General features: G+C 69.1%; 55 protein-coding genes, 2 tRNA genes and 3 pseudogenes (1 of these 60 cut by a window edge). 26 read left to right on the forward strand and 34 right to left on the reverse strand.

Annotated features, from left to right (window positions below):
- From H5965_RS30425 to H5965_RS30450, 6 genes and pseudogenes are all read left to right on the forward strand, one after another.
- Positions 1 to 381 (forward strand): annotated as a pseudogene (locus H5965_RS30425) (hypothetical protein); the annotation flags it as partial.
- A 104-nt stretch (positions 382 to 485) separates the two neighbouring features.
- A complete protein-coding gene (locus tag H5965_RS30430; RefSeq protein ID WP_310974030.1) occupies positions 486 to 1,451 on the forward strand; it encodes an ATP-binding cassette domain-containing protein in 966 nt (321 codons plus the stop codon).
- A gap of 5 nt (positions 1,452 to 1,456) precedes the next feature.
- On the forward strand, positions 1,457 to 2,302 hold the full coding sequence (locus tag H5965_RS30435; RefSeq protein WP_310974203.1) for an ABC transporter permease: 846 nt from the start codon (positions 1,457 to 1,459) through the stop codon (positions 2,300 to 2,302).
- Positions 2,303 to 2,404: 102 nt separating this feature from the next.
- Complete coding sequence (locus H5965_RS30440; RefSeq protein WP_310974032.1) at positions 2,405 to 3,172, forward strand: VOC family protein; 768 nt, start codon at positions 2,405 to 2,407, stop codon at positions 3,170 to 3,172.
- Positions 3,173 to 3,221: 49 nt separating this feature from the next.
- Positions 3,222 to 3,590, forward strand: a complete 369-nt coding sequence (locus H5965_RS30445) for a DoxX family protein (protein ID WP_310974038.1) — start codon at positions 3,222 to 3,224, stop codon at positions 3,588 to 3,590.
- Between the two features lie 346 nt (positions 3,591 to 3,936).
- Entirely contained in the window at positions 3,937 to 5,310 is a 1,374-nt protein-coding gene (locus H5965_RS30450; protein WP_310974040.1) for an extracellular solute-binding protein, read from the forward strand.
- Positions 5,311 to 6,065: 755 nt separating this feature from the next.
- On the opposite strand, the gene H5965_RS30455 is transcribed toward H5965_RS30450, so the two are convergent.
- From H5965_RS30455 to H5965_RS30465, 3 genes are all read right to left on the reverse strand, one after another.
- Entirely contained in the window at positions 6,066 to 7,670 is a 1,605-nt protein-coding gene (locus H5965_RS30455; RefSeq protein WP_310974041.1) for a GMC family oxidoreductase N-terminal domain-containing protein, read from the reverse strand.
- A gap of 16 nt (positions 7,671 to 7,686) precedes the next feature.
- The gene (locus tag H5965_RS30460; RefSeq protein ID WP_310974042.1) at positions 7,687 to 8,868 is read right to left on the reverse strand and encodes an acyl-CoA dehydrogenase family protein; all 1,182 of its coding nucleotides are present in this window, start codon (positions 8,866 to 8,868) and stop codon (positions 7,687 to 7,689) included.
- A 106-nt stretch (positions 8,869 to 8,974) separates the two neighbouring features.
- Positions 8,975 to 9,757, reverse strand: coding sequence for a tryptophan 2,3-dioxygenase family protein (locus H5965_RS30465; protein WP_310974044.1), 783 nt, complete (start codon positions 9,755 to 9,757; stop codon positions 8,975 to 8,977).
- A gap of 346 nt (positions 9,758 to 10,103) precedes the next feature.
- Here H5965_RS30465 and H5965_RS30470 point away from each other — a divergent pair, with 346 nt between their 5' ends.
- The gene (locus H5965_RS30470; RefSeq protein ID WP_310974046.1) at positions 10,104 to 10,277 is read left to right on the forward strand and encodes a hypothetical protein; all 174 of its coding nucleotides are present in this window, start codon (positions 10,104 to 10,106) and stop codon (positions 10,275 to 10,277) included.
- On the forward strand, positions 10,277 to 11,659 hold the full coding sequence (locus H5965_RS30475; RefSeq protein ID WP_310974048.1) for an NDP-hexose 2,3-dehydratase family protein: 1,383 nt from the start codon (positions 10,277 to 10,279) through the stop codon (positions 11,657 to 11,659). The genes H5965_RS30470 and H5965_RS30475 overlap by 1 nt, the downstream gene beginning before the upstream one ends.
- Positions 11,660 to 11,743: 84 nt before the next feature.
- On the opposite strand, the pseudogene H5965_RS46225 reads toward H5965_RS30475, so the two are convergent.
- The 4 genes and pseudogenes from H5965_RS46225 to H5965_RS30490 all read right to left on the reverse strand — a co-directional run.
- Positions 11,744 to 12,007: pseudogene (locus H5965_RS46225) on the reverse strand (putative immunity protein); the annotation flags it as partial.
- A 167-nt stretch (positions 12,008 to 12,174) separates the two neighbouring features.
- The gene (locus tag H5965_RS30480) at positions 12,175 to 12,396 is read right to left on the reverse strand and encodes an MbtH family protein (protein ID WP_310974051.1); all 222 of its coding nucleotides are present in this window, start codon (positions 12,394 to 12,396) and stop codon (positions 12,175 to 12,177) included.
- Positions 12,397 to 12,512: 116 nt separating this feature from the next.
- Positions 12,513 to 13,742, reverse strand: a complete 1,230-nt coding sequence (locus tag H5965_RS30485) for a pyridoxal phosphate-dependent aminotransferase (protein WP_310974053.1) — start codon at positions 13,740 to 13,742, stop codon at positions 12,513 to 12,515.
- A gap of 40 nt (positions 13,743 to 13,782) precedes the next feature.
- Entirely contained in the window at positions 13,783 to 14,583 is an 801-nt protein-coding gene (locus tag H5965_RS30490; protein WP_310974055.1) for an alpha/beta fold hydrolase, read from the reverse strand.
- Positions 14,584 to 14,770: 187 nt separating this feature from the next.
- Here H5965_RS30490 and H5965_RS30495 point away from each other — a divergent pair, with 187 nt between their 5' ends.
- Positions 14,771 to 15,967: a cytochrome P450 gene (locus tag H5965_RS30495; protein WP_310974057.1), complete on the forward strand. Its 1,197-nt coding sequence runs from the start codon at positions 14,771 to 14,773 to the stop codon at positions 15,965 to 15,967.
- Between the two features lie 22 nt (positions 15,968 to 15,989).
- On the opposite strand, the gene H5965_RS30500 is transcribed toward H5965_RS30495, so the two are convergent.
- Positions 15,990 to 17,738, reverse strand: coding sequence for a non-ribosomal peptide synthetase (locus H5965_RS30500; protein WP_310974059.1), 1,749 nt, complete (start codon positions 17,736 to 17,738; stop codon positions 15,990 to 15,992).
- 247 nt (positions 17,739 to 17,985) lie between these two features.
- Here H5965_RS30500 and H5965_RS30505 point away from each other — a divergent pair, with 247 nt between their 5' ends.
- Both H5965_RS30505 and H5965_RS30510 read left to right on the forward strand, forming a co-directional pair.
- Positions 17,986 to 19,587 carry an AMP-binding protein gene (locus H5965_RS30505; RefSeq protein WP_310974061.1) on the forward strand — a complete coding sequence of 534 codons (1,602 nt, stop codon included), beginning with the start codon at positions 17,986 to 17,988 and terminating at the stop codon, positions 19,585 to 19,587.
- 154 nt (positions 19,588 to 19,741) lie between these two features.
- Positions 19,742 to 20,176, forward strand: a complete 435-nt coding sequence (locus tag H5965_RS30510) for a VOC family protein (RefSeq protein ID WP_310974064.1) — start codon at positions 19,742 to 19,744, stop codon at positions 20,174 to 20,176.
- Between the two features lie 231 nt (positions 20,177 to 20,407).
- On the opposite strand, the gene H5965_RS30515 is transcribed toward H5965_RS30510, so the two are convergent.
- A complete protein-coding gene (locus tag H5965_RS30515; protein WP_310974067.1) occupies positions 20,408 to 21,163 on the reverse strand; it encodes an SDR family oxidoreductase in 756 nt (251 codons plus the stop codon).
- 219 nt (positions 21,164 to 21,382) lie between these two features.
- Between H5965_RS30515 and H5965_RS30520 the strand changes: the two genes are divergently transcribed.
- On the forward strand, positions 21,383 to 22,228 hold the full coding sequence (locus H5965_RS30520) for an alpha/beta hydrolase (protein ID WP_310974068.1): 846 nt from the start codon (positions 21,383 to 21,385) through the stop codon (positions 22,226 to 22,228).
- Between the two features lie 29 nt (positions 22,229 to 22,257).
- Here H5965_RS30520 and H5965_RS30525 read toward each other — a convergent pair whose 3' ends face one another.
- The 4 genes from H5965_RS30525 to H5965_RS30535 form a co-directional block, all read right to left on the reverse strand.
- Positions 22,258 to 22,563 (reverse strand): helix-turn-helix domain-containing protein, encoded by a 306-nt coding sequence (locus H5965_RS30525; RefSeq protein WP_310974070.1) that lies wholly within the window; start codon positions 22,561 to 22,563, stop codon positions 22,258 to 22,260.
- A 241-nt stretch (positions 22,564 to 22,804) separates the two neighbouring features.
- Positions 22,805 to 22,990 (reverse strand): hypothetical protein, encoded by a 186-nt coding sequence (locus H5965_RS30530; protein WP_310974071.1) that lies wholly within the window; start codon positions 22,988 to 22,990, stop codon positions 22,805 to 22,807.
- Between the two features lie 136 nt (positions 22,991 to 23,126).
- Complete coding sequence (locus H5965_RS46230; RefSeq protein ID WP_396136963.1) at positions 23,127 to 23,324, reverse strand: NUDIX domain-containing protein; 198 nt, start codon at positions 23,322 to 23,324, stop codon at positions 23,127 to 23,129.
- An 87-nt stretch (positions 23,325 to 23,411) separates the two neighbouring features.
- Positions 23,412 to 24,188 (reverse strand): helix-turn-helix transcriptional regulator, encoded by a 777-nt coding sequence (locus tag H5965_RS30535; RefSeq protein WP_310974073.1) that lies wholly within the window; start codon positions 24,186 to 24,188, stop codon positions 23,412 to 23,414.
- Between the two features lie 502 nt (positions 24,189 to 24,690).
- On the opposite strand from H5965_RS30535, the gene H5965_RS30540 reads away from it, so the two are divergent.
- From H5965_RS30540 to H5965_RS30550, 3 genes are all read left to right on the forward strand, one after another.
- Positions 24,691 to 24,975, forward strand: coding sequence for a hypothetical protein (locus tag H5965_RS30540; RefSeq protein WP_310974075.1), 285 nt, complete (start codon positions 24,691 to 24,693; stop codon positions 24,973 to 24,975).
- A gap of 380 nt (positions 24,976 to 25,355) precedes the next feature.
- Entirely contained in the window at positions 25,356 to 26,195 is an 840-nt protein-coding gene (locus H5965_RS30545; RefSeq protein WP_310974076.1) for an AfsR/SARP family transcriptional regulator, read from the forward strand.
- 82 nt (positions 26,196 to 26,277) lie between these two features.
- Positions 26,278 to 26,958, forward strand: coding sequence for a winged helix-turn-helix transcriptional regulator (locus H5965_RS30550; protein WP_310974077.1), 681 nt, complete (start codon positions 26,278 to 26,280; stop codon positions 26,956 to 26,958).
- A gap of 297 nt (positions 26,959 to 27,255) precedes the next feature.
- Here the strand turns inward: H5965_RS30550 and H5965_RS30555 are convergent.
- The 5 genes from H5965_RS30555 to H5965_RS30575 all read right to left on the reverse strand — a co-directional run bounded on the left by H5965_RS30555 (position 27,256) and on the right by H5965_RS30575 (position 31,227).
- Positions 27,256 to 27,328: transfer RNA gene (locus tag H5965_RS30555), tRNA-Ala, on the reverse strand.
- A 54-nt stretch (positions 27,329 to 27,382) separates the two neighbouring features.
- Positions 27,383 to 28,216, reverse strand: a complete 834-nt coding sequence (glpR, locus tag H5965_RS30560) for a gephyrin-like molybdotransferase receptor GlpR (protein WP_310974079.1) — start codon at positions 28,214 to 28,216, stop codon at positions 27,383 to 27,385.
- A 163-nt stretch (positions 28,217 to 28,379) separates the two neighbouring features.
- Complete coding sequence (locus tag H5965_RS30565) at positions 28,380 to 29,048, reverse strand: GNAT family protein (protein WP_310974081.1); 669 nt, start codon at positions 29,046 to 29,048, stop codon at positions 28,380 to 28,382.
- Positions 29,048 to 30,325 (reverse strand): gephyrin-like molybdotransferase Glp, encoded by a 1,278-nt coding sequence (gene glp / locus H5965_RS30570; RefSeq protein ID WP_310974083.1) that lies wholly within the window; start codon positions 30,323 to 30,325, stop codon positions 29,048 to 29,050. Before glp ends, H5965_RS30565 begins: the two co-directional genes overlap by 1 nt.
- On the reverse strand, positions 30,322 to 31,227 hold the full coding sequence (locus tag H5965_RS30575; protein ID WP_310974085.1) for a UTP--glucose-1-phosphate uridylyltransferase: 906 nt from the start codon (positions 31,225 to 31,227) through the stop codon (positions 30,322 to 30,324). Before H5965_RS30575 ends, glp begins: the two co-directional genes overlap by 4 nt.
- Before the next feature lie 24 nt (positions 31,228 to 31,251).
- On the opposite strand from H5965_RS30575, the gene H5965_RS30580 reads away from it, so the two are divergent.
- The 4 genes from H5965_RS30580 to mscL all read left to right on the forward strand — a co-directional run bounded on the left by H5965_RS30580 (position 31,252) and on the right by mscL (position 33,458).
- A complete protein-coding gene (locus H5965_RS30580; protein WP_310974087.1) occupies positions 31,252 to 31,842 on the forward strand; it encodes a 5-formyltetrahydrofolate cyclo-ligase in 591 nt (196 codons plus the stop codon).
- A gap of 86 nt (positions 31,843 to 31,928) precedes the next feature.
- Positions 31,929 to 32,228, forward strand: a complete 300-nt coding sequence (locus H5965_RS30585) for an FmdB family zinc ribbon protein (RefSeq protein WP_086846497.1) — start codon at positions 31,929 to 31,931, stop codon at positions 32,226 to 32,228.
- A gap of 130 nt (positions 32,229 to 32,358) precedes the next feature.
- Positions 32,359 to 32,976: an SAF domain-containing protein gene (locus H5965_RS30590; protein WP_310974090.1), complete on the forward strand. Its 618-nt coding sequence runs from the start codon at positions 32,359 to 32,361 to the stop codon at positions 32,974 to 32,976.
- Between the two features lie 62 nt (positions 32,977 to 33,038).
- On the forward strand, positions 33,039 to 33,458 hold the full coding sequence (gene mscL / locus H5965_RS30595; protein ID WP_310974091.1) for a large-conductance mechanosensitive channel protein MscL: 420 nt from the start codon (positions 33,039 to 33,041) through the stop codon (positions 33,456 to 33,458).
- Between the two features lie 838 nt (positions 33,459 to 34,296).
- Here mscL and H5965_RS30600 read toward each other — a convergent pair.
- Positions 34,297 to 34,797, reverse strand: a complete 501-nt coding sequence (locus H5965_RS30600; protein WP_013230045.1) for a molybdenum cofactor biosynthesis protein B — start codon at positions 34,795 to 34,797, stop codon at positions 34,297 to 34,299.
- A gap of 123 nt (positions 34,798 to 34,920) precedes the next feature.
- Here H5965_RS30600 and H5965_RS30605 point away from each other — a divergent pair, with 123 nt between their 5' ends.
- Positions 34,921 to 35,979 carry an NAD-dependent epimerase/dehydratase family protein gene (locus tag H5965_RS30605; RefSeq protein WP_310974095.1) on the forward strand — a complete coding sequence of 353 codons (1,059 nt, stop codon included), beginning with the start codon at positions 34,921 to 34,923 and terminating at the stop codon, positions 35,977 to 35,979.
- A gap of 167 nt (positions 35,980 to 36,146) precedes the next feature.
- Here the strand turns inward: H5965_RS30605 and H5965_RS30610 are convergent, their stop codons facing one another.
- Genes H5965_RS30610 through H5965_RS30620 form a run of 3 tightly spaced genes read right to left on the reverse strand, consistent with a single transcriptional unit; the run spans position 36,147 to position 39,299 of the window.
- Positions 36,147 to 37,196, reverse strand: a complete 1,050-nt coding sequence (locus tag H5965_RS30610) for a HAMP domain-containing sensor histidine kinase (RefSeq protein ID WP_310974096.1) — start codon at positions 37,194 to 37,196, stop codon at positions 36,147 to 36,149.
- Positions 37,193 to 37,894, reverse strand: coding sequence for a response regulator transcription factor (locus H5965_RS30615; protein WP_310974097.1), 702 nt, complete (start codon positions 37,892 to 37,894; stop codon positions 37,193 to 37,195). Before H5965_RS30615 ends, H5965_RS30610 begins: the two co-directional genes overlap by 4 nt.
- A gap of 10 nt (positions 37,895 to 37,904) precedes the next feature.
- A complete protein-coding gene (locus H5965_RS30620; protein ID WP_310974099.1) occupies positions 37,905 to 39,299 on the reverse strand; it encodes a hypothetical protein in 1,395 nt (464 codons plus the stop codon).
- Between the two features lie 160 nt (positions 39,300 to 39,459).
- Here H5965_RS30620 and H5965_RS30625 point away from each other — a divergent pair, with 160 nt between their 5' ends.
- Genes H5965_RS30625 through H5965_RS30645 form a run of 5 tightly spaced genes read left to right on the forward strand, consistent with a single transcriptional unit; the run spans position 39,460 to position 43,259 of the window.
- Positions 39,460 to 40,104 carry a glycosyltransferase family 2 protein gene (locus tag H5965_RS30625; protein WP_310974205.1) on the forward strand — a complete coding sequence of 215 codons (645 nt, stop codon included), beginning with the start codon at positions 39,460 to 39,462 and terminating at the stop codon, positions 40,102 to 40,104.
- A complete protein-coding gene (locus tag H5965_RS30630; protein WP_310974100.1) occupies positions 40,101 to 40,784 on the forward strand; it encodes a DUF2064 domain-containing protein in 684 nt (227 codons plus the stop codon). The genes H5965_RS30625 and H5965_RS30630 overlap by 4 nt, the downstream gene beginning before the upstream one ends.
- A complete protein-coding gene (locus tag H5965_RS30635) occupies positions 40,781 to 41,413 on the forward strand; it encodes a class I SAM-dependent methyltransferase (RefSeq protein ID WP_310974102.1) in 633 nt (210 codons plus the stop codon). The genes H5965_RS30630 and H5965_RS30635 overlap by 4 nt, the downstream gene beginning before the upstream one ends.
- The gene (locus H5965_RS30640) at positions 41,410 to 42,525 is read left to right on the forward strand and encodes a molybdopterin-dependent oxidoreductase (protein WP_310974104.1); all 1,116 of its coding nucleotides are present in this window, start codon (positions 41,410 to 41,412) and stop codon (positions 42,523 to 42,525) included. Before H5965_RS30635 ends, H5965_RS30640 begins: the two co-directional genes overlap by 4 nt.
- A complete protein-coding gene (locus H5965_RS30645; protein WP_310974107.1) occupies positions 42,522 to 43,259 on the forward strand; it encodes a hypothetical protein in 738 nt (245 codons plus the stop codon). The genes H5965_RS30640 and H5965_RS30645 overlap by 4 nt, the downstream gene beginning before the upstream one ends.
- A gap of 139 nt (positions 43,260 to 43,398) precedes the next feature.
- Here the strand turns inward: H5965_RS30645 and H5965_RS30650 are convergent, their stop codons facing one another.
- The 8 genes from H5965_RS30650 to H5965_RS30685 form a co-directional block, all read right to left on the reverse strand.
- Positions 43,399 to 44,811: a trypsin-like peptidase domain-containing protein gene (locus H5965_RS30650; RefSeq protein WP_310974109.1), complete on the reverse strand. Its 1,413-nt coding sequence runs from the start codon at positions 44,809 to 44,811 to the stop codon at positions 43,399 to 43,401.
- Positions 44,812 to 44,882: 71 nt separating this feature from the next.
- On the reverse strand, positions 44,883 to 45,965 hold the full coding sequence (gene galT / locus H5965_RS30655) for a galactose-1-phosphate uridylyltransferase (protein WP_310974114.1): 1,083 nt from the start codon (positions 45,963 to 45,965) through the stop codon (positions 44,883 to 44,885).
- Positions 45,962 to 46,762 (reverse strand): DeoR/GlpR family DNA-binding transcription regulator, encoded by an 801-nt coding sequence (locus tag H5965_RS30660; RefSeq protein ID WP_310974116.1) that lies wholly within the window; start codon positions 46,760 to 46,762, stop codon positions 45,962 to 45,964. Before H5965_RS30660 ends, galT begins: the two co-directional genes overlap by 4 nt.
- Positions 46,763 to 46,939: 177 nt before the next feature.
- Entirely contained in the window at positions 46,940 to 48,349 is a 1,410-nt protein-coding gene (locus H5965_RS30665; RefSeq protein ID WP_310974118.1) for a HAMP domain-containing sensor histidine kinase, read from the reverse strand.
- Entirely contained in the window at positions 48,346 to 49,038 is a 693-nt protein-coding gene (locus H5965_RS30670) for a response regulator transcription factor (RefSeq protein WP_176174720.1), read from the reverse strand. Before H5965_RS30670 ends, H5965_RS30665 begins: the two co-directional genes overlap by 4 nt.
- Positions 49,039 to 49,104: 66 nt before the next feature.
- Positions 49,105 to 49,713 (reverse strand): TRIC cation channel family protein, encoded by a 609-nt coding sequence (locus tag H5965_RS30675; RefSeq protein ID WP_310974120.1) that lies wholly within the window; start codon positions 49,711 to 49,713, stop codon positions 49,105 to 49,107.
- Positions 49,714 to 50,367, reverse strand: coding sequence for a response regulator transcription factor (locus tag H5965_RS30680; protein WP_003087851.1), 654 nt, complete (start codon positions 50,365 to 50,367; stop codon positions 49,714 to 49,716).
- A 180-nt stretch (positions 50,368 to 50,547) separates the two neighbouring features.
- The gene (locus H5965_RS30685; RefSeq protein ID WP_310974123.1) at positions 50,548 to 52,509 is read right to left on the reverse strand and encodes a hypothetical protein; all 1,962 of its coding nucleotides are present in this window, start codon (positions 52,507 to 52,509) and stop codon (positions 50,548 to 50,550) included.
- Between the two features lie 216 nt (positions 52,510 to 52,725).
- On the opposite strand from H5965_RS30685, the gene H5965_RS30690 reads away from it, so the two are divergent.
- Positions 52,726 to 52,798: transfer RNA gene (locus tag H5965_RS30690), tRNA-Arg, on the forward strand.
- 712 nt (positions 52,799 to 53,510) lie between these two features.
- Here H5965_RS30690 and H5965_RS46235 read toward each other — a convergent pair.
- The 4 genes and pseudogenes from H5965_RS46235 to H5965_RS30705 form a co-directional block, all read right to left on the reverse strand.
- Positions 53,511 to 54,560 (reverse strand): annotated as a pseudogene (locus H5965_RS46235) (recombinase family protein); the annotation flags it as partial.
- A gap of 298 nt (positions 54,561 to 54,858) precedes the next feature.
- Positions 54,859 to 55,479, reverse strand: a complete 621-nt coding sequence (locus H5965_RS46240) for an XF1762 family protein (RefSeq protein ID WP_396136959.1) — start codon at positions 55,477 to 55,479, stop codon at positions 54,859 to 54,861.
- Positions 55,380 to 56,018: a recombinase family protein gene (locus H5965_RS30700; protein WP_310974127.1), complete on the reverse strand. Its 639-nt coding sequence runs from the start codon at positions 56,016 to 56,018 to the stop codon at positions 55,380 to 55,382. Before H5965_RS30700 ends, H5965_RS46240 begins: the two co-directional genes overlap by 100 nt.
- Positions 56,000 to 56,544, reverse strand: partial view of a DNA methyltransferase gene (locus H5965_RS30705; protein WP_310974128.1) — the 3' portion only. It continues 361 nt past the right edge of the window; the window shows 545 of its 906 coding nt (coding positions 362–906); its start codon lies beyond the right edge, outside the window; its stop codon occupies positions 56,000 to 56,002. The genes H5965_RS30700 and H5965_RS30705 overlap by 19 nt, the downstream gene beginning before the upstream one ends.

Below are 56,544 nucleotides of genomic sequence, written 5' to 3' on the forward strand. Positions count from 1 at the left end.
GCTCGAGGACGTGACGAGATCGTCGAACTGGTCCGCGACGGCCTGCAGCGCACCCACGACCCGGACATGCTCAACGCGTCCATCGCCATGTTGCCCATGCTGACCAGGTCAGATGCCATCGCGCACGTTGGCGAGCGCGTCGCGCACCTGGAAGCGGAGCTCGTCGTGCGGGCCGAGTGGCAGGAGCACCCCGATCGGGACATCCCCGAGCACATCCCCGAGCACGTCCGCGAGCAGGCCGAACTGTGGGCGGGACACGCACGCACCGAACTGGAGTGGGCGAAGAGCCTGAGCAAACGACTGTCCGAGGGCGCCTACACCATGGCCGATGATCCGGGGTCGTGGCGAACGGTCCCCGATCCCCTCAAGATGCACCTCTAATCAAACTTGACTAGACGCTCCTCCCTGTGCCATTCTGACCAAGTACTCAAACTTGACTAGGCTCAACTAATCCGTTCGCAACACCGAGAGAAGGACTCGAACCCATGGGAAAACTCGCGATCGAGACGAGAGGGTTGAAGAAGAGCTTCGGCGAGACCCACGCGGTCGCCGGTGTCGACCTGTCCGTGAGCGCCGGGAGCGTGTTTGGCGTGCTCGGTCCGAACGGGGCGGGCAAAACCACCACGATCCGCATGCTGGCCACGCTCCTGCAGCCCGACGCCGGAGAGGCGCAAGTGCTCGGCTACGACGTCGTGCGTGACGCCCAGGCGGTGCGAAGCAGGGTGGGCCTCACCGGGCAGTACGCGTCGGTCGACGAGGACCTCACCGGGGCGGAGAACCTGTTGTTGCTCGCCAGGCTGCTCGGCTACTCACGCCCCCGAGGCAAGGAGCGGGCGGCCGACCTGCTCGACGCGTTCGGCCTTGCCGAGGCGGCCGACCGGCAGGTGAAGAAGTACTCCGGCGGGATGCGCCGGCGTATCGACATCGCGGCGAGCCTGGTCGTCCCCCCCGAACTGATCTTCCTCGACGAGCCCACGACCGGGCTCGACCCGCGCAGCAGGAACCAGGTCTGGGAGATCGTCAGGGGCTTGGTCGCCCAGGGCACCACCGTGTTGCTGACCACGCAGTACCTCGACGAGGCCGACCAGCTGGCCGACCGGATAGCGGTGATCGACCACGGGAAGGTGATCGCCGAGGGCTCGAGCGGCCAGCTCAAAGCATCGGTCGGCGCCGGCTCGCTGCACGTACGGCTACGTGCGCCCGAGCAGCGGGCCGACGCCGAACGGGTCCTCGCCGCCGCGCTCGACGAGCCGGTCGAGCTCTCCGCTGACCCGGCCGCGCTGTCCGCAAGGATCTCCGACCCCGAACGGGTCTCCCGTTCCCTGGCCGAACTGTCCCGCAGCGGCATCGACGTCACCGAGTTCGCGCTCGGTCAGCCGAGCCTGGACGAGGTGTTCCTCACCCTGACCGGACGCACCGCCGAAAAGACTCCCGAGGAGGAGGCCGCATGACCACCATGACCACCACGTCCGCCGAGCAGGCGTCGGCGCCAGTCACCGAGGACGCGCTGCGCCGTGTGCTACTGGTCGGTGAGCGCCCGTCCCGACCCGGCCCGGTGCGCACCTCATTGACATTCGGCTGGCGCGCTCTGCTGAAGATCAAGCACCTCCCGGAGCAGCTCGTCGACGTGACCATGTTCCCGATCATGTTCACGCTGATGTTCACCTACCTGTTCGGCGGCGCGCTCGCCGGGTCGACAGGGGACTACCTGCAGTTCCTGATTCCGGGCATCCTGGTGCAGGCGAACGTCATGATCACCATGAACACTGGCATCACGCTGAACACCGACATCCAGAAGGGGGTGTTCGACAGGTTCAGGTCACTTCCGGTGTGGCGGCCATCCCCGCTGGTCGGCGCCCTGCTCGGCGATCTGGTGCGCTACTCGATCGGGTCGGCGGTCGTCATCGGGCTCGGACTGGCCCTGGGGTTCCGGCCGGAGGGTGGCGCCGCCGGCGTGGTGCTCTCGGTCGCGCTGCTGCTGGTGTTCTCGTTCTGCCTGTCGTGGCTGTGGACGATGCTCGGCCTGATCCTGAGCACGCCGAACTCGGTGGCGGGGGTCAGCATGATGGTGATGTTCCCGCTGACGTTCGTGAGCAACATCTTCGTGGACCCGAAGACGATGCCCGGGTGGATGCAGGCGGTCATCGACGTCAACCCGATCACCCACCTGGTGAACGTGGTACGCGGCCTGATGCACGGCTCGGTCCCGGCCGGGGAAATCGGCTGGGTGCTCGTCTCGGCCGTACTTCTCGTCGCGGTCTTCGGCCCGCTCACCATGGCCCGCTACCGCAACAAGAAGTAGCTGCCGCTACCGCGAGCACTCGGCCGAAATCAACTCCGGCAACCCGGCCCACTCGGCCAACGCCAGCACCGATACCAGGCCCTGACACGATAAGGAGAGACGATGAGCGAGCTGACCACCACGCAGCCCGCTGGCACACCGACCTGGATCGACCTGGGCATCCCGGATCTCGACCGCGCGATGACCTTCTACGGCGCGTTGTTCGGTTGGGAGTTCGATGTGGGACCGGCGGAGTTCGGCCACTACACCCAATGCTTGCTACGGGGCAAACCCGTCGCGGCCATCAGGCCGAACCCCGATCCCGACGCCACGGACTTCTGGTGGAACGTCTACTTCGCGACGGATGACTGTGACGCCGCGGCCGCCCGAGCGCGAGACGCGGGCGGCGCGGTCATCACGGGCCCGATGGACGTGCTGGACCAGGGCCGGACGGCGATCATCAAGGACACCACCGGTGCGCAGTGTGGACTGTGGCAGGCCGGTGCCCACATCGGCTGCGAGATCGTCAACGAGCCGAACGCCCTGCTCCGCAACGACCTGGTCACCGCGGAATCCGGGCCCGCGCGTGACTTCTACGTCGCGGTCTTCGGCCACACGTTGGATGCCAACCCGGACCGGCCTGAGCTCGACTTCACGTTCCTGCGCAGACCGGATGGCCACGAGATCGGCGGCATCGCCGGTGACCCAACGGCCACGAAGTCCCGTTGGGGGACCTTGTTCCAGGTGGACGACGCCGATGCGGCGGCGCAGCGAGCGGTCGACGCGGGTGGGACCTCGACCGAGCCCTACGACATGATCTACGGGCGGGTCGCGAACATCACGGACCCGTTCGGCACGGAGTTCGATGTCGGTGCGGCGATGACGAGCTGAACCGGCGGTCAGCTACTTTCTTGAAGCATCGAGTTCGAGAGGAATCGCAATGAACATTGCACTGTGGATCGTGGCCGGACTGCTCGCGGTCGCCTTCCTGGGGGCGGGAGCCAGCAAGCTCGTCACACCGAAGAAGAAGCTGTACGACAAGGGCATGACATACGTCGAGGACTTCTCCGACGCCCAGATCAAGACCATCGGCACGCTCGAAATCCTTGGCGCGATCGGCCTCATTGTGCCCGCGTTCATCTCGGGGGCGACCTGGCTCGTCCCCACCGCCGCGACAGGCCTGCTCCTGACGATGATCGGCGCGGTGGTCGTGCACATCCGGCGCAAGGAACAGTTCGTTTCGCCGCTCGTGCTCGGGTTGCTCGCGGCGTTCGTTGCTGTCGGCCGGTTCTGGATCGAAACCCTCTAGGAGGTCGTCACGCGGCAGCTCCGATCCGGAGCTGCCGCGTCCACTCAGGAATCACCCCATCGCCACCCCCGATGAGCAGCGCCTGACAGCCGGCAGCCAGCGCGCGGCGGGAGTCGTCGTGTCACGCAGGTCCCCGGCCCAACGTCATTCAGGTCGGGCTCCCAGCGGTCGAGCCGGGTCTGCTCATCGCCGAACTCACGGATTGCCGTATGCCTCGACCCGAGGCAACTCACGTCGCACTCGAGAAGACGCCGGATCCGCCCGGCCGCGGAAACAATAGCGGCGCGCCCTCGCGCATGCGGCGTCTGGACGCTGGCAGTTCACGTAGGCGAGAACGGAGAAGGATATGACCGGGCCAGGCGTGACCGAAATTACCGCGTGGATCATCGAACATAAATTCACTCCGCCCGGTGGTGAAGCCCGCCCGTCCGAAACCTACGACGGTGAAGAATACCTCCAACCGATTCTGGAAATGGCCCGCGAGTTCGAGCGGGCCCACCCGGAGTACGCGGTGCGCGTCGAGGGTCACGATCCCTGGACGATGGCGGAAGAAGTCGCGCGCGCCGCCGAGCGCGGGGAGGCACCGGACATCGCCGAGTACTACGCCACCGCGACCCAACTCGCCTACGATACCTACACGCCAGACGGTAAGCCGCTGTTTACGTCCATCGAGAGGGCTCTCGGCGGCCGCAAGGAAGTGCTGGGGGAGCGTGTGCTGATCGACGACATCGAACCGCTCTCACGGAGCTTCTACACGTATCAGGGCGACCAGTTCTCGGTGCCCATGACGGCCACCACTCCCCTGCTGTACTCGAACATGACGATCCTGCGCAAGGCCGGGATCGACACACCCCCCAGGACCTGGGATGAGCTCGTCACGGCGTGCGAGGCGGTCGCGCGGCTCGACGAAGCTCCAGCCTACGGGGCGGCCTGGCCCAACAACGGCTGGATCTTCCAGCAGGCACTGGCGCAGCAGGGCGGTCTCCTCGCGAACAACGGCAACGGCAGGGAAGCCAGAGCTACCGTGGTCGACCTGGCCTCCAAGGAAATGATCTCGTGGGTCGAGTGGATGCGGGACTTGCATGCGGCCGGTCACTACGTCTACTCAGAGGGGGCCTTCTGGAGCGCGTTCGAGACATTCGCCCGGCAGGATGCGGTGTTCGCGCTGAGCTCGTCGAAGCAGGCCGAGGAGTTCGTCCGTTCCGGCGAGGAGAATGGCTTCGAGGTGACCGCGAGTTCGATGCCGTTCAACTCGTCGGTGCCCTACGTGGGGAGCCTGGTGTCGGGGTACTCCCTGTTCCTGCGGGACGGTCTCGACGAAGCCAAGCGGGACGGCGCGCTCGCGTTCATCCAGCACCTGATCAAGCCGTCGAGCATCATTCGATGGCACCGGGCGCACGGATTCCTCCCCATCACCAACGAGGCTTACGACACGCTGGAGGGCGAGGGCTGGTTCGCGGCCAATCCACATCATCGAGCGGCCAGTGACCAGCTCCGCACGTCGGCGCAGTGCGCCGCGACGTCCGGTGCGTTGTTGGGTGACTTCGCGGGCGTCCAGCACGCCATGACCAGGGCATTGAAGGACGTTTTGTTGTCAGGCGCGGACCCCGGTCCGAGGTTCGAGCAGGCGACCGAGGAGGCACAGCGTCTCCTGGATGACCACAACGCCGCCTGCCTGCGGCCGATCCCCTCGACCCCGGCGCGGCTCGAGGTGTACTGACGTGGAGGACCTGTCCTGACGACGATCGAGGGTGTCAGCGGATCGCGACTTCGGGCCCTGCCATCATCAGGTGGTGCCTGAAGGCGCGAGACCTGCGCGATGTCTCCTCGGACGACCGAGCCGACGGATGGTCGGTGCGATCATGCCGTCCCGCGATTTCCGGCGGGACAAGGTGCGCGGAGCGGAGACGCTCGCGATGCCGGCAGACCGACCAAGGTCGGCGGGTCTACGACCGCGTGAATGACAGCGGCCTGTCCGCACGCCACATCGGATCAGGCAGGCGATGGAACCCTGGTGACGCAGGGAATGATCCGCTATGCCGGGTCATCGATGTGGATCGGGAGGTCATTCCCGTCGCGCACAGGGCTATGGCGTGGGAGCCGTGGCGCGGTCGCCGCTGATGGCGGCACCCCGGCGTACCGCCGGGGGTCAGACGCCGAAGAACCGCTGGAGTATCGGCGCAACCGCCTTGGGGCCGGCGACGTGGCCCTCCTCGACCGCGGCGGTCGTAGCTGTAAACCGTGGACACCCGGTGCGGCGACAGCACCACGACGACCACGCCACCTACCGAACCCCTCGACGTGCTCGAACTCGCCGGCCGGCCGTCGCAGCAGCGTGCCGGTGCCGCACCCACCTGGAGCAGGCTCCAAGTGGGTGCGGGATCCTGGCGCGGAACCGCGCCGGCCACCGCTTTCGCGGTGACCACCTCGTTCCCGGCTGCCCGTGCGCCAAGCCCGGAGTAGCTTGGCGAACGGTCAGCGACCCCGGTCGGCGGCGGCCAGCGCCCTCGCCTCCGGCAACTCCGCCGCTTCCGGGGCGGGGATGCCGCGGATCAGGTCGGCCGCCTTCTCCGCGACGACGATCGCCGTTGCATTGGGAATCCCGCGGCCGACCTCCGGCATGACGGACACATCGACCACCCGCAGCCCATCGACGCCCCGCACGCGCAGGTCGGCGTCGACCACCGAGCCCATCGCACAGGTACTCGTCGGGTGGAAGATCGACTGCGTGTACTTCCTGGCGTAGGACTTCAGGTCCGCGTCCGATTCCGATTCCGGGTAACGGAACACGCCCTCGTTGTAGAGCCGCATCGCCGGCTGCCTACCGATGTCCATCGCGATGCGCAGCCCGATCAGGGTGCGCTCCAGGTCCGAAGGATCGGCGTAGTAGTCGTGCACGATCCTGGGCTTGGCCGTGGGATCGGCGGACGCCAGGTGCACCCGGCCGCGGCTTTGCGGGGTGGCGACCGCGGGACCGAACGAGATCGCGTGCGCGGTCGGCGGCCCGAGGCCGCTGTCGGCCAGCATGCCCGGCGCCGCGAAGAACTGCAGATCCGGCGCGGCCAGGTCGCTTGCGGTGCGCACGAAGCCGCCCGCCTCGGGCCCGTTGGACGCGAGCGGCCCGCGGCCCTCGCGCTGGTACAGCTCGACATTGGCGGGCTCGCCGGCGGCCAGCAGGCTGATCGGCTGGGAATGCGTGAGGATGAGCGGCACCAGCGCGTGGTCCTGCAGGTTCGCGCCGACCTCCTCGTTGTCGGCGACCACCGGAACGCCGAGTTTCCGCAGCGTGTCGGCGGGGCCGACACCGGAAAGCATGAGCAGCTGCGGGGAGTTGTACACGCCGCCGGAGAGCAGCACCTCGCGTTCGGCCCGCAGGACGATCTCGTCCTCCAGCCGGTACCCGACGACGCCGGTCGCCCGGCCGTCCTCGATGAGCACCCGGTGCACCTGGAGGTTGGTCTCGACGGTGAGGTTGGGCCGGTCGATCACCGGGTGCAGGAACGCCGCCGCCGTGCTGCAGCGACGTCCGTTGCGCTGGGTGACCTGGTAGAAGCCGAAACCGTCCTGCTCCGGGCCGTTGAAGTCGTCGTTGGCCGCGAACCCGGCCTCCGTCGCCGCCGCGATGAACGCCGCCGTGCTGGGGTTCTTGGACCGGTTCTCCGACACCGACAGCGGCCCGCCCGCGCCGTGGTAGGCCGACGCGCCACGCTCGTTGTCCTCGGACCGCTTGAAGTACGGCAGCAGGTCCGCGTAGGCCCAGCCCGGCTGGTTCCACGAGTCGTAGTCGTACGGGTTGCCCCGCGCGTAGGCCATCGCGTTCATCGAGCTGGTCCCGCCGAGCACCCGGCCACGGGGCAGGAACACCCGCCGGCGGTTCAGCTGGGCCTCGTCGTGCGTGTCGTAGTCCCAGTCGACCTGGGTCCGGAACAGCTTGGCGAACGCGGCGGGCACCTGGATGTTCGGATGGCTGTCCGTCGGGCCCGCCTCGACCAGGCAGACCCGGATGTCCGGGTCCTCCGTCAGCCGCGCCGCCAGGACGCAGCCTGCCGATCCCGCACCGACGATGATGTAGTCGTACATACCGCTCCTTGGCTGATCAGAAGAACTGCGTGTTCGGGGCGAGGCCGCACAGCACCCGGCCGTAGATCTCGTAAAGGATGTGCGGCGTGTTCAGGGCGTGCTGGGTGAGCGCGTGCAGGTCGCGCCAGGTGCGCTGGATGGGCACGCTGGAGAAGATCGCCGAGCCGCCGCTGCCGACGTAGAGCGTGTCGACCGCCTCCAGCGCGCGCTTGCAGGTGGCGCCCATGGCGATCCGGGCCAGGGCCCGGTCCTCGGTGGACCACTCGCTGTGGTCGGCGACCTTCGCGTCGACGAGGTCGGCGACCCGGTAGGCGTGGAAGGCGGCCTCGTCGATCGCGACCCGGGCCTCCGCCACCTGCAGGTGCGTCATCGTGGCTTCGCGCTGGTCGGTGTAGTCGGTGTAGGTGATCTTGCGGCCGGGCATCCGGTCGGTGAAGCAGTCCCACGCCGCACGGGCCATGCCGACCACGTTGCCGACCGAACACGCGGACGCCAGCGCGGCGAGCGGGGCGCGGTACATGTCGATGTCCGCGTTGAGGACCGAGGCGGACTGGTTGGTCAGCAGCGCCATCAGCGGCAGCGTGCGTTCCGCGGGGACGAACACGTCTTCGGCGACCGTGGTGACACTGCCGGAGCCGCGCAGGCCGGTGGTGTTCCAGTCGTCCACGATTCCCAGGTCCGCCATCGGGATCAGGGCGACGATCGGCTCCATCTCGCCGCTGTCGTTCGGGGTGACCGCGATCGCGACCTGCCAGTGGCTGTGCAGCGCACCGCTGATGAAGCCCCACTGTCCATTCACGACATAACCGCCCGGCGCCTTCGCAGCCATGGCGGTGGGGCTGAGCGTCCCGCAGACCCGGGCGTTCTCGGTGGCGTAGACCTCGTCCTGGACGGCGTCGGGGAACAGGCCCACCATCCACCCGGGGATCCACCACACCGACGCGATCCAGCCGACGGCGCCGTCACCGCGGCCCAGCTCGGCCGCGACGTCGACCACGGTGCGGGTGTCGCACTCGTAACCGCCGTAGCGGGCCGGAATCCGCATCTTGAAGACGCCCGCCGCGGCGAGGGCCTCGATCGTCTCCTCGTGCAGGCGCCGGTTCTCGTCGGTCCACTGGGCGTGATCGCGGAGCAGCGGAACGAGCTTCGTCGCCCGATCGACGAGTTCGTCGTGGGTGGGGGGCTGGAGCGTCACCATGGCCTCCTCGGTGGCCTCGGCCTGGACAGAATCGAAGGGCGCCTTGCGTCAAGGCATCGTTTCCCGCGGCGTTCCGGGATGGCGTCTCCCGCATTGCGAACGGCCGTCACAGCTTGCTGCGCATCGCCCACAGGTCGGGGAACATCTGGTGGAACAAGGTCGAACGCAGGTACGAGACTCCCGACGATCCGCCGGTGCCGGTCTTGTCGCCGATGATCGCCGCGACGAACTTCACGTGCTGGTAGCGCCACTGCTGGAAGCACTGGTCGACCTCCATGAGCGCGTCGCAGATCTGCGCTATCACGCCGTCTTCGAGGTAGGCCTTCCGGAGGGCCTGCTGCACGTCTTCGGACGGAGCAGATGGCTTGGACACGTCGCGGTCCAGTACGGAGTCCGGCATGGGATACCCGCGGTCGTCGAGGAAACGGGCGAACGAGTCGAAGACGGTCGGTCGACGTAGAACCTGCTCGAGCTCGGCGCGCTCACCAGCACCGACCCGGTAGTACTCGAACATCTGCGGATCTCGCCTGCCGAGCACCGCCTCGATCCGCCTGAACTGGGTGGACTGCGCCCCGCTCCCGCCGCCGAGCGCGTGCCGGAAGCTGTTGAACTGGCGCGGCGTCAACGTCGCCATCACGTCGGCGTTGGCAACCACGGCACGAACCAGTACCGCGGTGCGCTGCAGCGTGCGCAGGGCGGCGCCGTCGGCGCCGTCGGCCAGGTGGTCCTGGAACCTGGCGAGCTCGTGGAGGATCAGTTTGAACCAAAGTTCGTGGACCTGGTGCGTCACGAGAAAGAGCAGCTCGTCATGCTCGCCCGTCCGCGTACGCTGGATCGACAGTAGTTCGTCGAGTGCCAGGTAGGCGTGATACTCGCCAGTCTCTTCCACGATTCCAGGTTAGACACGCCGGGACGATTCGCGACAGCACGGCGAACAACGAGAGCAATGGTGAAGCAATACGGTCCACCGAGGCGTGGAACTCAGGCATACCGCAAGAAGTTCCGCCCCAGGCCGTGTGGGACGTTGTAGGTTTGGATGACAAACCACCGGGCGGGGGACCACGCGAACGAGGTCGTCGCCGAATTGAGCGACGACCACGCCGCGACGACGCCGGCGGCACTCGCGAGTGCGGCTCGGGTCACGCGACGCATTCGGGAAGACGACTTTGCCGAACGCCTGGGCGCACACTCTGGGCACCGGATCGACTGGCTCCGTGCTCAGGGAGGCGCACAGCGTGATCAATATCCTCCAGCCGACGTCGGGTGCGGACGAACTTGCCGCAGCCGGCGACGTTTTCGCCTCTTCGTGGATCGACCGGGAGCGGATGACCTCGGTCGGCTCCTGTCCGGAAGGCGTGTCGATGCAACTCGTCGGCGTGCGGGAGCGCACCGACGGTCGGGAGCGGTGATGGCGAGCCCGCTGGAGCAGGAGGGCTCGGAGGCCGACATCGTCGCGGACCTCGCCGTGTCGGCGGCCACGACGCGTGGATTCCACCTGTCCACTGCCGAGTTCGACGACTGGTTGGTAGAACGTTGTGTGGCCAACGATTTCGAGGTCTCGCGTGTCCCGCTCGACGAACTCGACCACTGGACGTTCGCCGGCGACAGTGGAAATCTGACCCACCGCAGCGGCCGGTTCTTCACGGTCGAAGGGTTGCGGGTGCGGGCGGCGGACGGAGCGGTGCCGGAGTGGCATCAACCGATCATCAACCAGCCGGAGATCGGCATCCTCGGCATCGTCGCCAAGAGGTTCGGCGGCGTCCTGCACTTCCTCATGCAGGCGAAAATGGAACCGGGGAACGTCAACCTCGTGCAACTGTCGCCGACGGTGCAGGCCACGAAGAGCAATTACCGCAGGGCGCACGGCGGCAGCGAGGTGGCCTACCTGCACCACTTCATCGGCCCGCGACGCGGCAAGGCGATCGTCGACGTGCTTCAGTCCGAGCACGGTTCGTGGTTCTACCGCAAGCGCAATCGCAACATGGTTGTCGAGGTAACTGAGCACGTCGAGGTCGGACGCGACTTCTGCTGGCTGACTCTCGGCCAGATCAACGAACTTCTGGCTCGCGACTACGTCATCAACATGGACTCGCGGACGGTGCTGTCCTGCCTGCCGGCGAGTTCGGTGCCCGCGTGGTCGCGTGACGCCACCCTGCCCGGCGCGCACCGAAGCACGAACGCGTTGCTGAGGTGGCTCACCGAACGGCAGGTCGACAGCGAACTCGACGCACAACGGGTGCGCCTGACCAACCTCCCCGAGTGGATCCGCACCGACTGGGAAATCACGCGAGGTGACGGCAGGTTCTTCAGTGTCGTGGGGGTGTCGGTTCGCGCGGGTACCCGCGAGGTGTCGAGCTGGCACCAACCGCTGATCGAGCAGCACGGGCACGGGATCGTGGCTTTCGTCGTCAAGGAGTTCCGCGGCGTCCTGCACGTTCTGGTCCGCGCGACGATGGAGGCAGGTTTCCTCGGCGCCATCGAGCTCGGCCCGACCGTGCAATGCGTCCCCGCCAACTACGCTCCGGGCGACGCACCGTTTCTGTTGGACTACGTCATGGCAGCCGGCCCCGAGCGGATTCGCTACGCCGCTTTCCATTCGGAAGAAGGTGGCCGGTTCCGGAACGCGGCGAGCCAGTACATGATAATCGAGGCGGACGAGACGCTGCCCAAGCTAGTGCCTGCCGACTACACCTGGGTCGCCGCGGGCCAGCTCGCCGAACTGCTGAGGCACAGCCATTACGTCAACGTTCAGGCCCGTAGCCTGGTGGCCTTCTTGAAGACGCTACCGTAAAGTGGTCGTCCGCCGGATCATGGCGGACCTGTGGGACAAGACTCGCCCGCGGGCCGATCGCGCAGGTGGCGCGGGAGTTGGCGGTCAACGAGGGCACGCTGGGCAACTGGTGTGCCCGGGATCGTCGTGCGCGTGAGGGTGGCAATGGTAGCGCAACACCCTCGAGCGGGCATTCGGCCACGTAAGCAATGGCGCGGGGCCTACCTCCATCAGCTCATCAGCGCCATACGGGCGGGCCCGACCAGTGGCGGCGAAAGGAACGTACTTCACCCCGCCTGCAGCCGCATGCGGAGCATGCGTTGGCACGTGAGTCGTCGCAGCAGCATGACCGGCCGCCCGGGCTGCAGCCCGGGCGGCCGGACGTCACTCACGTCGCGAGCAGCCATGCCCGACCCGCCTTGATCGCCATCCGCGGGGGAGTCATCTGCCGCCACGCGGGCGAAGTTCTGCGGCGCTGCTCCGGACCGTCCCGGTTCGGATGCGTATACCGGTCAGATCCGCGGCTGCTCGCCGCGTTACGCCTTGTCGGCCGCCATCGCTTCCTGCAGGCTTCGCGGCCGCATGTCGGTCCAGTTCTCCTCGACATAGGCGAGGCTCTCGGCTCGTGTCGCCGGACCGAACTTGGCCTGCCAGCCGGCCGGAACGTCCTCGAACGTCGGCCACAGTGAGTGCTGGCCCTCGTCATTGACCAGTACGAAGAACTCACCGTTGTCGTCATCGAAGGGGTTCACACTCATGAGTCAGCTCCCGAGTCGAGGTTGGTCAACGGCCCGACAATGCGGCTGGTCTCAGCCGCATTGTCGGGCCAGTACATTTCTTGGTGTGACATCACCTGGAGCAGCAGCTCATGAAGTCACCGTGCCTTCCGCTCGTCAACGAAGGCAAGAAGCGCATCCACACCCGACTTGAGAATCTCTGGATCCACGCAGAAGGCGATCCGCACAAGGTTGTCCGCATGGGAATCGGTGTCCATCGCCACCAGAGCGCCTCGGTCATCAAGCTGCGGACGTAACCCGAACCCCGAGCCGGGAACAACGGCCACACTACGTTCCGCGAGCAACTGCGCTGAGAAGGCCTCTGCTCCCAGACCGGTGCTGCTGACATCCACCATCGCGTACCACCCGCCGGATGGTAGCTCGCGGATCAGGCCGGCGTCTCGAAGTGCGGGTAACACGGTGTCTCTGTTCTGCTGTACCAACTTTCGGTTCGCCTGTGCAACATCGGGCATCTCCAGCGCCGCGATGCCGCCGTACTGCACCGGTGTCGGCGGAGCGATGATGCCGGCCTCTTGCACCACCCTCAGCCCGGCGGCTGCCTCCTCCGTCGCCGGCACGACGTAGCCGAGCCGGTAGCCCGTCATCGCCAGGCTCTTGGAGAACGTGAAGACGCTGTGCACGATCCGCTGCTCCACGGGCAGTTGGCGTTCACTTGCCGCCAGGGACAGATGGTCGCCCTCGTACACGAAGTGCTCGTATGCCTCGTCGCTGATCACGTGCCATCCACGATCGCGCGCGAGGGTGAGCAGACCCTCTATCCGGTCCGCGTCCAGTACCGCGCCGGTGGGATTGGCCGGCGAGTTCACCAGAAGGATCCGGGTGTTGGGTCCCGACCTCTCGGCGATCGATTCGAGGTCCGGGAAGTACCTGTCGTCGAGTGAGTAGAACACCGGGCGCAGACCCGCGAGCAGGCTCTGCTGCACATGGATCGGCCAGTGCAGCTCAGGAAGCAGGATCTCGGTCCCCGGTTCGGCCAGCGACAGCAACAGCGCCTGCAGTCCTTGACAGGAACCCGGCGTGACGAAGATCCGCGAGATCGGCGCGTCGATGCGGTTCTCCCGTTCCAGCTTCGCACTCAACGCGCGCCGCAGTTCCGGAAGACCTTCGACATCGGTGTACGTCGTCCGGCCGGCCCGCTGAGCTTCCGCGATCGCCTCGGCGACCTCGGGAGGGGAGGTGAAGTACGGCTCTCCGACGTGAAGTCTGGTCACCGGTGACCCGGTGGCCAGCGCGCGGGCGTCGGCGGCACGAAAGATCTGGTGCAGCGACGACGACGGAATCGCTGTGGCAATAGGCGGATGGCTCATCGTTTCGGTCCCCAACTCATGGTCAGTTGCGCGGTCACTGTCAGGTCGAGACACTGCTGCCAGGCGGAGGAAGTCGTGCGGCCACGCACCACGAGGCTGCTACGTCGGCGAAGACGTCCTCGAGCAGTTCACCGACGGCTGAGAAGACGTGGAAGTGCCCACCCGAGCGACGACGTACGGAGAATGACCCAGTGGTGACTTCGCCCCACTCAACCAGCTCGGACTCGTTCACGAGCGGATCGCCGATGCCGTGGTAACAGATCACCGGACAGTCGAGCGAGGGCGGGTTCACCGGCGGTTCGTAGAGCTCGTTGGCCCTGATGTCCGAGCGCAGAATCGGCAGCAGAACCTCACGCAAGTCGGCGTCGGCGGCAATCTCCGGCTCGACTCCACCGTAGCCGCAGACGATCGACCACAGTTCGTCGTCGCCATGGAGATGGGTTTTCCCCCCACCGGCCAGCCGCGGCGGAGGCGACGCCGAGATGACGAGTTGCACCGGCCGTACTCCGCTGCGCTGCAGCGAGAGCGCGGTCTCGTAGGCCACCAAAGCGCCGAAACTGTGCCCGAACAACAGCAGCGGGGCGTGGGGCTCGAGAGTCAGGAGTTCCGCGCTCACGGACGACGCCATCCGCCGGACATCCTCCACGGCGGGTTCGGCGAACCTGTCGCCACGACCCGGGTACTGGGTCACCACCAGTTCGGCCTGGGCGGGCAGCTCGTTGGCAAAGCCGGCATAGCTCGCGGCCGCACCACCGGCGTGCGGAAAGCAGACGAGCCGGATCGCCGGCCGCGGGATGACGTGCGACCGCCGTAGCCAACCTCGGTCCCCGGTAGGAGTCATGACCTCCACCTAACGTTCAAGCAGACATGCTCTATCAGAGCCTTGCACCTCTGCGGGTGGCCGGGCTTGAATCTTTCGTCTCTCAGTCACCGGTGAAGGAACTACGCAAGACACTCCGGACTCGACGAGTCGCCTAGTCACGCTGGCACTTGCTGTCCGCACGAAGGTCCGGCTGAAGGAGACGCAGGTGGGTGCTGGCGAGTTTCTCGATCTCACGGATCCGGCGACGTTCGTCCGGCACGAACCGCGTGACTACTGGCAGGTGATTCGGCCGCAGCATCCCATCTACTGGCACGACTCCCCCGGCGATCTGCCGGGATTCTGGGTGGTCACCAGGTTCGGCGACATACAGGCGGCGTACCGCAACGCCAAATTCCTGAGCTCGGCGCGCGGCACCGTGCTCGACGTACTGCTGCACGGCAACGACTCCGCAAGCGGCAAGATGCTCGCCGTCACCGATCGCCCCCGCCACCAGCAGCTGCGGAACCTGATGCTGCGGGCGTTCTCCCCCAAGGTCCTCGGACCGGTGGTCGAGCGGGTCGAGCAACGCACCCGGAGTCTGGTCGCCAGCGTGGTCGATGTGGGCACGTTCGACTTCGCCGCCGAGGTCGCCGAGCACATCCCGATGACGACGATCTGCGATCTCCTGTCGATCCCCGACGGCGACCGCGCCGAGCTGCTCAGGTGGAACAAGCTGGCCCTGTCCGCGGACAGCGAGGAGGTTGACGACCTCGACTCGCTGATCGCCCGCAACGACATCGTTTCCTACTTCATGGATCTCGCCAAGCACCGCCGGGAGAACCCCGGCGATGACGTCATCACCATGATCGCGAGCACCCAGGTCGACGGCGAGCTGCTCAGCGAGGAAGAGGTCGCCCTGAACTGCTACAGCCTCATCCTGGGCGGCGATGAATCGTCCCGGATGTCAGCGATCGGAGCGGTCAAAGCACTGGCCGAGAACCCTGGGCAGTGGGCCGCGCTGCGGGCCGGCGTCGCCTCCCTCGACGACGCGGTCGAGGAGGTGCTGCGCTGGGTCACGCCCGCTATGCACTTTGCCCGGACCGCGCTCACCGACCTGGAGATCGCCGGTCAGAAGATCCGGGCCGGGGACATCGTCACTTTGTGGAACACCTCGGCCAACGACGACGAGACAGTGTTTCCCGATCCGCGAACGTTGGACCTGGCACGCAAGACCAACAAGCACCTCACCTTCGGCCACGGGCCCCACTTCTGCGTCGGTGCGTTTCTGGGCCGGGCGGAACTGCGGGCCCTGTTGTCCTCGCTCGCGGAGTCGGTGCGTTCAATCGAGCTGGATGGCACGCCCTCGCGGATCTACTCGAACTTCCTGTTCGGCTACAGCAGTTTGCCCGTCAGCTTCCGGTGAGCGGACCCGTCTCAGTCGCCGGTCAGACGGCCCTCTCCACCACCAGCGCCAACTCCGAGATACTGCCGGCCTCGAAGAGTGAGCGGATCGGGATCTTGATGCCGAGGTCCTGCCGGATCCGCGCGGCCAGCTTCGTCGCCAGCACAGAGTGCCCACCGATCTCGAAGAAGTTCTGATCCGGGGTGACCACCGGCAGGCCCAGGAGTTCGGCGACGATCGCGCACAGCACGTCGGCGTACGGCATACCCTCCTGCCAGCTGAGCTGTTCGGCAGGGGGCTCGGCGGGGCGCGGTCGCAACGCCTTCCGGTCGATCTTTCCGTTGTGCGTCGTCGGAAGCTGGTCGAGCAGGGTGACTGTCGACGGCACCATGAATTCCGGCAACATACGGCGGACGTGGTGGCGCAGCTCCGACTCGGTCACTTCCGCCCCCGGCGACGTCGTCACGTACGCAACCACACGGGCGTCTGCCAGTTCCCCTTCCACCGCAGCGACGGCGAGTTTGACCGCGGCGTGACCGGCCAAGGCTGCCTCGACCTCGGCAAGCTCGACCCGGAAGCCACGAACCTTCACCTGGGCATCGGCGCGACCCGAGAAAAGGATCTCTCCATCAGCCCGACGCGAGCCGCGGTCGCCGGAGCGGTACATCCGGCTGCCGGGTGCTCCCTGTGGATCGGCGACAAAACGGGTGGCAGTGAGGCTCGGACGGTTGAGATAACCGCGGGCCAGCCCGGGCCCGGACAGGTACAGCTCCCCTTCGGCGCCGTCGGCAACTTCTTGCATGCGCTCGTCGAGCACCTGGACGGTCTCGCCGAGCCAGGGCGTCCCGATGGTGATCTCGTCGACAGCCGGGTCGACCGGTCCGCTGAGGGTGGAGCCGACAGTCACCTCGGTCGGACCGTAACCGTTGAAGAGCCGTCGACCGGGTGCCCACTTGCGGACCAAGGTCGGCGTACAGGTATCGCCCGTCGACATCACCGTGCCGCCTAGCAGAACGCCATCGGCGTCAGTGGCACTCAAGGCCACCGGCGGCAAGGTCGCGTGGGTGATCCGGTGCTTCAGCAGGGTTTCCCGCAACGGATCTCCCGGCAGGACGTCGTCTGAGGACACCATGACCAGCGCGGCTCCGGACAGAAGCGCAAGGGTGATGTCCCAAAACGCGGCGTCGAAGCTGATCGACGCCCACTGCAGCACCCGGTCACCAGGGCCCGGACCGATTCGGTGCGCGTGAGTTGCGAGCATATCGCCCGTACCTGCATGGGTCACCGCCACGCCCTTCGGCGTACCAGTGGAGCCTGACGTGTAGATCACGTACATCAAATGGGATGTGTACAACGGAGACAGCCGCTCAGCGTCAGTCAGGTCGCCGGTCGCCTCACCTTGGATGTCCTCCTGCAGGTCAGGGTCGTCGATCACGTAGTCGGCCACCTCGTCACTCAGGCGGGAAACCTGGCTCGACCGGATCACCAAGACGGGGCTCGCGTCGTCGATGATGTGCGCCAGCCGATCATCCGGGTAGGTCGGGTCCAGCGGAAGGTACGCGCCGCCGGCCTTCAGCACGGCCAGCAGCACGATGATCAGCTCGTCCGAGCGCGGTATGGCGACCGCCACCAAGGAATCCGGCCCGACTCCCAGGGCCACCAAGCGCCTGGCCAGCTGGTTCGCGTGGGTGTTCAGCTCGGTGTAACTCAAACTGATGTCACCGAAGATGACCGCGGGCTGGTCGGGGAAGCGGGCAACAGTCGACTCGAACAACTCCGGAACCGTGGACAAGGTCAACTCCTTGGATCAGCCGACTCAGGGAAGGGACACCGCACCTGCTACGGACCCTAGAAGCCCAGGCCGATGACGACCATCGAACTGACAGAGACAGGACAGCGCCGAACCAAACCCGCACGGGGCTCCTGTCGCGTCTCTGTCAGCACGATTGCCTGACGGCGGCGGATGCCAGATGGTGAAGACCGTTGGCCTGTCGTACCGCTGGTCCTCAGTTCGATATCTAGTCTGATCGGGAGCCGAGATGCTCGAAGGCTGCGTTTCCTGGCCCGACGAACTCGCCGAGCAGTATCGCCGCCAGGGTTATTGGCAAGGGCGATCGCTGGGCGAGCTCCTGGAGGCGGCCTGCGCCGAACATGCCACCAAGGTGGCTGTCGTGTACGGCGAGCAGCGGCTCACGTACGCGGACCTCGCAGCCCGCTCCGACCTCGTAGCCCGGCAGTTCGTGGCTCGTGGGATCGGCCCGCTCGATCGGGTCGTCGTGCAGTTGCCGAACGTGCCGGAGTTCGCGACCGTGGTTTTCGCGTTGTTCCGGCTGGGTGCCATTCCGGTGCTGGCTCTGCCGGGGCATCGCAAGCACGAGCTCGTTCACCTGGCCTCCCAGTCCGGCGCCGTCGCACTGATCGTGCTGAGCGAGTTCCGAGGCTTCGACTACCGGCAACTCGCCCAAGAGGTGCAGCAAGACGTCCCAGGGATCGAGCAGGTGCTGATTGCGAACGAGCTCGCCGACAGCGCGCCGGAGACGCGGTATCCGCAGGTCGATCCGTCCGAGCCGGCTTTCTTTCTGCTCTCCGGCGGGACGACTGGTCGGCCGAAACTGATCCCCCGCACGCACAACGACTACGCGTACAACATGCTGGCTACCGCGGAGGCGCTCCGGGTCGACAGCACGTCGACGTACCTGGCCGTGAACCCGGTCGCCCACAACGCCGCGCTCGGTTGCCCTGGGCTGTTCGGAACGCTGCTCGTCGGTGGCAAGGTCGTACTCGCCCCGACTTCCCGGCTGGCGGAGCTGATCGGGCTCATCCGTGCGGAGCAGGTCACGCTCACGACGTTGGTACCGGGAACCGTGCGGCTTTGGATCGACTACGCGCAGCGGACGCCTGTCGACCTTTCCGGCGTCCACTTGCAGATCGGCAGTTCCAAGCTGACACCTGTGCAGGCCGAGGAAGCGCGCCAATTCCTGAACTGCGACCTGAGTCAGTGGTTCGGTGTCGGCGAAGGGCTCCTCACCTACACCCGGCTTGACGACCCGGATGAGGTGAGGTTCAACACCGAGGGCCGTCCAATGGCTCCCGACGACGAAATCCGGGTTGTAGACGACGCCGGCCACGACGTACCGGACAACGTCGAAGGTGAGCTACTGACGCGAGGCCCATACACCATACGCGGCTACTACCGTGCCGAGCAGGAGAACACCGACTCCTTCACGTCGGATGGGTTCTTCCGGACCGGGGACCTGGTGCGACGCAGGTCGGACGGCAACATCGTCGTCGTCGGCCGGCTCAAGGACGTGATCAACCGGTCTGGCGACAAGATTCCGGTCGAGGAGGTGGAGGAACAGCTCATGGCGCATCCCGGCGTCCGGGACGCGGCGGTCGTGGGGGTCGAGGACCCAGTACTGGGTGAGCGCACCTACGCATTCGTCGTACTGCGAAACGAGAGCGTCGAGCTCCAAGCCCTGAAGGCATTCCTGCGAGATCGCGGTCTCGCGACCTACAAGATCCCGGACAAGCTCGTGTCCGTCTCCGAACTGCCCCGCACGCCGGTAGGTAAGGCGGACAAGGTCGCACTGCGCGCCCTGGCCACCCTCACCCCGCCCGGCGCCGGCCGACAGGCGGCATGAAACACCCCCGCGCCGGGGTCAAGGCCAAGCCCTCCGGGTGGCCTCCGGCCGGCCTTGACCCCTCCTGCGGCGGAGGACGAAATCGGCCTGCTGACTCGCGGGGCCCAAGGTGTCGGCCAGGGGCCGTCACCCCTTCCTAGCCTCGGAGGTGCCGGTGTACGACCCCGACGCTGGATTCCCCGGAGTAGTCGTCGAACTTGGCTACACCGACGTACCGGCCGCCGTAGCCTGGCTCGCCCGGGTCTTCGGCTTCCGCGAAATACTCCGCCAAACCGTCGACGGCACTGTCTGCCACGCCGACCTGCACACCGGTGCCGGCGTCGTCATGCTCGCCAAGGTCAGCGAGCGGCTCACCACCCCGCCCACCGGTGTGCCAGCCGTTGCTCAGGTGATCGTCTGGGTCGATGACGTCGACAAGCACTACGCCCGCTCGCGCGCCGAGGGTGCCCGGACCCTCCACGAACCCCGCGACAAACCCTGGGGCCTACGGCAGTACCTCGCCCTCGACCACGAGAACCACCTGTGGGAGTTCACCCAGCACGTGCGTAACGTCCCCGCCACCGAGTGGGGAGCGACGACCTTCGCATGATCGACACCGCCTAGCTACAACGGCAGCCGAAGGGATCACCTCTGTTGGGACGGCTGATCGACGTTCCCACAGCATCGGGGAGTTCGAACCTGCCGTTGTGATCCGGTGTGCTTAAGAGGGGTGCCGGTGTACCGCTCCCGCACCGGCACCGGATCCCACTGCGAGGTCGACATGAACTATTGCAAGCCTGATCACGAAAGAACGTGCCCGGTCACCTGGCATCCAGCCGGATCAGGTGGTCCGGCCGCCGTCGACCGGTAAGAGCACACCGGTGACCCACCCCGACGTGTCGTCATCGAGGAGCAGGGTGATCCACCGGGCGATCTCATCGGGTTCGCCGAACCTCTCCAACGGGGTCGACGCCAGCAAGTCCGCACGGAGGGTCTGGGTCTGTGGACCGGTAAGCCCCAGGTCGTCGTACATCGGCGTGTCGACCGGGCCGGGCAGGATCGCGTTCACCCGGACCTGTGGCGCCAGCTCCCGTGCCCACGACCGGGTCAGGCTGTTCACAGCGGCCTTCGTCGCGCCGTAGAGGGATCGGTTCGGCATCGCCAGAAGGCCACCGACCGACGACACGTTCACCACCGCGCCACGATGCTTGCGCAGTTCCGGTAAGCAGGCCTGCAGCACGTTCACCGGTCCACGGAGGTGCACCGCGAACATGGCGTCCAGATCGGACGGCGAGGAAAATTCGATCGGCGCGAAGCGCGCCAGGCCGGCATTGTTGACGACTCCGCTCACCGGACCGCACCGAGCCGTCAGAGTCCGTACCGCGTGCTCGACCTCGGCTGCCGAACCGACGTCGGCGGGCAGCGCTACCACCTCACCGGGCTCGTCCCTGAGGTCATCGCACAGAGCCAGCAGTGGTTCCTTGCGCCGACCGATCGCGCCCACCCGCGCGCCTGCCCGGCACAACCTTGCACACGTCGCACGGCCGATCCCCGAACCGGCGCCGGTCACGACTACAGTTCTGCCGGACAAGCTCATCCGCGTACGCTCCTCATTTGCAGTTTCCCCGACGCTTCGCCCACAGCCGGCCGCATGCTGACGGCACCAGACGCTACCCGTGCCCCACGACACCGACCACACCTACGAAATGTCTTTGAAAGATGCTTTAGATCGGTCTTTCAGAATCCTGTTAAACAGTCGAAACGTTGCCGGGACAAATGTTAGCGTGTGACACCGTACTAGTTGGGGGTTATGACAATGACGACCATCCGGGGCGACTTGGACCAACAGTACTCGCCCAGCTCGTGCATTACCGACATCGAGTACTACCTACACGAGTACGCCACACGGAGCGCAGGCGCCCGAGCCACATACCGGCATCATACCGTGCATTATGGGTATTCCGATGTCGAGCAACTTGACCTCTTTCCGCATTACGACGCCAACACACTGCTGGTCTACGTGCACGGCGGCAACTGGCAGCAGCTCAGCAAGAACGAGTCCAGCTTCGCCGCGCCTGCCGCCTTGCACGCCGGCGCGGCCTTCGCTGCCCTGGGCTACGGTCTCGCACCGAACTACGACCTCGACGCGATTGTGGCAATGGTGCGCCGTGGCCTGCTGTGGCTGGTGGACAACGCGCACACCTATGGCATCGCGCCGGGCCGGATCCACCTCAGCGGCAGCTCGGCGGGTGCGCACCTGGTCGCCATGGCCCTGACCGACGACTGGCTGCCCGACGGGCGGACACCAGCCGAAGTGTTCGGCTCAGCCACACTGCTCAGCGGCATCTACGACCTCGACCCGGTCCGGCACAGTTACGTCAACGATGCACTGAGCCTCACGGAGGAATCGGCTCGCCGCAACAGCCCCGTCCAGCACGCCCCAGTCAAGGCGCCACCGATCACCGTCGCCCGTGGCGGACTCGAGACACCGGAGTACGCCCGTCAGCACGACAACTACGTCGCTGCCCTACGTGCGAACGGAATCGCCGTCGAGGAAATGGTCCTCGCGCACCGAAATCACTTCGACCTGCCGTTCGACCTCGCCAACCCGGACACACCTGTCGGCAGCACCTTGGTCCGACTGCTGACCAGCAACAGCTGAGCACTGCGAGCGGTCGGCAGCCAGCCGCTTCAGGAGCGCATAGCCTCCAGGATGTATCCTCGGCCCCACGCGGTGCGGATCGACAGATCGATCGACTGAAGTCTTCGGCGGAGCCGCATGATATGCAGGTCGAGCGAGTTCCTTGTAAGAGTCGTCACCTGCGTTGCCAAATAGTTCGTGAGCTCGTTGCGGTACACTACCTCGCCGAAGCGTTCGACGAGCAGGGCCATGAGGTGGGCCTGAGTGGTCGAGATCGTGATCGAGTGACTGCCGAAGATCAGAGTTCCCGCTGAGTCGATCCTCGGCGCCCGGCGGCTGTCGAACCGGTTCTGCAAGGCATTGACCCTCGCATCCAGGTCAACCCGAGATATCGGTTGGCGAGCCCAATCTTCAATCGGGTCGTTGCTGACCGGCGGTACCGCGCCTCCTTCTACGACAAGTAATCGAGGTCTCCCCTCAAGCTGATAGCGGTTCCGCAGGTCCGCCTGCGCGGGCCACCTGACGAAGACTACGTCGGAGTTCCGACTCCCCATCATTGGTCCTCCAGTCCCGATCAATAATCGCTTGTAGAAATATTCATCCCCGAGCTCTGTGGCGCCGACGTCGACTGGAGGGACTGAAGGCCCCCGCGATCCACCGCGGCGGCGAGCGCATCGGCGTCGGGTCGGCCAGCCGGACGCGCACACCGCTGCGGGTCAGCGCGAGGCCGATCGACGTGCCGATCGTGCCTGCGCCGAGCGCGATCACAGTGCGGAGGTCCACGAGCACGACGGTACGGCCGCCTATCGGAGGTCGTCCTCTCTTCGAGTGCACACTCCCCCGTTTCAATCGTCGGCACCTGCCGAGGTCGCCGGTCGCTCCGATGACCGCACGCAAGCAACGGTGGCGTCACCCGCAGCTATGCCCCGTGGCCACGGAGCACGAAATGCTCCGCATTGGCGACACCGGCCATCGGCTGGACATACGACAGCTCGGAAAGCCGGTGCGGTCGCCAACCGGTCTCCTCCACCACCTCACGCACGGCGGCTTCCACCGGTGTCTCTCGTAGTCGGGAAGCAGGCCCCGGTCCAGCGCCTCGGCGAGGAAAGGCGCGGATGCGGACGTCGGCACACCGCCCACGCGTCCGGAGCCGGGCCGCCCAGCGAGACCGAAACCGCCCCCGACCGGCGACTCAATCCTCAGGTCAGGCCGCAACCCGCAGCTCGGGACGGGCCAGATCGCGGCTCATACCGCGCGGGAAGGTCTCGGAGGCCAGCGTGATCGCGATGGGCGGATCGGTCGGTTGCAGTTCGCGCAACCGCAGGGACACCCTGGTGGCGCCACCCGGCGACACGGCGACCGGCTGCCGAACCGTGCCGAGGTAGATGCTCTCCGCGCCCCCGCCGTGCGCGCCCTCGGCGACCGCGAGCACGGTCCACCGCCCTGGCGGCACGTCCGAGATGGTCAGCCTGGTCGAGCCGACACCGGCCTGCGCGGCGTACGCCACGGGCCCGCACTGCGGGATGCGCTCGGCGAACAGGCCGACCAGCACGTTGGCCGGTGCGGCCGCGGCGGGCAGGTCGACCGTGGCGGACACCGACGCCGCGCCCTGCACGGGCAGCCCGCTCGCGCCGGGCAGTGCCTCGGCCGGGGGCACCCGGTGGAAGTCGGGGCTCACGGCGAGCAGCAACTCGCGTACCTCCGGGCTGCGGTACTGGGTGGGGGTCATGCCGACCGCCTTGGTGAACCGGCTGGTGAACGTGCCGACGCTGTTGTAGCCGACGCTGGACACGACGTCGGCCACGGTGAGATCGGTGGTCAGCAGCAACCGCTTGGCCTCGAACAACCGGACGGCGGTCAGGTAACGGCCCGGCGTCACGCCCGTCAGCTCCGCGAACACCCTGGAGAGATGAAAGGGGCTGACGAACACCTCAGCCGCTATCTGGCCGAGGGTGATGGGGTCGAAGTAACGATCGCGCATCGCCGAAATTGCTTGCTGGACGGCAAGTTGCATAGGTCTCTCCTCCGGTCCTCGAGAACGATCCGCAACCGCCGGATCAACTCGACTCCCCATGGACTCCAGCATTGGCGGCACAGTCCGGAACCCTGGAGACAAAAATGTCCTACCTGCTGTGGTCCCTGCTCACTCGCGGCCTCTCACTCGCTTCCGAGTCACCGCACGTCCCTGACCGGGCGGCTCGGCCCCAGTTCGCGTCGTGGTCCGCCCCGGCCACGACCTACCGGAGCGCCGCGCGAGGTGCGGCGACGTTCCGGCTCGTCATTGCTTCCGACGTCCGTGTCGACGAATCGCGCCGTCAACCTCGTCTGGGAGCCAGCATGACGCCATCTGTTCTCACGCTCGTCAAAGAGGGATCAAGGACCAGCCAAGTCAGTGGTGCCCAGCCGGTGGCACGGGCAGTGCGCACGCGGTGGGCCGCTGGGGGGGCAGCCGCATCACCTGATTGTCGTAACGACAAGCACTGATGAACCGGGTCGCCGGCTTCATGCTCAAGGACGCGCCTTCCGACAAGCTGGCGAACGCCATCAGGAACGTCGCGGCAGACCAGCGCGCCGGCATCGCCGACGCTGAACTCGCCCCACCTGGTGACCGCCACGAGGAACTCGCTCTCCGGATCAGCCTCGACCAGGACGTCCTCAATCAACGACCACAGCCGTACCGTGCTCGAAACGCCGTCGTCGGGCTGCTGGTTCAACACACCAGCCGCAACCGGCGAGGGTTGCTCCACTGGTCGAATTCGTCTATTTGAAGATCGATGGCCTAGACATTGCTCGACTGTTCAGAGTAGTGTTTGCTGCCATCTTGCGCACTTTCTGGACCCGATCAGCCATCATTACCCCTCAGTATTGTGCAGCGCGTGACCAACCAACAGACTACTGGCGGTTCGGGAAAGTCAGTCTTGAGCTGGAAATTCTGGTTTCGTGTCGCCGATATCACCAATGCACAATCCATGAACCGCATATGCGTTGACCATAGGTGCCGCGGGCCGGATTCAAATCGGTATTCGTGGCCGGTGCACTGCCGCGGCCACGATCGATCTGCCAATGTTCAGGAATCGACCGTCGCTTGGATCGACATCGAACTGGGTGGACGTCAACCAGCGACGGAAGTCACCGATGGGAGCCACGTATGTTGGATTCCGACCTGGCGCTATGGGACCGATCTGACGACGCCTCGGCCGGGTTCGCCGGCCAGCCCAACGGTGGGCCGCACTTCACCCTGCTCGGCCCCTTGGAGGTCCGCAAGGACGGCGAGGACCACGCGCCGACGGCACCGAAGGTGCTCCAGGTGCTGGCGATGCTGCTCATGCGTCCCGGCAAGGTCGTGCAGGGTGATCTGATCATCAAGGAGCTGTGGGCGGGCGACCCGCCCCGCGGCGGCCGGACCACCATGCAGACACACGTCTGGCAACTGCGCAGGTACATCGAAGCCAACGGATTCGCCAGCGACGGCGACCAGATCATCGTGACCAGGGCACCCGGCTATCTGCTGCGCGTCGACCCTGGCCAGGTCGACGTCGCCGTGTTCCAGTGGCTGGCCCGGGAGGGCAGGGCGCTGTTCGACCGGCAGCACTACGCCGAAGCCGCCACCGTCCTGCGCAAGGCACTGGACCTGTGGGGCGGGCCGCCGCTGGCCAACGTGACATGCGGCCCTGTGCTCTCGGTGTATGCGACCGACCTGGAGGAACAGCGACGAAACACGCAGCGCCTGTGCATCCATGCCGAGATCGAGGCGGGCATGTACCACGACCTGATTGGCGAGTTGCGGTCGCTGATCGCCGCCAGCCCCCTTGACGAGGGCCTCAACGGCCAGCTGATGCGGGTGCTCAACCTCAGCGGCAGGCGGATCGAGGCGCTGGAGCTCTACCGGCAGTTCCGGGCAAGGCTGAGCGGCGAGGTCGGCCTCGAGCCGTGCAACGAGCTCCAGGAGCTGCACCACGTCCTGCTCTCGGACCAGTCGCACCGCTGAAGAGGCCACGCGAACAGACCAGCTTTCGAACGCAAACCACAACACCTACTCCGCCCACACCGGCGTAGAAGGGACGCACATCATGACCGGTCGAACCTACGGGCAATTCTGTGGCCTCGCCCGCGCCCTCGAGCTCGTCGGCGAGCGATGGTCGCTGCTCGTCGTGCGAGACCTGTTGCTCGGCCCGAAGCGGTACTCGGACCTGCGGCAGACCCTGCCGAAGCTGCCACCGAGCGTGCTTTCCGGCAGGCTCAACGAACTGGAAAAGGCAGGCGTGCTCCGGCGGCGCGTGCTGCCGCAACTGGACGCGGCCGTGGTCTACGAACTCACCGAGTACGGCCGCGAGCTGGAACCGGTGCTGTTGCAGCTGGGGCTGTGGGGCGCGAGGGCAATGCTCGACCCCGCGCCGGACGACCTGTTCACCATGGACTCCGCGATCCTTTCGCTGTACACGACGTTCCGGCCGGAGCACGCGGCGGGCGTCAACGTCGGCTTCGAGATCCGCTATGGCGACCTGATCGTGCACGCCCTCGTGGACGACGGCGCACTCAAGGTCGCCGAGGGCGCCCTTCCCCGGGCCGACCTCGTCATCGAGTCGGTCGGCTCGATCCAGCCGCTGCTGAGCGGCAGGCTGAGCCCGCTGGCGGCGATCGAGGCCGGGATCCTGCAGGCGAGCGGCGACCTCACCCTGCTGGACCGGTTCGTCGACCTCTTCCACATCCCGGCGCCCCCGGCCCCGGTGGAGGGCCTCGTCGTCCGCTGACCCTGGGCCGCCTTCACTGTTCGGTCACCATCGGCGCGGCCAGGAACTGCTCCTACCTCGGATACGTCGAGTACGATGGCGAAGAATCTCGAATCTCGCATGACGGCACAAGTCCGCGATTCGCTTCAGCCAGCCGTTCATCGCCTACATGCGCGACACCATCTACATCGAGGACGACAAGATCACAGACGGCGAACTCCACGCCATCCAAGGTCAGCGGGCCGCAGCAACCGGCACGGAGGGCACAATTAAAAGGACCACCCGCATTGCGGGTGGTCCTGGGCAAGAACCCTAGGGTGGAGCTGAGGGGAATCGAACCCCTGACCTTCTCGATGCGAACGAGACGCGCTACCAACTGCGCTACAGCCCCTTGGTCGTGCTCGTAGAGCTTAGCAGTGCCCCACGAGCACCCCACGCAGGGGGGTCACTCGCCCACCGCACGCCGATATGGCCCGGTCCCAGGCTCGTCCAGCTCCTCGAACGCGGGGTCCTCGTCGTCCAGGTCGACGACCACCGCGCTGCGGCGGACGCGGGATGTCGGGGACGGGCGGCGCTCGACCACCTCGCGGCGGACCGGCTCCACGACCTCGACGTCCTCGACCTCGTCGCGTTCCTCTTCCACCGGGGCCGAAACCGAAGGACCCTGAACAGACGGGCGCCGCGGCGCTCGGGTGCTGTTGAAGCGGGCGAGCCGGCGCTGGCGGATCTCCTCCTCGATGCGCACCTGGCGGCGCAGGTACACCAGGTACCCGACGAGCACGACGTCGACCACGCCGTGCCCCCACCAGGCCAGCGGGAAGACGAAGCCGGCGACGGCGCCGCTGATCACCGCGATCGCGAGCAGGATGACGACGATGCGCTGCCGGAAGCTGTACTTGGCCCGGGCCGCGATCTCGGCGGCTTCGGGGTCGAAGCCGCCGCGGCCGGGCCGGTAGCCGGGGCGGTCGCGTTCGGCCCGGCGGCCGTGGGCCGGCTGCGGGAGCGGCGCGGGCTCGGGCTCCGGTTCCTCGACGTCGTCATCGAGTTCGAGCTCGGCTTCCAGCTCGGCGAGGTCGTCCTCCACCGATGGCCGGGACCTCCCGGGATCGTCGGACATGGCGAATTCCTCCCGGTCTTCGTTGCGTCCACTGCGCACGACCCTGGCCGCGAGCGCCGAGTCGGCCGTCCTCGCGACCTGCTGCCGCCTACGCGCGACCATGGGCACGAGTACGACGAGCCATGCCGCGGCGAGCGCGACGATGATCACGGAGCTGGGCATCTCCCGTCACCTCCCCCGATCCTTCCACCACGAATCACGTTAGTCACAGGAGTAACAGATCAGGCGGAGGCTCGCCGGGTTCGATCACGGAAAAGCCTCACCGGATTAGGTGAAACTCACAGCATGTGGTAACACGACTACCGACCCGGGTGGGTAATCACGTTCAGGCGTAGTCGGCGCGGCCCGCGGCGACCAGCCGCGACACCAGCCCAGGCCCGGTTTCCTCGCGCGTCACGGCGTAGCAGAAGTGGTCCCGCCAGCCGCCCGCGACGTCGAGGTAGCGCTCGAACAGCCCCTCCCGCCGGTAGCCCGCCTTGGTGAGAACCCGCAGGCTGGCGGCGTTTTCCGGCCGCACGGTAGCCTCCAGCCGGTGCAGCCCGGCCGGGCCGAAGGCGTGGTCGGTGACGAGCGCGACGGCGGCCGTCGCCACCCCGCCGCGGACCACTTCGGACGATACCCAATAGCCGATCCAGGCCGATCGGAGCGACGCCCGGATGACGTTACCCACAGTGATCTGACCCGCGAGACGCCCGTCCAGGGTGATCGTGAACGGGAGACACTGACCACGGCGAGCGAGCGAACGCAGAGCCGCCCACTGCGACGGCCACGACCAGAAGGCGTTGCGTTCCGGCCACGGGCCGACCCCGGTGGGTTCCCACATTTCGAGGTGCGCGCGGTCCCGGAGCCGGATCCGGCTCCACTCGCCGGCGTCGCGCAGCCGGACCGGCCGGATCGCGACCTCGCCCGCGGGCACCCGCAGCGGGCCGAGCCGGGCGGGCCAGCCCGGGTGCCGGCTCTCCACCGGATAGGACACGCCCGACACGGAGTTCATCAGGCCCGTTGCGCCAGGAAGGTGACTTGGACCTGCTCGCCGGCGGGGACGTCGGTCGCCTCTTCCGGCACGTTAATCAGGCAGTTCGCCTCGGCCAGCGACGCGAGCAGGTGCGCCCCGGACTGGCCGAGCGGCTGGACCAGGTACTCGCCGTTGGCCTCGTCGCGCAGCAGCTGGCCGCGGAGGAAGCCGCGCCGGCCCGGGGTCGAGGTGATCGGCGACAGCAGCCGCGCGCCGACGATCCGCCGGTGCGGGTTGCGGGTGCCGCGCGCCGCCCGGATCAGCGGCCGCACCAGCACCTCGAACACCACCAGGGCGCTCATCGGGTTGCCCGGGATGAGGAACGTCGGCACCGAGTCGGGGCCGAGCCGGCCGAACCCCTGGACCGACCCGGGGTGCATCGCCACCCGCGTCATGTCGATCCGGCCGAGGTCGGACAGCGCGGCGTGGACCTCGTCGCCGGTGGCGCCCCCGGCGCCGCCCGCGACCACGACGATCTCCGACATCAGCAGCCGTCCCTCGACGACCTCCCGCAGCCGCTTCGGCTCGCTCGGCACGATGCCGACCCGGCTGACCTCGGCGCCCGCGTCCCGCGCCGCCGCGGCCAGCGCGTAGGAGTTGACGTCGTAGACCTGCCCGACCGACGGCGTCCGGTCGATGTCGACCAGCTCGTCGCCGACCGACACGATCGACACCCGCGGCCGCGGGTAGACCAGGACCTTCGCCCGGCCGACCGCGGCCAGCAGGCCCACCTGGGCCGAGCCGATCGTGTCGCCGCGGCGCACCGCGACGTCCCCGATCTGGACGTCCTCGCCGGCCCGTCGCACGTACCCCGCCGACGGCACCGAGCGGTGCACCGTGACCTTGGCCTGGTGCCCGTCGGTGTAGGCGAGCGGCACGACCGCGTCGGCCAGCGTCGGCAGCGGCGCGCCGGTGTCGACCCGGACGGCCTGGCCGGGCTGGAGCCGCCGCGGCTGGCGCGAACCCGCCGCGATCTCCCCGACGACCGGCAGCTGCACCGGCTCCTGTCCGGCGTTGCGCACGTCCACGCTGCGCACCGCGTACCCGTCGATCGCGGCCTGGTCGAACCCGGGCAGCGCGTGCTCGGCGACCACCTCCTCGGCGCAGAGCAGGCCCTGGGCCTCGGAGATCGCCACGCGCACCGGCTGCGGCCGGACGGCGGCATCCAAGGTCATGGAGATCTGCGCGTCGACCGAGCGCAGCTCGGCCTCGTCCCCGGCCGCCTCGGGCCGTGCCGCGTCGAGGGATTCCGTCATGGGCGCTGTGTCCCGATCCGTTCCGTCAGCCACGCCCGTAAAGATGGACCGTACTCGGGCGTTTCAAGCGCGAAATCGACCGCGGCGCGCAGGAAACCACCCGGATTCCCCAGGTCGTGGCGTCCACCGCGGTGGACGACGACGTGCACCGGGTGTCCTTCGCTGATCAGCAGCGCGACCGCGTCGGTCAGCTGCAGCTCGCCGCCGCTGCCCGGGGTGATCCGCTTGAGCGCGTCGAAGATCGCCCGGTCGAGCAGGTAGCGCCCGGCCGCGGCGTAGGTCGACGGCGCGTCCTCCGGCTTCGGCTTCTCGACCATCCCGTGCACGCGCTTGACGTCGTCGTCGTCGGTGTCGGTGACGTCGAAGACGCCGTACGGGGAGATCTCGGCCTTCGGGATGTCGAACGCGCAGAGCACGCTACCGCCGAACTGGGCCCGGACCGCGCTCATCTTCTCGAGCACGCCGGTCGGCAGCACCAGGTCGTCCGGGAGCAGCACGGCGACGGCCTCGTCGTCGGGCTTCAGGTTGGGCTCGGCCTGCGCGACGGCGTGGCCGAGGCCGAGGGCCTGCTCCTGGATGGCGGTTTCGACGGCGAGGAGGTCGGAGCCCCGGCGGACCTTGGCGAGCAGGTCGGTCTTGCCCTTGCTTTCGAGGTTCTGCTCGAGCTCGGGCTGCTTTTCGAAGTACCGGACCACGGCGTCCTTGCCCGGTGAGGTCACGATGACCAGGCGTTCCGCGCCGGCGGCGGCGGCCTCCGCGGCGACCAGCTCGATGCCCGGCGTGTCCACCACCGGCAGGAGCTCCTTGGGCACGGCCTTCGTCGCCGGGAGGAACCGTGTCCCGAGGCCGGCGGCAGGCACGATGGCGGTTCTGAACGTCTGGGTGGTTGCGGCGCCCGTCATGGGCGCAGAGCCTAACGTGAGGTCATGCACGCGCTGGGCAATGAGCACCTGAGCAAGACGGAGTGGCGTGACCGGGTGACGCGCGCCCGGGCGGGGCAGGCAGCCGAATCCCACGCCCGGGAGGCGTCGGCGCTGGTCAGTGCGGTGTCGAAGGTCACAGCCGGCACCGTGTGCGCGTACCTGCCGTTCGGCACCGAGCCGGGCACGACGGCGTTCGTCGACGCGCTGGTGGCGGGCGGCGCGCGGGTGCTGCTGCCGGTCATCCGGTCGCGGACGGAGCCGCTCGACTGGGCCGAGTACACGGGCGAGGCCGACCTGGTGCCCAGCACGTTCCGGGGCATCCGCGAGCCGGGCGGGAAACGCCTGGGTACCGAGGTTGTGGGCGAGGCGGAGCTGGTCCTGGTGCCGGCGCTGGCCGTGGACCGCCGGGGCGTCCGGCTCGGGCGCGGGGCCGGCCACTACGATCGCTCGCTGGTCTTCGCCGCGGCCGGCGCGGCGCTGCTGGCCGTCGTCCGGGACGAAGAGCTGGTCGAACGGCTGCCCGGGGAGGCCCACGACGTGCGCATGACCGGGGCCCTGACACCGGGGCGCGGCGTGGTCGATCTGCCGGTGTGAGCAACCAGGAATTGCCTTCCGGGAAGGTTTTCCCGCACAATCGGGTTAGCACTCAGGTCGGATGAGTGCCAGCAAAGGAGCCGTCAGTGCCTACGTACCAGTACGCCTGCAAAGAATGCGACCACCGGTTCGAAGCCGTGCAGTCGTTCTCGGACCCCAGCCTGACCGTCTGCCCGCAGTGCTCCGGGGCGCTGCGCAAGGTCTTCAGCTCGGTCGGCGTCGTCTTCAAGGGGAGCGGGTTCTACCGCACGGACTCGCGCGACTCGAGCAAGTCGAGCACCGCGGCCGCCCCGGCGAAGACCGAGACCAAGACGGAGTCGAAGTCCGACACGAGCTCGGCATCCTCCTCTTCGACCACGACGAAGACGGCCGCCGCGGCGTCCTGACCCGCAGGTTATCCACAACACCCCGGTTGTCCACAGATGCCGGACGTGGCCCTTCCGGCGGCCCGTCCGGCTTCCCTAACGTCGATCTCGTGCGGCACCCCGCCGCACCCGATCCGGCCGAGGGGGCCCCGTGGACATCCTGCCGAAGCTCCGCGCACTTCATCCGACCCGGCTGCCGAGCCGGCGGGCACGGCTCATCCGCCGTTGGCTCGCCGTCGGCCTGCTCGTCCTGGGCGGGCTGTCGCTCGTTCACCCCGGTTCCGCGCGAGGCGCACCGACCGTCCTCGCGGCACACGACCTTCCTTCCGGAGCGACGCTGAGCGCTGCCGACGTCCGGCTGGCCGACCTGCCCGACGAAGCACGTCCGAGCGGCGTGCTGAGCACCTTCGAGGCCGTCGAGGGGCGCCTGCTGGCGGGCGCGGTCCGGGCCGGTGAGCCGCTGACCGACGTCCGCCTGGCCACGGCCCCCGCCCGGGGTGATCCCGGCACGGCGACCGTGCCGGTCCGGCTGGCCGACGAGGCGGTCGCGGACCTGCTCCAGCCCGGCCAGCGCGTCGACGTCGTCGCGGCGCCGGAGCAGGCAGTGCCGGCCTCCGTGCTGGCCGCCGGGGCGACGGTCGTGACGGTCGGGCACCGGCAGCCGGCCACGCCCAAGGGGCCGCTGGTGCTGCTCCGCCTTCCGGAAGCGGCCGCGACAACGGTGGCGGCGATTTCACTGGAGCGTCCGGTAACGGTTACTCTCCGCTAGCCCACGCCCGCCGATACGGGCCGGGCGTCCCCTTCCGGTTCGTGGCTCGTGAGGAGAGCAAGGTGTTCAAAGGCTTCAAGGACTTCCTGATGCGCGGCAACGTCGTGGACCTCGCCGTGGCGGTGGTCATCGGCTCGGCGTTCACGGCGATCGTCACGGCGTTCACCAACGGCCTGATCAAGCCCCTGATCAGCACGATCGGCGGCACCGACGCCGCGAACGGCCTCGGATACCAGATCTTCGACAACAACAAGGCGACGTTCCTGGACTTCGGCAGCGTGATCAACGCGGCGATCAACTTCGTCCTGGTCGCGGCGGTCGTCTACTTCGTCATCGTGCTGCCGGTCAAGAAGGTGCAGGAGCGCCGCAAGCGCGGCCAGGAGCCGGGCCCCTCGGAGCCGACGGACGTGGAGCTGCTGACCGAGATCCGCGACCTGCTGCGCGCCCAGCAGACCAACCAGCGCGGCACCGACCGCGACTGACGAGGTCAGCGGTCGTGGTGCGGTGGCCGGTTCTCCCGGTACCAGTCATCCGGGAGACCGGTGCGCCGCTCGGGATCACGCTCATCGGAGGTCGTCTCGGGCAGAACGTCCCCGAAGATCTCATCAACCCGGCGCCGTTGCTCGCCGGTCTGAGGTTTCCGCTGTTCACCCGCCATGCCCCAAGTATCCCACGACGCGCTGTTTGACAACTCCAGAGCGAAGACCCCGGCGACTCCCACCGCCGGCCACCACCCCGCTGCCGGCGCACCAACCCTCCGCCCCGAACAACCCCGCGCCACCCGCCGACACGTCACCGCGGCGCGACCCCAGCCGAGCGAATCGAGCCGCCCCAGCTGCTCGGCACTCAGCACAAGCCCCGCAGCGGCGACGTTCTCCTCCAGGTGCGCAATCCGCCCGGTACCCGGAACCGGCAGCACCACCGGCGACCGGCGCAACGGGCCGCCAAGGCAGGGACGCGAACTCGCCGACGGTCGCTTCGGACCGCCCGAGCAGGCCGACCTTCCCGGCGGACTGCAGCTCGGAGCGCCCCGAGCTGGTCGGCCAACGGCGTTTCCGGGTCGATGGGGTGCAGGGCCGCGGCAAGCACCTCCTCGTTGACCCCCGCCGCCGTAGAGGTACGCGGTGTCAATGAGCGTGACACCCAGCTCAACGGCGAGCGCCCCGGCCCGGCGGAGGCCCGGCTTCGGTCGGCAGGTACATCGCCCCGAAACCGGGCCTCCGGACATTCAACCTGCCGCCGATCCGGAAACCGCGAGGCACACCGAAAGCTCGTCGACCACGAACGAGGTCAGTCCGCCACCGATCCGCAAACCGCGGGTCACACCTCTTCGAGACCCGAAAGCTCGTCGATCACATGCGGCACGAGCGAGGTCAGCGTCGCCATCCCATCGCGCACCGCGGACCGCGACCCGGCCAGGTTGACCACGAGCGTGCTTCCCGAAACCCCGGCGAGCCCGCGCGAGATCCCGGCGTCGACCGCGCCGGCGGCCAGCCCGGACGCGCGGATGGCCTCGCTGATGCCCGGGATCGGCCGGTCGAGCACACCGGCGGTGGCGTCCGGGGTCCGGTCACGCGGCAGCACGCCGGTGCCGCCGACGGTGATCACCAGGTCGGCGCCGCCGATCACGGCGGTGTTGAGCGCGTTGCGGATACCCGCGGTCTCGGCCTCGACCACCACGACACCGTCGACGATGAAGCCCGCTTCTTCGAGCAGCTCCGTGACCAGCGGGCCAGTGGTGTCCTCGTGCTCGCCGTGCGCCACGCGATCGTCCACGATGACCACGAGGGCCCGGCCCAGCCGTTGTGCACTCCGTTCCATGGCGCCCACCGTAGCCGGTTTCGGCGGCCGGGCGCCGGGAGGTTCCGGGTGAGTTCTGACGATTCGGTGACGTGCCGCGGTGAGCGTCGGCGAGCTCCGCCGAAGCCCCCTAGCGTGGCCGGTGTGCGTGTACTGGTCACCGGCGGAGCCGGGTTCATCGGGTCCCACATCGCCGACCTCCTCGCCGATGGCGGCGACGACGTCGTGGTGCTGGACAACCTCCTCCCGACGGCCCACGGTTCCCGCACCCCACCGCCGTACACGGGCAGGCACCGGTTCCTGCGCGGCGACGTCACGGACACGGAAATCGTCGCGGAGCTGCTGGACGGCGTCGACGCGGTCTGCCACCAGGCGGCGGTGGTCGGCCACGGCGTCGACCCGTCCGACGCGCCGTCGTACGCCCTGCACAACGACTACGGCACGGCGGTGCTCCTGGCCGGCATGCACGCGGCCGGCGTCGGGAAGCTGGTCCTGGCCTCGTCGATGGTCGTCTACGGCGAAGGCCGCTATACCTGCCCGGCCCACGGCGTGGTGGCACCCTCGCCACGCCGCCGGTCCGATGTGGACGCGGGCCGGTTCGAGCCGCGCTGCCCGTCGTGCGAGGAGGAGCTGAGTTGGCAGTTGGTGCCCGAGGACGCGCCGCTGAACCCGCGCAGCACGTACGCGGCGACGAAACTGGCCCAGGAACACCTGGCCGGTGCCTGGGCCCGCCAAACGGGCGGCACGGTGTGGGCCATGCGCTACCACAACGTCTACGGCCCACGGATGCCCCAGAACACGCCGTACGCGGGAGTCGCATCGCTCTTCCGATCGGCACTGGCCCGCGGCGAGGCCCCGCAAGTCCTGGAGGACGGCCGCCAGCAACGCGACTTCGTCCACGTCCACGACGTCGCCAAGGCAAACGTCCTGGCCCTCCGGACACCCGGCCCGAACGACCTCACCCCGCTGAACATCTGCTCCGGCACCCCGCACACGGTGGGCGACCTGGCAACAGAGCTGGCCCGGGCATGTGGCGGCCCGGCGCCGAAGGTCATGGGCGGCGCCCGCGCGGCCGACGTCCGCCACGTCGTCGCGGACCCGGCCCGAGCCCGCGAGCTGCTCGGCTTCACCGCGGAAATCGGCTTCGCGGAGGGCATCGCCGACTTCGCCACGGCCGAGCTCCGCGAGCCGGTCTCACCCTGACACCAGATCGGCTCCCGCGGCCCCTGAGCCGAACGCCGCGCTGCGTCCGGTTCCGGGCCGCTCGCGCGACCGGACATCACCTGCCGCGGTCCCGGATCACAGCCACAGCCGAGGTATCCCTCGGTCCCGGGCCGGCCGCGCCACGCGGAACCCGGACCCGCCGCGGCCTACGGCATCGCGAGCGGCAGGCGCACCTCGAACCGGCACCCCGGCCCGTGGTTCTGCACCCCGATCCGCCCGCGGTGCGCCTCCACCAACCCCTTGGCGATGGCCAGGCCGAGCCCGCCCCCGCTGGTCGTTCCGCCGCGCTCGGGCGTCCGCGCCTGCGTCCCGCGGAACGCCACGTCGAACACCCGGTTGATCTCGTCGTCCGGGATGCCGCCGCAGGAGTCGTCGACGGCGAGCAACGCCTCGTCGCCGTCGACGCCGATCTGCACCGCCACCGTCCCGTCGGGCGGGGTGTGCCGGATCGCGTTGGACACCAGGTTCCGCACGATCCGGGCCAGTTCCGGGTCGCTGCCGGTCACCACCGGCCAGGTCGACGCGTTGGCGAGCACCTGGACCCGCTTCCGGAGGGCCACCGGCGCCTGGGCGGCGACGGCGTCGCTCACCACGTCCCGCAGCGGCACCGCGGACATCGTGAGCTCCAGGGCGCCGGCGGTGATCCGCGAGAGCTCGAACAGGTCTCCGACCATCGCGGACAGCCGACGGGTTTCGCCGCCGATCCGCTGGGCGTAGTCGGCGACCTCGTCGCGTTCGGACACCACGCCGTCGGCCAGCGCTTCGGCCATCGCCTGGATGCCGGCCAGCGGGCTGCGCAGGTCGTGGCTGATCCAGGCGACCAGTTCGCGCCGCGACGCCTCGGCGGCGCGTTCCCGCTCCCGCGCCTCGCGCTCCCACACGCTGCGACGGGCGATCGCCCGGCCGAGGATGATCGCCGCGGGCACGGTGACCAGCGCGACGAGCAGGCAGACCAGCAGCATCGTCGTCAACGCCGGGGTGAACATGAACCCGCTGATGCCCAGGACGCCGGCCAGCGTGGCGAGCACCGGGATCAGCACCAGCACCGTGAGCGTGGTGGCCAGCGAGCCGCGGCGCAGGACGTACAGCGCCACGCCGCCCAGCGCCGCGATCGGCAGCGAGAACAGCAGCGCGAACGGCAGGATGTGCCAGAGGTGCGTCAGCATCTCCGGGACGGATTCACCCGAGCCGATCACGGCTGCTCCCGGTCGTAGCGATAGCCGACACCCCACACGGTCGCCACCCGAGTCGGCTTGGCCGGGTCGCGCTCGATCTTCTCGCGCAACCGTCGCACGTGGACGGTCACTGTGGACTGATCGCCGAAGTCCCAGCTCCACACCTTCTCGAGCAGGTCCGCGCGCGAGTAGGCGACGCCCGGGTGGGCGAGGAAGAACGCGAGCAGGTCGAACTCGCGGGTGGTGAGCGGCAGCTCGCGGCCGCCGAGGGTCGCGGTCCGGGCCTTCATCTGCAGGCGCAGTGCGCCGTCCACGAGCTCGGCGGCGGCCGGCTCCGGGCGTGGCATCCGGGCACGGCGCAGCACCGAGGCGACGCGAAGGGCGAGCTCCTTGGGGCTGAACGGCTTGGTCACGTAGTCGTCGGCGCCGAGCTGGAGCCCGGCGATCCGGTTCTCCTCCTCGCCGAGGGCGGTGAGCATGACGATCGGCACCTGGCTCACCTCACGCAGCTGCCGGCACACCTCGAGGCCGTTGATCCCCGGCATCATGACGTCGAGAACGACCAGGTCGGGCTCGTGGGCGGCGAACCGGGCCAGGCCCTCGGCACCGTCGCCGGCAATGTCGACGGTGAACCCGGCCACCTCGAGGTAGCGGCGGACGACGTCGCGGACCGTCTCGTCGTCGTCGACCACGAGCACGTGCCCGGTCTGATCGCTCATCACGTCTCCCTCACCAGCCCGTCAGCAGCAGGTGGTTGACCGCCAGCGCCGTCGCCGCCTGCGCGGCCAGCCACCACCGGCGACCGGGCCGCGGGAGCAACGCCGTCATCGGCAGCAACCACACCCCGAACGGTAGCCAGATCCGCTCGGTCTCGGCTTTCGACAGGCCCGAAACGTCGGCGAAGAGAATGGCGGCCAGGGCGGCGAGACCGAGCAGGAGCACCGGATCGGTGAGCAGGGCCCGGCGCGGAGATCCGACGCCGCGCCGGACGGCGGCCACGACCGCGGGGCCGAGGGCGACGACGACCGCCGCGAGGTCGGCCCACACCCAGTACGAATAGGGCCGGACCAGCGCGACGCCCTGGTAGTAGCGCTCGACGACCAGGTGGTAGCCGTCGAGCCACCAGAAGCCGGCCCAGGCGAACACGCCCACGACGGCGAGCGCCGCGACGATCGCCAGCGCCGCCGCCCGCCACTGCCGGCCGAGAACGGCGACCGCCACCGCGAGCACGCCGAGCAGCACCAGGCCGTAAGACAGGAAGATCCCGAAGCCGAGCAGCACCCCGGCGGCCAGTCCGGCCGGGACGGCGTACCGGCGGCCGTGGGAGAACCCCGTCGCGGACAGCGCGAGCAGCGCCAGGCCGGTGGCCGTCACGCCGGCGAACAGGCCGTCCGCGGACACGCCGATCCACACCGCGCCGGGGGTGAGGACGGCGAACGGCAGCACCGTGCGGGCCGCCTCGGGCCGGCCGAGCAGCGCGACCGTGGCCGGCACGGCCACCGCGACCAGGCTGCCGGCGAGCACGACGGCCGTGGCCGCCCACGCGCCGCCGTGCAGGCCGAGCCGGTCCAGCCAGACGAAGACGAGCGTCGCGCCCGGTGGGTGGCCCGACACGTGCGTCGTCCACGAATGCGGCTGGAAATCGAGGATGCGGGAGGAGAATTCGCGCAGCATCCGCGGGATGTCGGTGATGCCCGGGACCTCGTGGAGGTACTCCTGCGGAATGGTGAGGTGCCCGGCGAATCCGCGGTCCCAGCCGTCGACCATGGTCAGCGAGAAGATCCAGGCGAGCGAGGCGAGGTAGCCGGCGGCGAGCGCGCGGCGCCACGGCAGCCGGGCGGCCAGCGTGGGGCCGTGCAGGACGACCGCGACCGCGATGAGCACCGCGAACACCGAGCCCGGGCCGACGTGCGGCAGCCAGTCGGCGAACAACGGCGGCGCGGACACGAAGATGACCACGCCGGAGTGCGGCCGGTTGTAGTACAGGCCGACCGCGGTGGCCGTGGCGACGAGCACCGCCGCCGCGGCGACGGCGAGGAGGTCGGCGCGGCGGCCGGTGACCGGGGCTTCGGGTTCGCGGGCAGGCGGCTCGGCGAGCCGGGCTGCCGGGTTCGGCTCGCTCATCGCCGCCCACCCTAGGTCCGCGGCGGCCGGTCCGCGCCCTCGGAGCGGGAGCCGTAACGACGCGGTAAGAACTCGCCGGATGTCATGATTCGGTAAGCGCCGCAAGGGTTCTACGCCACTCCCGGACGGACTTACGGTCGGCGGCGTGACTGACTTGGAAGTGGACGTCGTCCTCCCCTGCCTCGACGAAGCGGCCGCGCTGCCCGGCGTGCTGGCCGGCCTGCCACCCGGCTACCGCGCGATCGTGGTCGACAACGGTTCGTCCGACGGCTCACCCGAGGTAGCGGCCTCGCTGGGCGCGAAGGTCCTCCACGAACCGCGTCGCGGCTACGGCGCGGCCGTGCACACGGGACTGGAAGCCGCCACCGCGGACATCGTGTGCTTCGCCGACGCCGACGGGTCCCTGGACCTCGCCGACTTGCCACAGCTGGTGAGCGCGGTCGGGCACTGCGCGGACCTGGCGGTCGGACGCCGGGTGCCGACCGGTCCCGGGGTGTGGCCGTGGCACGCGCGAGCAGGCAACGTCGTGCTGGCGTCGCTGTTGCGCAGCCGTGGGCTGCCGGTGCGGGACATCGCGCCTCTGCGCGCCGCGGACCGGCGGGCGCTGCTCGGCCTCGGCGTCGCCGACCGGGCCTTCGGCTACCCCCTGGAGCTGCTGATCAAGGCACAGCGAGCCGGGTGGCGGGTCCGCGAGTTCGACGTCCGCTACGGCGAGCGCGCCAAGGGCACGAAGTCGAAGGTGTCCGGGTCGGCTCGGGGGACGCTGCGTGCGGTGCGCGACTTCGGGCGGGTGCTGGCCCGATGACGCCGTTCGTCCTGCTGGTCGTGGCCAAGGCGCCGGTTCCCGGCTTCGCGAAGACCCGGCTCTGCCCACCCGCGACCCCGGCTCAGGCGGCCGAGATCGCCGCGGCCGCACTGCTCGACACGCTCGACGCCGTCTGCGCGGTCCCCGGCGCCTTGCCCGTCGTCGCGATGACCGGCGACCTCGGCGCCGCGGCCCGGGCCGCCGAGATCGGTGCGGCGCTCCGGCTCGCGACCGTCATCTCGCAGCGTGGCCGGGATTTCGGGGCGCGGCTGGCGAACGCCCACGCCGACGCCGCCGCGGTGCACGCCGGTCTGCCCATCCTCCAGATCGGCATGGACACGCCACAGGTGACGCCGGAGTCCCTCGCCGCGGCGGCCGCACCGGTCCGGCACGGCAGCCACGACTCGGTGCTCGGGCTGGCCGAGGACGGTGGCTGGTGGGCGCTGGGACTCGCCGAGCCACGGCATGCGCAGGCTCTCGTGGACGTCCCGATGTCCCGCGACGACACCGGCGAGCGCACGCTGCGCGCCCTCGCCGAGCGCGGGTTGCAGACACGACAGGCGTTCCGCCTGTCCGATGTGGACACCATGGCGGACGCGCGTTCGGTGGCGGCGGCGTGTCCGGGAGGCCGGTTCGCCCACGCCGTCGCGGCCGTCGGCGGACAGGCGGTGGCGTCATGACGGCCCCGGCGAGCGCCGGCCACGAGTTCGACCTCGGCCTGCTCGGGCACCGGTGCTGGCTCGAACTGGCCAACGGAGAGCGGATGGAGTTGGCGGTGGAACGCTGGGCGGAAACCTCCGAAGGCGACGACGTCCTGCTCGACGCGTGTTCCGGCCCCACCATCGACCTGGGGTGCGGGCCCGGGAGGCTGACCGCGGCACTGGCCGCGCGCGGGGTGGTCGTGCTGGGCGTGGACAGTTCGCGCACGGCCGTCGGGCTGACCCGGCGGCGCGGCGGAAGTGCGTTGAAGCGCAACATCTTCGACCGCCTGCCCGGCGAAGGGCGGTGGCGGCACGCCCTGCTCGCGGACGGCAACATCGGCATCGGCGGCGACCCGGTCACCCTGCTCCGGCGCACGGCGCGGCTGATCGCCCCCGACGGCGACGTGCTCGTCGAACTGGAGCCGCCCGGCCGGGGACTCCGGCACGAGCGCGTCCGGCTCCGGCCCGGTCACGCCGACGTCGCCTGGTTCACCTGGGCCTGGGTGGGGGTCGACGCGATCGCCGGAGTCGCCGCGCGTGCCGGGTTGTGCGTCGACCGGACCACCCGGCACGGTCACCGCTGGTTCGCGCGATTGGAGCGAGCGTGAAACTCCCGATCCCGGCGGAGGAGCAGTTCCGGGCGCCGGCGCACCACGAGCGTGTGACGTCGAAGATCGGCCTGGCCCTGGCGATCACGTTCACGACGTGCTTCCTGACGGGCTTGCTCAGCCACCTCATCCAGCACCCACCCGAGTGGTTCTTCTGGCCGAGCCGGCCGGTCGGGCTCTACCGCGTCACGCAGGGGTTGCACGTGATCTCGGGCGTGGCTTCGATCCCGTTGCTGCTGGCGAAACTGTGGAGCGTCTACCCGAAGCTGTTCGGCCGGCCGCTCGTCCGCTCGCTGCCGCACGCCCTTGAGCGGCTGTCGATCCTGGTGCTGTCCGGCGCGGCGTTCTTCGAGCTGACGACCGGGCTGCTGAACGTCGCGCAGAACTACCCGTGGGGCTTCTACTTCCCGCAGGTGCACTACGCGGTCGCGTGGCTGGCGATCGGCTCGATCCTGGTGCACGTCGCGGTGAAGCTGCCGATCATCCGCCGTGCCCTGAGCCGGGGCACCGTCGAGGAACCACCGGCGGAAGGGCTGTCGCGACGGGGTTTCCTGGTGACCACCGGGCTGGCGACCGGCGTCGCGGTCGTGGCCACCGCGGGCGCGACGGTCCCGTTCCTGCGCGGCGTCTCCGCCCTCTCCTGGAAGACCGGCAAGGGTACGCAGAACCTGCCGGTCAACCGCACGGCGGCGGCCGCCGGTGTCACGTGGTCGCCGGCCTGGCGGCTCTCGGTGGTGACCCCGCGCGGCACGACGAAGTTCTCGCTCGACGACCTGCGCGCCCTGCCCCAGACGACGGCCGAGCTCCCGATCGCGTGTGTCGAGGGCTGGAGCCAGTCGGCCACCTGGCGCGGGATCTCCCTGCCCACGCTGCTGAAGGCCGTCGGCGCGACACCGGGCACGGCGGTCCGGGTGTCCTCTTCGGAGCGTGGCGGGCTGTACGGCGTCAGCGTCCTCCCCGGCGAGCACACGGCCGACGAGCTGACGCTGCTGGCCCTGGAGCTGAACGGCGAGGTCCTCGCCCCCGACCACGGCTTCCCCTGCCGCATCATCGCCCCGAACCGGCCCGGCGTGCTGCAGACGAAGTGGGTCACGAAGCTGGAGGCGCTGTGAAGACCGCCCGCGCGCTCCTTGCGCTGCCCGGCCTCGCGGCACTGGCCTGGGGTGTGGTGCTGTTCGCCGAGTACGCGCTGCCCCTGCGTCCCGACGTCTTCGGCACGGTGGGCTGGATCATCGGCGGCCCGCTCGTCAACGACGCGATCATCGCCCCGCTGACGGCCCTGCTCGGCTTCGCCCTGTCCCGGCTCCTCCCGCCCCGCTGGCGAACCCCCGTCGTGGCGGGCACGGTCATCACCGCCACGCTGGCCATCCTGGCGTTCCCGCTGCTCTGGCGCCCGTACGGGACCCCACCGATGCCCGGCCTCCACGACACCAACCCGGCCCCGGCCCTGGCCGTCACCTTGGCCGCAGTCTGGCTCGCGGTGGTCCTGACCGCCCTCCGCCACCGTGTCGTCCCCCCAATCACACGTGATGTCCCTCCAATCACGAGTGATGACCCTCCAGACACGCGAGATGCCCGCCCCGGCACGCCAACCGACCGTCCAAGCACGCCGGCCGACCCTCCCGGCACACCAGCCGACGGCCCGGGCACGCGACCAACCCCGGCCGCTCCTCCAGGCACACCGGCCGGCTCTCCGGACACGCGGCCTACCCCGCCCCGCGACCCGGCCGACCTTCCAGACACGCCACCCGACCCTCCAGATACGCGGCCTGCCGAGTCCGCCTTCCCGGCCAACCCTCCAGGCACGCAAGCCGACCGCCCCGGCACGCCGGCCGACCGTCCCTGACCCGGGCACAAATGCGGCCACGCGCGACCGGCATCGAGTGCCTGGTCGCGCGTGGCCTTGTGGGTCCGGCCCCGGATACGGGGGTCGAGCCGAAGTTGGTCTCGGCCGCGCCAGGGCGGCCGAGCGTCTGGATCAGCAATCAGTTGGGCTGGACCGGCTGGCCGCCGAAGGTGACCTCGACCGTGCGGCCGTCGGCGAGCGTGAACGTCGCCTTCTCGTCCGGGGCCCGGGTGCGGACCGCCGCGACCAGCGTGTCGGCCGAGTCGATCGGGCGGTCGTCGATCTTGGTGACGACGTCGCCCGCCTTCAGGCCGGCCTTCTCCGCCGGGCTGCCGGCCTTGATCGCGCCGAGCTCGGCGCCGCCCTGCGGGGCGTCCTTGACCTCCGCACCGATGTAGGTCTGCACCGCCTGGCCGGTCTTGATGATCGTGTCCGCCGTGCGGCGGGCCTGGTCGATCGGGATGGCGAAGCCGATGCCGACGTTGCCACCCTCGGACGCGCCCTGGCCCTGACCACCCGACTGCGGGCTGTAGATCGCCGAGTTGATGCCGATGACCTGGCCGGACATGTTCGCCAGCGGACCGCCCGAGTTGCCCGGGTTGATCGCCGCGTCGGTCTGGACCGCGTCCATCACCGTGGTCTGGTCGCCGCTGCTGCCGCCCGCCCGCACCGGCCGGTGCAGCGAACTGACGATGCCCGACGTCACCGTGCCGGCCAGCTCGAACGGCGAGCCGATGGCCACCACGGACTGGCCGACGCGCAAGTCGTCGGACCGGCCGAGCTCCACCGGGGTCAGGTTGCTGACGCCGTTGACCTTGACGACCGCGATGTCGGTCGTCGGGTCGCGGCCGACGATCTTGGCGGCGGCCTTCTTGCCGTCCTGGAACACCGCCTGGATCTGGCCGCCGTTCGCGCCGACCTCGACGACGTGGTTGTTCGTCAGGATGTAGCCGTCGGTGCTGATCACGAACCCGGAGCCTTCGCCGGCCCCCTGCTGGCCGCTGACCTGCAGCTCGACCACGCTGGGCGACAGCTTCTGCGCAACGGACTCGACCGAGCCGGCGGGCGCGTTGCCCGTCTGCTGGGCCGGCTTCGGCGCGTCGAGCGCGTTGCTGGACGAGCCGGACGACCCGCCGGTCAGGTACCCGACCGCCCCGCCGGCGATGCCGCCGACCAGCAGCGCGACCAGCGCGACACCGGCGAGCAGCTTCCCACCGGAGCGCTTGGGCTCGGGCGGCGTGGCCACCGGGTAACCGCCGGTGGCGGGCTGCCCGTACGGGTTCGGCGGCGGGTAGACGCTCTGCTGGGTCTGGCCGGACGGCATCTGCGCGCCCTGGGCCGACCACGGGTTCGCGCCCTGCCCGCCGTACGCCGGATCGGCCCCGGTCACCGCGTGGTAGGAGGGCTCCGAATACTGCGGCGCACCGCCGGACTCGGGCTGGGCCTGCTCACCGTACGGGTTCCCCGCCCAACCGCCCTGCGCCGGCTGCTGGCCGGTCTCGGGGTGCCTCGGCGCCGCGGGGTCGTGTGCGCTGGGGTCGTTCTCGGTCATGTCCTCACCTTGCGCGATGGTCCTGAGAGGTTCCTGAGCCGAACCTGTGCATCGCAGATGAGTATGGCCGCTCAGCCCGCCGCGCGGAGCCGTTCCGCGATCTGCTCCGGCGTCGCGTCGTTGATCCACACCGCCATGCCCGATTCGGACCCCGCCAGGTACTTCAGCTTGTCCTTCGCGCGCAGCACGGAGAACAGTTCCAGGTGGAGCCAGCCGAGCTCGCGGTCGCGGCGCACCGGCGCCTGGTGCCACGCCGCGATGTAGGGCAGCGGCCGGTCGTACAGCGCGTCGCAGCGGCGCAGCACGTCGAGGTAGACGTCGGCGAAGTCGTCACGCTCGGCGTCGGTCAGCGCGGGGATGTCCGGGACCTGCCGGTGCGGCACGATCTGGACCTGGACCGGCCAGCGCGCCGCCGGCGGCACGTACGCCGTCCAGTGCTCGCCGGAGGTCACCACGCGTGCGCCGGACTTGCGTTCGGCCGCTAACACGTCGCCGAGCACCGGGCGGCCGTGTTCGGCCTGGTAGGCGCGGGCGACGTCGAGCATCCGCTCGGTCTTCGGCGTGACGAACGGGTAGCCGTAGATCTGCCCGTGCGGGTGCGACAGCGTGACGCCGATTTCCTCGCCGCGGTTCTCGAACGGGAAGACCTGCTCGACGCCGGGCACCGCGGAAAGCCCGGTCGTGCGGTCCGCCCACGCGTCCACCACGGCCCGCACCTGCTTCGCGCTCAGCTGCGCGAAAGAACCGTCGTGGTTGCTGGTGAAGCAGACGACCTCGCAGCGGCCGCGCCCGGGCCGCACCGGCACCAGCCCGAGACCATCCACAGTGGACGGCTCGCCGACGACGTCCTCGGCGAAGGACGGGAACCGGTTCTCGAAGACGACGACGTCGTAATCGCTTTCCGGGATCTCGCTCGGTTTGCCGGGCTTGCTCGGGCACAGCGGGCAGAGGTCGGCCGGCGGCTTGTAGGTCCGCGTCTGGCGGTGCGCGGCCATCGCGACCCACTCACCGGTCAGCGGGTCCCGCCGGATCTCCGACGCGGCCGAAACCGGCGGCAGGTCGCGGGTGTCCTCGGCGACGCGGTCGGGCGCGCCGGGCTGGTCGAAGTAGATGATCTCCCGGCCGTCGGCCAGGTGTCGTACGGTGCGCTTCACGCTTCTTGGGCCTCGTCCGTCTCCGCCGTCTCGGCGATCATGAGTTCTCCCGCCCGTTCGGCGAGAACTTCCTTGGCCTCGTCGGGAATCCCGTCATCGGTGACGACGACGTCGGCCTCGTCCAGGTCGGCGATCGTCGAGATCCCGACGGTGCCCCACTTGGTGTGGTCGGCGAGCACGACCAGCTTGCGCCCGGCCTCGACCAGCGCGCGGTCGGTCTCGCTCTCGGTGAGGTTCGGGGTCGTGAAGCCCGGCCCGTCGGCCATCCCGTGCACGCCGAGGAAGACGGCGTCCAGGTGCAGCGACCGCAGGCTGTGCACGGCGACCGGCCCGACCAGCGCGTCCGAGGGCGTCCGCACCCCGCCGGTGAGCACGACGGTGCGGTCCGGCTGCGTCGACCCGCGGAGCACGTCGGCGACCTGGATCGAGTTGGTCACGATGGTGAGCCCGGGGATGGCGTCGAGCGCCCGGGCGAGGGTCCACGTGGTGGTGCCGGCGGAGAGGCCGATCGCGGTGCCGGGCCGGACCAGCGTCGCGGCGAGCTCGGCGATGGCTTCCTTCTGCGCCCGCTGGCGCACGGACTTGGCTTCGAAGCCGGGTTCGTCGGTGCTTTTGCCGATGACCGAAGTGGCGCCGCCGTAGACCTTCTCCACGAGCCCGCGCCCGGCGAGGACGTCGAGGTCGCGGCGCACCGTCATGTCGGACACGCCCAGCCTGGTCACGAGGTCGCTCACACGGACCGCACCGGTCCGGCGTGCCTCTTCCAGGATCACCGCCTGTCGCTGACGCGCCAGCACCGTTCACTCCGTCCGTCGAACCTCAACCACACAAAATCCTACACGATTCAACACGAGATCCGCAGGAGCAGCGTGGGTGAACTTCGAAACAACAGGTCAGGGCAGGCGTGCGCCGACCAGGGTGAACAACACCACCAGAGGAAGCGCGAACAAGCAACAGCCGACCACGAGCGGGTCTCAGCCGGGCGCTCCCGGCAGCCGGATCGTCATCAACGCGCCGCCTTCGGGCGCCCGCGAGGCGTACACCGCGCCGCCGTGCCGCTCGGCCGCGTGCTTCACGATCGCCAGGCCGAGGCCCGAACCAGGCAGCGTCCGCGCCTCCGACGAGCGGTAGAAGCGGTCGAACACCTTGGGCAGGTCCTCTTCGGCGATGCCCGGCCCGGCGTCGGCGACCTCGACCACGGCGGTGCCGTCGCCGAGCGGGTACAGCCGCACCCACACCGTCGCGTCGGGCGGCGAGAACTTCACCGCGTTGTCCAGCAGGTTCAGCACCGCGCGCTCGAGCGAGCTGTTGTCGCCGGTAAGCACCCACGGCTGCAGCGAGACGTCGAAGTTGATCTCACCCGCCCGGCGCCGCGCCCGGTCGAGCGCCCGCTCGACGACCTCCAGCAGCTCGACGCGCTCGAAGCGCTCGCGCGGCTCGTCCTGGCGCGCGAGCTCGACCAGGTCGCCGATGAGCTGCGTCAGCTCGTCGAGCTGCCCGCTGATGTCCGCGACGATGTCGACGCGGTCTTCGTCCCGCAGCGGCGGCGCGCCCGGCTTGCTGGCGGCGAGCAGCAGCTCGAGGTTGGTGCGCAGCGACGTCAGCGGCGTCCGGAGCTCGTGGCCGGCGTCCGCGACCAACTGGCGCTGGCGTTCCTGCGAGTCCGCGACCGTGCCGAGCATGGTGTTGAACGTCTGGGTGAGACGCGCGAGTTCGTCGTCGCCGCTGACCGGGATGGGCCGCAGGTCGCCGGTCTTGGCGACGCGCTCGGCGGCCGACGTCAGCCGGTCGACCGGACGCAGGCCGGCGCGCGCCACCGCCGTGCCCGCCGCGGCCGCGACCAGGATGCCGGCGCCGCCGATCAGGAAGAGCACCAGCGCGAGCTCGTTCAGCGTGCGCTTGGTCGGGCCCATCGACTGGGCCAGCACGATGGCCTCGCCGTGCCCGGTCGGCAACGCGACCACGCGGCTGTCGGAGCGGAAGTCCGTCCGCAGCGACTCCGCCGAATCGCCGTTCGCGACCGCCAGCTCGTCCTGCCCGAAGGGCGGCGGCGAGCTCGACAGCGGGTACGTCATCACCGCGTGCTGGACGTCGGGCGCCGCGTTGAGCTGCCCGATCTGCAGGTCGGCACTGGCCAGGAAGGCGCCGGGGACCTGCCGCAGCTCGGTCTGCACCTGCGGCGAGTCGGCCGCCGCCTGCGCGCGCGCCAGCAGGCTGTCGTCGAGCTGCTGGTAAAGGTTGCTGCGCACGACCATGTACGCGCCGATCGACACCAGCGCGACGGCGCCGGCGACACAGGCGGCGGCGAGCAGCGTCACCCGGCCGCGCAGCGAGAACCGGCGGGCTCCCCAGCGCGTGCCGCGGGGATCGCCGGGTTCGGTCACGGCGGGGTTTCCCTCAGGACGTACCCCACTCCCCGCACCGTGTGGATCAGCCTCGGCTCCCCCTCGGCCTCCGTCTTGCGGCGCAAATAACCGACGTAGACCTCCAGCGCGTTGCCCGACGTCGGGAAGTCGTAACCCCATACTTCCTCCAGGATCCGGCCACGCGTGAGGACGTGCTTCGGGTAGGAAAGGAACAGTTCCAGCAGGGCGAATTCGGTCCGGGTCAGGCTGATCTCGCGGCCGCCGCGGCGAACCTCCCGCGTGCCGGGGTCGAGGGTCAGATCCGCGAAGGACAGCACCTCCGACGCCTGGCCGTTCTGCCCCTCCGGCATGGCGCGGCGCAGCAGCGCCCGCAGCCGGGCGAGCAGCTCCTCGAGCGCGAAGGGCTTCGGCAGGTAGTCGTCGGCGCCGGCGTCCAGCCCGGACACCCGGTCGGAGACGGTGTCGCGCGCGGTCAGCACCAGGATCGGCAGGTCGTCGCCGGTGCTGCGCAGGCGGCGGGCGACCTCCAGGCCGTCGAGCCGGGGCATCATGACGTCGAGCACCATCGCGTCCGGCCGGTCGGCGATGATCGCCTCCAGGGCCTGCGCACCGTCACTGGCCAGCTGGACCTGGTAGCCGTTGAACTCCAGGGACCGCCGGAGCGACTCACGGACGGCGCGGTCGTCGTCCACCACAAGGATGCGCATGGCGCTAGTTTTACGCAGCGTGCTGAGACCCGCCTAAGAACACACGCAGAACTCACAAAGGATTTCTCACTCGGGACCCCGCGCGACCGGCGCGTTCCAGTGCCGCCAGAGCGCGACCATCCGGAGGGAAACCACGACGGCGGCCGCGACGACGGTCACCGGGCCGCCGGGCAGTCGCACAGCGTGACCGACGGCGACGAGAGCCGAGCCGGCCAGCGCGGCCACGGCGTAGATCTCCTTCCGCAGGACGAGCGGGATTTCCCGGAGCAGCAGATCCCGCACGGCCCCGCCGCCGATGCCGGTCGTCATCCCGATCAGACACGCGGCGTAGACGGTGGCGCCGGCGTTGAGCGCGATGGTCGTCCCGGCGGTGGCGAAGACGCCGAGCCCGAGCGCGTCGGCCAGGAGAACGCCCCGCCGCAGCCGCGCGACCTGCGGGTGGAACACGAAGACGACCAGCGCGGTCCCGGCGCAGACGGCGAGGTAGGGCCAGTTCCGCAGCGTCGTGGGCGGGTGGATGCCGAGCAGGACGTCCCGGATGACTCCGCCGCCGAGAGCGGTGGTGAGCCCGACCACGACGACGCCGAAGACATCGAGCCGCGCCCGCACCGCGGCGAGCGCCCCGGACGCGGCGAAGGCGACGAGCCCGACGAACTCCAGCGCCGTGAGCAGCATCTATTGGTCGAGCAGCCCACCGCGGTAGGCCAGCAGAGCGGCCTGCACCCGGTTCGCGGCCCCGATCTTGGAGAGCACGGCGGAGACGTACCCCTTGACGGTGGCCTCCGAGAGGTGCAGCCGGCCCCCGATCTCGGCGTTGGAGAGGCCTTGCCCGATGAGCGCGACGACCTCGCGTTCCCGTTCGGACAGCGACGCGAGCAGCTTCCGGGCGGGCTGAGCGGCGCGTTGTTCGTCCCGGTGCGACTGAACCATCCGCGCGGCCACGCCCGGATCCAGCACGGCGCCCCCGCGCGCAAGGTCCCGGACCGCCCTGAGCAGCGCCGCGGGATCGATGTCCTTGAGGAGGAAGCCGTTGGCGCCGAGCCGCAGAGCGAGACTGACGTACTCGTCGATGTCGAAGGTGGTCAGCATGGCCACGGTGGGTGGATCGGGGAGGGCGAGGATGGCCCGGAGTGCACGAATGCCGTCGTCCGGGGCCCGCATCTTGATGTCGAGCAGGGCCACATCGGGGTGGTACCGCCGGGCGACCTCCACCGCGGATCTGCCGTCGCTCGCCTCGCCCACGATCTCGATGTCCTGGGCCCCGGACATCATCGCGCGCAACCCCGAGCGCACCAGTTCCTCGTCGTCGGCGAACATGAGCTTGATCAACGAAGCCCTCCGCAACAGCCGGTGGAGGCGGCTCCCCGCATCCCGTTAACGAAGGTTACCTACTGTTGTTCAGCAGTTCGAAACCAGACACGACCAGGTGAGGCACTGGTCCGTCCAGGTCAGGTCGGGTCCGCCGTCCGGCTGGGTGTATCGGGCCTGTCGGCTGCCCGTGAGAACCACTCACCTGGGTGACGACGAGAGTCGGGCGACCTCCTCGAACACTTCGGCCAGTTCGGCGATCCCCACCCCGTCCGGATGACCCGAAGTGGTGATCGCTTCCGCCAAGTGCGCACGTTCGTCGGCGGGCACCTCGACAAGCGTCGAAGCCGTCGCTTCCGGCCCGGCCGTCTCCAAGAGAACGAGGAACTGTTCGGTGATGCCGAGCAGCCCCTCGCGGGCATCAAGGTCTTCGAGAGCCAGGTCTCCACGCTCGACCAGCAACTGCGTCGCAATCGGACCCAATGCCGGGTCGGTGCGCAGACCGCGCAGCACCGCGTCGCCGTCCGGCAGGGAATCGACCAGGATCTGAAGCATGACGGACGCCCGCGTGCGGAACGGGCACCTGCGGACGGCGTCCAGCAGCATCGGCAGCCCCGTGTCCCGGCCACCGTGCGCGGCCAGCCAGCCGTCGATCTCCGCTCCGGCCCAGTCTTCACTGAAGTGCTCCGAGACCCCGCCCAGCATGGCAGCGGGAGAGGCGCCGGCGAGTTCACCCACCAGTGGCGCGACCCGGCCTTCTCGCAGCAGCCGTTCCCGGATCGCCCAGGTTCCCAACGGAGTGAGAGCGACCAGCTCGAGCGACGGCGCACCGAGAGCGGCCCGCAAGCGGTCTTGCGCTTCGGGCGTCAGTTCGGGGTTCTCGGGCACCAGGTCCATGGTGTACATCGGATCGGCCGGCCCCGTGGTCAGCTCGACCGCCCCGAATCCGGCCAGCACGACGAGCAACCGGCGGAACTCGCCCATGAGCCCGTCTCGCCAGATCGCCTCGATCGACGGTTCGAGATCGACACAGACACCTTCGACACAGGCCAGCCAGACACTTTCGGCGAGCCGGACCACGGGCATCGGCTCGGGCATGCCGTAGATCGTGTTGAGCACGTCCGGCAGCACGAAGTCGAGACAGTCGTCGAGCAACAGGGCGTAGTCGGGGCCCCAGCCGCTGTCCTTGACCAGCAGACCCCGGCCGGGAAGCGCGTCGAACGCCGTCCTCCACAGAGCGAGGGCGTCATGGAGTAGTGGCGCCGCCTTCGCCACGCGGACCAGCTTGCCCTTGACCACCCGCACGATCCGCGCGCGCTTCGCGAGTTCGAACAGGATGGCGAGGTTCGGCAGATCGGCGCTGCTGCGGACCCGCTGGACCTCGCGACCCAGCTCCCACTCGAGCCGATCACCGGTGTCCAGCAGCGGCACGAGCTGTCGCGCATCGGCGAGCTTCAGGGCACCGGTGCCGGTCAGCGCCCGGCCGTCACCCACCCACTCGACGAACTTCCGCAGCTTGACCACGAGCGAAGAGCGCTCCGCGGCAGCGCCGAGTTCCGCCTCCGCGGGCAACGACACCGGTAGTTGCGGAAGTGCCCGTCCGGTCTGCTCACCGAGGTGCCTGCCGGCAAGCCCGGCGACCAGTTCGGCGTCGTACGGGTGCTGCCCCGCCCGCACTTCGGCGAGAAAGGCATCCATGGCCTCGGAGTCCACAGGGTCGACCCCGTTCCGCATGGCGGTCATCACCCAGTACTTGGCAATACCGAAGTTGCGTTCATCGGCCATGGCGGCCGGAAACTCGGCCGCTGCCTTCCCGACGGCGTCCTCGAGGTCGGCGAGCGAGTCGCCGGCGGGGTCGGCCAGCTCGGTCTCGTGCAGATACCGGAGGAACAGGCGCAAGGTCTCGGGAAGGAGCACGGCGTCGCCGGCCTCGGCCGACAAAGTGCGCGGGACGTAGGAGAGGAGGAAGTCCCGAACCAGCGCGGCAGTCCAGTAAGCGAGCCGCCCGTCAACCGAGGTGTGCCGGAACTCCAACGCCGACACGACGGCATACGGATCGACCTCCCACCCCTGTGCGGCCGCCCAGCCGGAGAAGCGCCGGACCAGCAGACCTTGCCCCGCTGCGTAGCCCTCGTGGTCATCCTCGTCGTAATAGGTCCGCACCCCGGCTCCCGTCCTGTCGACCGCCGAACACGGTAGCGCCGAGACCGACCCCGGCCGTGCCGGGATGACTTCACCCTGCCAATCGCCGCGCCTCAGTTCACCACAATGGGTAACGCGTCGTCACCGCTCGCAGTATCGGCCCTGGGGCTCGGCGCTCGTCCGCAGGCCCCACCACCCGCTGTGCCGACTGTCGGGTAACCTGTCCGAGGTAAGCAGGCCCTCGTAGCTCAGGGGATAGAGCACCGCTCTCCTAAAGCGGGTGTCGCAGGTTCGAATCCTGCCGAGGGCACTCCAAGGATGGGAACGGGAGAGATGTCGGACATGACATCCTCCCCTTTCTTGTTTTCACGATTGCGCCGTTCGAGCCGCCTGTCTCGGTCGAACGGCAAGATGGACGCTTCGTGAGCAGCCTGGCGTGCCGCCGCGACGGTCGGCCCGAGCAAGGTGACCGTGCACTTCACCCGGTTGGTGCTCTTGCAGTAGCGGAGTTCGAGCCGGAGGGCTTCGAACAGCCGCCGAGCGACGTCCTCCGGTAGCTCCTCCACCTGGACCTCCCCCATTGGCAAGGCATCAAGCAGGTCGGGGTTGGCCGTCTGCTGGTTCTCCTCTTCGACTTCGGCAAGCTGGGCTTCGAGCTGGACTTTGCGTTTGTGAAGCCCGTCGCGTTCCTCGTTGACTTCGTCGACGAGGTCCTTGGTCGGCCTGTCGAACAGAGCCAAGCTGCGGACGAGGTTCTTGATCATGCGCGTGGTGTCGTCGATCTCGCGGCGCAAGGCATCGATGCGCTGCTGCCGCTCTTGCTTCGCGGCGGCACCGAGTTCTCGGGCGGTGTCGCCCAACAGGCTGCGACGGTAGGAGCCGAAGACGTGCGCGGACAGGAACTCGTTGAGCTTGGCGACGATCGCGTCTTCGCGGATCCAGAAGCTGCCCGCGGCCGGGTGTCCCCCCGGGACGTAACCCTTCTTCGGCGCACACACGTAGTAGGCGTGCCCACGACGAGTCTTGCCGTTCATGCGTCGGCCGCAGCCGCCGCAAAACAGGTAGGTGCGCAACAGGTAGCTGCGTTTGGTCTGGGGATGCTTGACGTTGGTGTTGCTGGTGCTGCGGGACCCGAACCGATGTCGGCTGATTTCCTGGGCCTGCAGCCAATCCTCCAACGTGACGAGAGCTTCGTGAACCCGCTGCGCGGACCAGATCCACTCCTCGACAGGATTGAACTGGTTGCCGCGGGACTTGCGGCCGCGCACGTTCCACACCATGTGCCCGGTGTACTTCGGATTAGTAAGGACGTCGCGCACGTTCGAGGAAGTCCAGTGGCCGACGGCACGCTTCGGGTCGACCGGAACCGGCGGCGGGTAGGTGGCGGGGTCGCGGTTGAGCCGGTCCGCGATCGCCTGATAGCCAAGGCGTTCAGTGATCCGCCAGTGGTACGCCTTCCGCACCGCGGGCGCCTGCGCGGAGTCGACTTCGAGGAAAGTTTTCTTGGCGCCCTTGGCCCGCTTGGCGGGAACGGGGTGCGGGACGTGCCGGGCGCGGTAGCCGTAGCAGGGCTTGCCGATGTTGTAGCCGGCCTCGGTGTGGACGGCGTAGCCGTCCCACGACTTCTCCAGCATGTCGACGACGTAGAACTCGGACAGGGTCTGCTTCACCCGCCGCGTGAGCAGTTGAGTGGCCCGCTTGGGTTTGCGTCCGTCCACCAGCCCAAGCTGGAACGGTTCGTCGGAGGCCAGCAGGCGCACTCCGGCCTGTTCCAAGCGGTGCTCGATGGTGGTGCCGTAGTACATGTGCCGGGCAGTGCGCTCGATCGACTCGCAGATGACGTAGTCGAAGCGCCGATCCTGCCGCTGAGCTTCGGCGAGAAGGTCCTGGATTCCGCCGTCACGCGGGACGGGGATCTCGAACTGCTCGTGGGCGCGGCCGCTCCCGCGGGCGTCAAGGTCCATGCGCCCGGACTCGACGTCATAGAAGTGCGCGACGATCAAGCCATCCTCGGGCAAGGCGCGCTGCGAGTTCCCCAGCTGGCGTGGCAAGGACAAGGTTGGGTCCTGCATGTCCTTCGTGGACACGCGTCCGAGCCATGCGAAGCGAAGGAACGACGGCCGCGCCGCGACACCGGCCGAACCGCCACCCGCCGCTTCGCTGTAGGCGCTTCGCGCGCGTCCTACGCTGCGCTGTCCAGCCCACGCGCGGACTTGTTCCGGGCCTGCCACTGCGTTACCTCCCAGAGCACCCGTGCCTGCTCGCCAGCCAGACGCTGAGCCGCGTTTCCGTCTACGGTCTTGATTTCAACCACCAGCTCCGGTGGCTCGTCAGGAGCCAGCCGTCCGGTAACGTCGTCCCGGCGGCCGTTCACTGCCGACTTCGACGATCTCGGCCAGCTGTACCAGCTGAAGCAGCTGCGCGACAAGGTGAACCTTCTGGCACGGTCGCGCCCGAGCTGATCTCCCAGCGAGTCCGGCGGACGCCGTCGACCCCTCGGGACTGGCGCGGGCGGGACGTCGTCGTCCATCCCGACCGCGGTCGAAGGTCCGCCACGGGAAGCAGGCCAGCAGCCCGCAGGCTTGCACCGCTTTCTCCCGCCTGCGTGTAGCTGATGAGGCGCAGGTAGCCCATGGCACGAGCCGCGCGCCAGACCGCGCCGTAGAGCTTCGAGTTCGCGTTCGGCTCGCCGACGGTGCAGCTTCGTGTCACCTCCAGTGTGACGCCGTCGTCGAGACACCTCGCGACTGGACGACCGGCGGTCGCCACACCGACCAGTTCACCGCCGCGCGCGACGCCGATCGCGAACTTCATGCCGCGGGGTGGGCGGTGGTGGCGGTGGTGGGCGTCGATGAATTCGCATGCCTGCCGGAAGGTCAGGGGAACGATTGTCAAGCGCACCGCTGTTCCTCCCCTGCCCCGTGCTGAGCACGCCGGAACACGCGCTCGTCGACCAGCGGCTCGTGGACCATCGGCGCCGAGGTCACCCACTGCTCGACAGGAGCAGGACGACCGGCCGCCGTGCGAGCCCAGACCTGGCGCCCCGTGTACTTGACGTTGGTGACGATCCGCTGGACAGCTTTCGCCGTCCACCGCTCGCTCGGCGCCGGGTACTGGCGAAGGTCGGCGTTGAGGCGTGCCGCTATGGCGGCGAACGTCAAGCCGTCGTCGGCTCGCCACACGAAGATCTGCTTCACGACCGCGGCGGTCTGCCAGTCAGGGACCAGGACCACCCGCAGCTTGCTGCATCCGCCGGGATCGGTAACGCGGATGCGCAGCGCGCGGTAGCCGTAGGGCGGGGGCCCGATCTGGTAACCGGCACGGACGATTTCGATCATCGCCTCGCGGGCGCGGCGGGTTGTTTCGGCGTGGTGCCGAGCGAGCGCGTCCCGGCCCTCCGCGGCGACGCCAGGTCGTTTTGTCCACAGGTTTACCCACAGCCGGGACCACCGCTGTGGACGGGTCTCAGCCACCGGCGTGCCGGTGTGCTCGCAGCAGGAGAAGCGGATTGTCATGCCGCTCGCCTCCATCCCGCATGGACGGCGTCGTTGACTTCGGGCCGGGTCGGCCGGGGAACGCCGCTTGCCGCCGCGGCGGCAAGTTCGACATCGTGGGCGAGTCCGAAGACGAGCACCTCGTGGTGCGCCGGGAGCGCGGTCGGCGCGCCGGCGGCACGGGCTCGGGCAGCAGTCCGACGGGGAGAGAGCGAGGCGCGGGTGACCAGCCGGCTGCCGCGCAGTCCGGCGGTCAGGGCAACGCACCGCTCGACCGGCGCCAGCCCGGCCATGGTCGCGGCGGCGATGAGCGGGGTGGTCAAGTCGGCCAACGTGCTGTCCGGGCGCCGGCGCGGCCTTGCAACGATGACGAAGTGGCCGCCTGAGCGCAGCAGCGATTCGCTGTAGAACATCGTCGCGGCGACGTCAGCGAGCGCGGACTCGACCGGGTCGCGGTTTGGACCGTTCGCGGTCTCCGGTTCCATTCGAAGGGCGGTCAGCACGAGTCCGACTCGCCCGATCAAGCCAGCGGCTCGGGCAGTCGCGAGGACCTTCGGACGGG

The organism is Amycolatopsis sp. 505 (assembly GCF_031625235.1).
Classification (GTDB): Bacteria; Actinomycetota; Actinomycetes; order Mycobacteriales; family Pseudonocardiaceae; genus Amycolatopsis.

Bases quoted from the DNA above. Each gene is read 5' to 3' on its own strand.
- H5965_RS30430 (WP_310974030.1), top strand. From the start codon at position 486: ATGGGAAAACTCGCGATCGAGACGAGAGGGTTGAAGAAGAGCTTCGGC.
- H5965_RS30435 (WP_310974203.1), top strand. From the start codon at position 1,457: ATGACCACCACGTCCGCCGAGCAGGCGTCGGCGCCAGTCACCGAGGAC.
- H5965_RS30440 (WP_310974032.1), top strand. From the start codon at position 2,405: ATGAGCGAGCTGACCACCACGCAGCCCGCTGGCACACCGACCTGGATC.
- H5965_RS30445 (WP_310974038.1), top strand. From the start codon at position 3,222: ATGAACATTGCACTGTGGATCGTGGCCGGACTGCTCGCGGTCGCCTTC.
- H5965_RS30450 (WP_310974040.1), top strand. From the start codon at position 3,937: ATGACCGGGCCAGGCGTGACCGAAATTACCGCGTGGATCATCGAACAT.
- H5965_RS30455 (WP_310974041.1), bottom strand. From the start codon at position 7,670: ATGTACGACTACATCATCGTCGGTGCGGGATCGGCAGGCTGCGTCCTG.
- H5965_RS30460 (WP_310974042.1), bottom strand. From the start codon at position 8,868: ATGGTGACGCTCCAGCCCCCCACCCACGACGAACTCGTCGATCGGGCG.
- H5965_RS30475 (WP_310974048.1), top strand. From the start codon at position 10,277: ATGGCGAGCCCGCTGGAGCAGGAGGGCTCGGAGGCCGACATCGTCGCG.
- H5965_RS30480 (WP_310974051.1), bottom strand. From the start codon at position 12,396: ATGAGTGTGAACCCCTTCGATGACGACAACGGTGAGTTCTTCGTACTG.
- H5965_RS30485 (WP_310974053.1), bottom strand. From the start codon at position 13,742: ATGAGCCATCCGCCTATTGCCACAGCGATTCCGTCGTCGTCGCTGCAC.
- H5965_RS30490 (WP_310974055.1), bottom strand. From the start codon at position 14,583: ATGACTCCTACCGGGGACCGAGGTTGGCTACGGCGGTCGCACGTCATC.
- H5965_RS30505 (WP_310974061.1), top strand. From the start codon at position 17,986: ATGCTCGAAGGCTGCGTTTCCTGGCCCGACGAACTCGCCGAGCAGTAT.
- H5965_RS30515 (WP_310974067.1), bottom strand. From the start codon at position 21,163: ATGAGCTTGTCCGGCAGAACTGTAGTCGTGACCGGCGCCGGTTCGGGG.
- H5965_RS30520 (WP_310974068.1), top strand. From the start codon at position 21,383: ATGACGACCATCCGGGGCGACTTGGACCAACAGTACTCGCCCAGCTCG.
- H5965_RS30535 (WP_310974073.1), bottom strand. From the start codon at position 24,188: ATGCGCGATCGTTACTTCGACCCCATCACCCTCGGCCAGATAGCGGCT.
- H5965_RS30540 (WP_310974075.1), top strand. From the start codon at position 24,691: ATGAACCGGGTCGCCGGCTTCATGCTCAAGGACGCGCCTTCCGACAAG.
- H5965_RS30545 (WP_310974076.1), top strand. From the start codon at position 25,356: ATGTTGGATTCCGACCTGGCGCTATGGGACCGATCTGACGACGCCTCG.
- H5965_RS30550 (WP_310974077.1), top strand. From the start codon at position 26,278: ATGACCGGTCGAACCTACGGGCAATTCTGTGGCCTCGCCCGCGCCCTC.
- glpR (WP_310974079.1), bottom strand. From the start codon at position 28,216: ATGCCCAGCTCCGTGATCATCGTCGCGCTCGCCGCGGCATGGCTCGTC.
- H5965_RS30565 (WP_310974081.1), bottom strand. From the start codon at position 29,048: ATGAACTCCGTGTCGGGCGTGTCCTATCCGGTGGAGAGCCGGCACCCG.
- glp (WP_310974083.1), bottom strand. From the start codon at position 30,325: ATGACGGAATCCCTCGACGCGGCACGGCCCGAGGCGGCCGGGGACGAG.
- H5965_RS30575 (WP_310974085.1), bottom strand. From the start codon at position 31,227: ATGACGGGCGCCGCAACCACCCAGACGTTCAGAACCGCCATCGTGCCT.
- H5965_RS30580 (WP_310974087.1), top strand. From the start codon at position 31,252: ATGCACGCGCTGGGCAATGAGCACCTGAGCAAGACGGAGTGGCGTGAC.
- H5965_RS30600 (WP_013230045.1), bottom strand. From the start codon at position 34,797: ATGGAACGGAGTGCACAACGGCTGGGCCGGGCCCTCGTGGTCATCGTG.
- H5965_RS30615 (WP_310974097.1), bottom strand. From the start codon at position 37,894: ATGAGCGATCAGACCGGGCACGTGCTCGTGGTCGACGACGACGAGACG.
- H5965_RS30620 (WP_310974099.1), bottom strand. From the start codon at position 39,299: ATGAGCGAGCCGAACCCGGCAGCCCGGCTCGCCGAGCCGCCTGCCCGC.
- H5965_RS30630 (WP_310974100.1), top strand. From the start codon at position 40,101: ATGACGCCGTTCGTCCTGCTGGTCGTGGCCAAGGCGCCGGTTCCCGGC.
- H5965_RS30635 (WP_310974102.1), top strand. From the start codon at position 40,781: ATGACGGCCCCGGCGAGCGCCGGCCACGAGTTCGACCTCGGCCTGCTC.
- H5965_RS30650 (WP_310974109.1), bottom strand. From the start codon at position 44,811: ATGACCGAGAACGACCCCAGCGCACACGACCCCGCGGCGCCGAGGCAC.
- H5965_RS30670 (WP_176174720.1), bottom strand. From the start codon at position 49,038: ATGCGCATCCTTGTGGTGGACGACGACCGCGCCGTCCGTGAGTCGCTC.
- H5965_RS30675 (WP_310974120.1), bottom strand. From the start codon at position 49,713: ATGCTGCTCACGGCGCTGGAGTTCGTCGGGCTCGTCGCCTTCGCCGCG.
- H5965_RS30700 (WP_310974127.1), bottom strand. From the start codon at position 56,018: ATGGAGGCGAGCGGCATGACAATCCGCTTCTCCTGCTGCGAGCACACC.